48 protein-coding genes and 3 pseudogenes (1 of these 51 running past the window's edge) are annotated in these 57,671 nt (G+C 41.4%); 20 read left to right on the top strand and 31 right to left on the bottom strand.

What is annotated here, in order from left to right:
- The 3 genes from ACT29H_RS05710 to ACT29H_RS05720 form a co-directional block, all read right to left on the bottom strand.
- A protein-coding gene (locus ACT29H_RS05710; protein ID WP_444820646.1) for a S9 family peptidase crosses the window boundary here: on the bottom strand, positions 1–1,274 show its 5' portion. The gene continues 922 nt to the left of window position 1, outside the view; 1,274 of the gene's 2,196 nt are visible here — the first part of the coding sequence; its start codon is at positions 1,272–1,274; its stop codon lies beyond the left edge, outside the window.
- 83 nt (positions 1,275–1,357) lie between these two features.
- Positions 1,358–1,513: a hypothetical protein gene (locus ACT29H_RS05715; protein ID WP_444820647.1), complete on the bottom strand. Its 156-nt coding sequence runs from the start codon at positions 1,511–1,513 to the stop codon at positions 1,358–1,360.
- 258 nt (positions 1,514–1,771) lie between these two features.
- A complete protein-coding gene (locus tag ACT29H_RS05720; RefSeq protein WP_444820648.1) occupies positions 1,772–2,947 on the bottom strand; it encodes an MFS transporter in 1,176 nt (391 codons plus the stop codon).
- 213 nt (positions 2,948–3,160) lie between these two features.
- Here ACT29H_RS05720 and ACT29H_RS05725 point away from each other — a divergent pair, with 213 nt between their 5' ends.
- Positions 3,161–3,463: an RNA recognition motif domain-containing protein gene (locus ACT29H_RS05725; protein ID WP_444820649.1), complete on the top strand. Its 303-nt coding sequence runs from the start codon at positions 3,161–3,163 to the stop codon at positions 3,461–3,463.
- A gap of 240 nt (positions 3,464–3,703) precedes the next feature.
- On the opposite strand, the gene ACT29H_RS05730 is transcribed toward ACT29H_RS05725, so the two are convergent.
- Positions 3,704–4,165, bottom strand: coding sequence for a YhcH/YjgK/YiaL family protein (locus ACT29H_RS05730; RefSeq protein ID WP_444820650.1), 462 nt, complete (start codon positions 4,163–4,165; stop codon positions 3,704–3,706).
- Between the two features lie 393 nt (positions 4,166–4,558).
- Between ACT29H_RS05730 and ablA the strand changes: the two genes are divergently transcribed.
- Positions 4,559–5,881 carry a lysine 2,3-aminomutase gene (ablA, locus tag ACT29H_RS05735; protein WP_444820651.1) on the top strand — a complete coding sequence of 441 codons (1,323 nt, stop codon included), beginning with the start codon at positions 4,559–4,561 and terminating at the stop codon, positions 5,879–5,881.
- Entirely contained in the window at positions 5,874–6,695 is an 822-nt protein-coding gene (gene ablB, locus ACT29H_RS05740) for a putative beta-lysine N-acetyltransferase (protein ID WP_444820652.1), read from the top strand. The genes ablA and ablB overlap by 8 nt, the downstream gene beginning before the upstream one ends.
- Here the strand turns inward: ablB and ACT29H_RS05745 are convergent.
- The 8 genes and pseudogenes from ACT29H_RS05745 to ACT29H_RS05780 form a co-directional block, all read right to left on the bottom strand.
- Positions 6,692–7,195, bottom strand: coding sequence for a MarR family winged helix-turn-helix transcriptional regulator (locus ACT29H_RS05745; RefSeq protein ID WP_444820653.1), 504 nt, complete (start codon positions 7,193–7,195; stop codon positions 6,692–6,694). The two genes, ablB and ACT29H_RS05745, sit on opposite strands and share 4 nt — an antisense overlap.
- Before the next feature lie 15 nt (positions 7,196–7,210).
- Positions 7,211–7,990, bottom strand: coding sequence for an MBL fold metallo-hydrolase (locus tag ACT29H_RS05750; RefSeq protein WP_444820654.1), 780 nt, complete (start codon positions 7,988–7,990; stop codon positions 7,211–7,213).
- Positions 7,991–7,996: 6 nt separating this feature from the next.
- Positions 7,997–8,665 carry a B3/B4 domain-containing protein gene (locus ACT29H_RS05755; RefSeq protein WP_444820655.1) on the bottom strand — a complete coding sequence of 223 codons (669 nt, stop codon included), beginning with the start codon at positions 8,663–8,665 and terminating at the stop codon, positions 7,997–7,999.
- 119 nt (positions 8,666–8,784) lie between these two features.
- A pseudogene (locus ACT29H_RS05760) lies at positions 8,785–9,152 on the bottom strand (DUF5996 family protein).
- Positions 9,153–9,204: 52 nt separating this feature from the next.
- Complete coding sequence (locus tag ACT29H_RS05765) at positions 9,205–9,339, bottom strand: DUF5996 family protein (protein WP_444820703.1); 135 nt, start codon at positions 9,337–9,339, stop codon at positions 9,205–9,207.
- Positions 9,340–9,431: 92 nt separating this feature from the next.
- Positions 9,432–10,151, bottom strand: coding sequence for a pirin family protein (locus ACT29H_RS05770; RefSeq protein WP_444820656.1), 720 nt, complete (start codon positions 10,149–10,151; stop codon positions 9,432–9,434).
- A 339-nt stretch (positions 10,152–10,490) separates the two neighbouring features.
- Positions 10,491–12,416 carry a S9 family peptidase gene (locus ACT29H_RS05775; protein WP_444820657.1) on the bottom strand — a complete coding sequence of 642 codons (1,926 nt, stop codon included), beginning with the start codon at positions 12,414–12,416 and terminating at the stop codon, positions 10,491–10,493.
- A 471-nt stretch (positions 12,417–12,887) separates the two neighbouring features.
- A complete protein-coding gene (locus ACT29H_RS05780) occupies positions 12,888–13,037 on the bottom strand; it encodes a hypothetical protein (protein ID WP_444820658.1) in 150 nt (49 codons plus the stop codon).
- Between the two features lie 212 nt (positions 13,038–13,249).
- On the opposite strand from ACT29H_RS05780, the gene ACT29H_RS05785 reads away from it, so the two are divergent.
- Positions 13,250–13,564: a glycoside hydrolase family 97 catalytic domain-containing protein gene (locus ACT29H_RS05785; RefSeq protein ID WP_444820704.1), complete on the top strand. Its 315-nt coding sequence runs from the start codon at positions 13,250–13,252 to the stop codon at positions 13,562–13,564.
- Positions 13,565–13,620: 56 nt separating this feature from the next.
- Here ACT29H_RS05785 and ACT29H_RS05790 read toward each other — a convergent pair whose 3' ends face one another.
- A complete protein-coding gene (locus ACT29H_RS05790; protein WP_444820659.1) occupies positions 13,621–13,965 on the bottom strand; it encodes a DsrE family protein in 345 nt (114 codons plus the stop codon).
- 210 nt (positions 13,966–14,175) lie between these two features.
- On the opposite strand from ACT29H_RS05790, the gene ACT29H_RS05795 reads away from it, so the two are divergent.
- Positions 14,176–15,624 carry a PQQ-dependent sugar dehydrogenase gene (locus ACT29H_RS05795; RefSeq protein ID WP_444820660.1) on the top strand — a complete coding sequence of 483 codons (1,449 nt, stop codon included), beginning with the start codon at positions 14,176–14,178 and terminating at the stop codon, positions 15,622–15,624.
- A gap of 196 nt (positions 15,625–15,820) precedes the next feature.
- Here the strand turns inward: ACT29H_RS05795 and ACT29H_RS05800 are convergent, their stop codons facing one another.
- The 3 genes from ACT29H_RS05800 to ACT29H_RS05810 all read right to left on the bottom strand — a co-directional run bounded on the left by ACT29H_RS05800 (position 15,821) and on the right by ACT29H_RS05810 (position 17,645).
- Positions 15,821–16,462, bottom strand: coding sequence for a YiiX/YebB-like N1pC/P60 family cysteine hydrolase (locus tag ACT29H_RS05800; RefSeq protein WP_444820661.1), 642 nt, complete (start codon positions 16,460–16,462; stop codon positions 15,821–15,823).
- Between the two features lie 5 nt (positions 16,463–16,467).
- A complete protein-coding gene (locus tag ACT29H_RS05805; RefSeq protein ID WP_444820662.1) occupies positions 16,468–16,788 on the bottom strand; it encodes a cupin domain-containing protein in 321 nt (106 codons plus the stop codon).
- Positions 16,789–16,898: 110 nt separating this feature from the next.
- Entirely contained in the window at positions 16,899–17,645 is a 747-nt protein-coding gene (locus ACT29H_RS05810) for a sulfite exporter TauE/SafE family protein (protein ID WP_444820663.1), read from the bottom strand.
- 434 nt (positions 17,646–18,079) lie between these two features.
- Between ACT29H_RS05810 and gdhA the strand changes: the two genes are divergently transcribed.
- On the top strand, positions 18,080–19,438 hold the full coding sequence (gdhA, locus tag ACT29H_RS05815) for an NADP-specific glutamate dehydrogenase (RefSeq protein ID WP_444820664.1): 1,359 nt from the start codon (positions 18,080–18,082) through the stop codon (positions 19,436–19,438).
- 241 nt (positions 19,439–19,679) lie between these two features.
- Here the strand turns inward: gdhA and ACT29H_RS05820 are convergent, their stop codons facing one another.
- Positions 19,680–20,393, bottom strand: a complete 714-nt coding sequence (locus tag ACT29H_RS05820) for a head GIN domain-containing protein (RefSeq protein WP_444820665.1) — start codon at positions 20,391–20,393, stop codon at positions 19,680–19,682.
- Between the two features lie 405 nt (positions 20,394–20,798).
- Here ACT29H_RS05820 and ACT29H_RS05825 point away from each other — a divergent pair, with 405 nt between their 5' ends.
- From ACT29H_RS05825 to ACT29H_RS05840, 4 genes are all read left to right on the top strand, one after another.
- Positions 20,799–22,004 (top strand): uracil-xanthine permease family protein, encoded by a 1,206-nt coding sequence (locus tag ACT29H_RS05825; RefSeq protein ID WP_444820666.1) that lies wholly within the window; start codon positions 20,799–20,801, stop codon positions 22,002–22,004.
- Positions 22,005–22,527: 523 nt separating this feature from the next.
- Complete coding sequence (locus ACT29H_RS05830; RefSeq protein ID WP_444820667.1) at positions 22,528–24,984, top strand: AMP-binding protein; 2,457 nt, start codon at positions 22,528–22,530, stop codon at positions 24,982–24,984.
- 252 nt (positions 24,985–25,236) lie between these two features.
- Complete coding sequence (locus ACT29H_RS05835) at positions 25,237–25,803, top strand: DJ-1 family glyoxalase III (RefSeq protein WP_444820668.1); 567 nt, start codon at positions 25,237–25,239, stop codon at positions 25,801–25,803.
- A gap of 1 nt (position 25,804) precedes the next feature.
- Entirely contained in the window at positions 25,805–27,088 is a 1,284-nt protein-coding gene (locus tag ACT29H_RS05840) for a DASH family cryptochrome (protein ID WP_444820669.1), read from the top strand.
- A gap of 221 nt (positions 27,089–27,309) precedes the next feature.
- Here the strand turns inward: ACT29H_RS05840 and ACT29H_RS05845 are convergent, their stop codons facing one another.
- Complete coding sequence (locus ACT29H_RS05845; protein WP_444820670.1) at positions 27,310–28,101, bottom strand: GIN domain-containing protein; 792 nt, start codon at positions 28,099–28,101, stop codon at positions 27,310–27,312.
- Positions 28,102–28,181: 80 nt separating this feature from the next.
- Entirely contained in the window at positions 28,182–28,949 is a 768-nt protein-coding gene (locus ACT29H_RS05850; RefSeq protein WP_444820671.1) for a YdcF family protein, read from the bottom strand.
- Between the two features lie 136 nt (positions 28,950–29,085).
- Here ACT29H_RS05850 and ACT29H_RS05855 point away from each other — a divergent pair, with 136 nt between their 5' ends.
- A complete protein-coding gene (locus tag ACT29H_RS05855) occupies positions 29,086–29,601 on the top strand; it encodes a nitroreductase family protein (protein ID WP_444820672.1) in 516 nt (171 codons plus the stop codon).
- Here the strand turns inward: ACT29H_RS05855 and ACT29H_RS05860 are convergent.
- Together ACT29H_RS05860 and ACT29H_RS05865 are read right to left on the bottom strand one after the other, a co-directional pair.
- Positions 29,588–30,589 carry a DUF6588 family protein gene (locus tag ACT29H_RS05860; protein WP_444820673.1) on the bottom strand — a complete coding sequence of 334 codons (1,002 nt, stop codon included), beginning with the start codon at positions 30,587–30,589 and terminating at the stop codon, positions 29,588–29,590. The two genes, ACT29H_RS05855 and ACT29H_RS05860, sit on opposite strands and share 14 nt — an antisense overlap.
- A gap of 52 nt (positions 30,590–30,641) precedes the next feature.
- Positions 30,642–31,601 (bottom strand): hypothetical protein, encoded by a 960-nt coding sequence (locus tag ACT29H_RS05865; RefSeq protein ID WP_444820674.1) that lies wholly within the window; start codon positions 31,599–31,601, stop codon positions 30,642–30,644.
- A gap of 398 nt (positions 31,602–31,999) precedes the next feature.
- Between ACT29H_RS05865 and ACT29H_RS05870 the strand changes: the two genes are divergently transcribed.
- From ACT29H_RS05870 to ACT29H_RS05890, 5 genes are all read left to right on the top strand, one after another.
- Entirely contained in the window at positions 32,000–34,042 is a 2,043-nt protein-coding gene (locus ACT29H_RS05870; protein WP_444820675.1) for a M3 family metallopeptidase, read from the top strand.
- 74 nt (positions 34,043–34,116) lie between these two features.
- The gene (locus ACT29H_RS05875; protein WP_444820676.1) at positions 34,117–34,683 is read left to right on the top strand and encodes an AraC family transcriptional regulator; all 567 of its coding nucleotides are present in this window, start codon (positions 34,117–34,119) and stop codon (positions 34,681–34,683) included.
- Between the two features lie 626 nt (positions 34,684–35,309).
- Entirely contained in the window at positions 35,310–37,736 is a 2,427-nt protein-coding gene (locus ACT29H_RS05880; protein ID WP_444820677.1) for a heavy metal translocating P-type ATPase, read from the top strand.
- 95 nt (positions 37,737–37,831) lie between these two features.
- Positions 37,832–38,047: a heavy-metal-associated domain-containing protein gene (locus ACT29H_RS05885; protein WP_444820678.1), complete on the top strand. Its 216-nt coding sequence runs from the start codon at positions 37,832–37,834 to the stop codon at positions 38,045–38,047.
- A 271-nt stretch (positions 38,048–38,318) separates the two neighbouring features.
- Entirely contained in the window at positions 38,319–38,768 is a 450-nt protein-coding gene (locus ACT29H_RS05890) for a methionine-R-sulfoxide reductase (protein ID WP_444820679.1), read from the top strand.
- Positions 38,769–38,866: 98 nt separating this feature from the next.
- On the opposite strand, the gene ACT29H_RS05895 is transcribed toward ACT29H_RS05890, so the two are convergent.
- Positions 38,867–39,850 carry a hypothetical protein gene (locus ACT29H_RS05895; RefSeq protein ID WP_444820680.1) on the bottom strand — a complete coding sequence of 328 codons (984 nt, stop codon included), beginning with the start codon at positions 39,848–39,850 and terminating at the stop codon, positions 38,867–38,869.
- 119 nt (positions 39,851–39,969) lie between these two features.
- Complete coding sequence (locus ACT29H_RS05900; RefSeq protein WP_444820681.1) at positions 39,970–40,503, bottom strand: hypothetical protein; 534 nt, start codon at positions 40,501–40,503, stop codon at positions 39,970–39,972.
- A 230-nt stretch (positions 40,504–40,733) separates the two neighbouring features.
- Between ACT29H_RS05900 and ACT29H_RS05905 the strand changes: the two genes are divergently transcribed.
- Positions 40,734–41,453: a (Fe-S)-binding protein gene (locus ACT29H_RS05905; RefSeq protein WP_444820682.1), complete on the top strand. Its 720-nt coding sequence runs from the start codon at positions 40,734–40,736 to the stop codon at positions 41,451–41,453.
- Positions 41,454–41,735: 282 nt separating this feature from the next.
- On the opposite strand, the pseudogene ACT29H_RS05910 reads toward ACT29H_RS05905, so the two are convergent.
- Positions 41,736–43,277, bottom strand: a pseudogene (locus ACT29H_RS05910) (ABC transporter ATP-binding protein); the annotation flags it as partial.
- Between the two features lie 98 nt (positions 43,278–43,375).
- Positions 43,376–44,731: an adenylosuccinate lyase gene (gene purB / locus ACT29H_RS05915; RefSeq protein ID WP_444820683.1), complete on the bottom strand. Its 1,356-nt coding sequence runs from the start codon at positions 44,729–44,731 to the stop codon at positions 43,376–43,378.
- A 307-nt stretch (positions 44,732–45,038) separates the two neighbouring features.
- Here purB and ACT29H_RS05920 point away from each other — a divergent pair, with 307 nt between their 5' ends.
- On the top strand, positions 45,039–45,761 hold the full coding sequence (locus ACT29H_RS05920) for a 16S rRNA (uracil(1498)-N(3))-methyltransferase (RefSeq protein ID WP_444820684.1): 723 nt from the start codon (positions 45,039–45,041) through the stop codon (positions 45,759–45,761).
- Here ACT29H_RS05920 and ACT29H_RS05925 read toward each other — a convergent pair.
- A complete protein-coding gene (locus ACT29H_RS05925; RefSeq protein WP_444820685.1) occupies positions 45,752–46,150 on the bottom strand; it encodes an RrF2 family transcriptional regulator in 399 nt (132 codons plus the stop codon). The genes ACT29H_RS05920 and ACT29H_RS05925 overlap by 10 nt on opposite strands.
- A 325-nt stretch (positions 46,151–46,475) precedes the next feature.
- Positions 46,476–48,119: a diphosphate--fructose-6-phosphate 1-phosphotransferase gene (locus ACT29H_RS05930; RefSeq protein WP_444820686.1), complete on the bottom strand. Its 1,644-nt coding sequence runs from the start codon at positions 48,117–48,119 to the stop codon at positions 46,476–46,478.
- 514 nt (positions 48,120–48,633) lie between these two features.
- Here ACT29H_RS05930 and ACT29H_RS05935 point away from each other — a divergent pair.
- The gene (locus tag ACT29H_RS05935) at positions 48,634–49,854 is read left to right on the top strand and encodes a 6-phosphofructokinase (protein WP_444820687.1); all 1,221 of its coding nucleotides are present in this window, start codon (positions 48,634–48,636) and stop codon (positions 49,852–49,854) included.
- Between the two features lie 109 nt (positions 49,855–49,963).
- On the opposite strand, the gene ACT29H_RS05940 is transcribed toward ACT29H_RS05935, so the two are convergent.
- From ACT29H_RS05940 to ACT29H_RS05955, 4 genes are all read right to left on the bottom strand, one after another.
- On the bottom strand, positions 49,964–50,773 hold the full coding sequence (locus ACT29H_RS05940; RefSeq protein WP_444820688.1) for a glycoside hydrolase family protein: 810 nt from the start codon (positions 50,771–50,773) through the stop codon (positions 49,964–49,966).
- A gap of 12 nt (positions 50,774–50,785) precedes the next feature.
- Positions 50,786–52,369 carry a sulfatase family protein gene (locus ACT29H_RS05945; protein ID WP_444820689.1) on the bottom strand — a complete coding sequence of 528 codons (1,584 nt, stop codon included), beginning with the start codon at positions 52,367–52,369 and terminating at the stop codon, positions 50,786–50,788.
- A 13-nt stretch (positions 52,370–52,382) separates the two neighbouring features.
- Positions 52,383–54,251 (bottom strand): alpha-L-rhamnosidase-related protein, encoded by a 1,869-nt coding sequence (locus ACT29H_RS05950; RefSeq protein ID WP_444820690.1) that lies wholly within the window; start codon positions 54,249–54,251, stop codon positions 52,383–52,385.
- 465 nt (positions 54,252–54,716) lie between these two features.
- A complete protein-coding gene (locus tag ACT29H_RS05955; RefSeq protein WP_444820691.1) occupies positions 54,717–56,030 on the bottom strand; it encodes an alpha-L-fucosidase in 1,314 nt (437 codons plus the stop codon).
- Positions 56,031–56,364: 334 nt separating this feature from the next.
- Here ACT29H_RS05955 and ACT29H_RS05960 point away from each other — a divergent pair.
- Positions 56,365–57,450 (top strand): annotated as a pseudogene (locus tag ACT29H_RS05960) (IS3 family transposase).
- The last annotated feature ends 221 nt before the right edge of the window (positions 57,451–57,671 follow it).

Here is a 57,671-nt window from a genome sequence, read left to right on the forward strand (position 1 = left end):
TCAGAAGATAGCCGCACAATGGTCTTTCCTTCCATGTCAACGGAATAAATTTCGCGCTGCAGAGGTGATTCTTTGGCAGCTTGGAAATAAAACACTTTTTTCCCCGCATCAAAGCCATAAAAGTCGGTGATCTCCCATGGGCCCGAAGTTACCTGCCGCACTTTTATACCGGCCATGGTGTACAAGTGAATATGGTTGTATCCATCTTCCTGTCCCACATAAACAAAGTGTTTACCGTCGGGTAGAAACCTTAAATTATCTAAAACATTTTCAGGAACATATTGTGCCTCACGAATGGTGAGAAGCGTATTGCTGACTCCTGATGCCGGGTTAGCCACCATTAGCTCGAGTTCATTTTGCAAACGACTTAACTTGATAATACCCAGTTTTTCAGGATCATAACTCCATCGCAAACGGGGCACATAGGCATCGGACAAGTCACCCAGATCCATGGTTTTGATGGTTCGATTCTTCACGTTAAAAACATGCACCGATACTTTGGAATTCGTCTCTCCCGCTTTGGGATATTTATATTCATATCTTCCGGGATAAAGGACAAATTCCGGCCGTTCGGGAATCTTTCCACCATACAAGGGAAAGCTGAATTGCCTCACTTCGGATTCGTCGAACCGCACAAAGGCCAGGTCTTCACTGTTGGGCGACCACTCCATGGCACTATTATAGCCAAACTCTTCCTCATAGACCCAGTCGGGGATTCCATTGATGATTCGGTTCTTTTCTCCGTCCTCAGTAACGGCACTGGTGGTGCCAAACCGCAATTTTTTCAGATAGATATTGTTATTCTTCACATAAGCCACCATCTGACCGTTGGGTGAAAACAAAGGAACCTGCTGTTTGCCCTCATCTGCCAACGGCAATAATTCTTTGTATTTTATATCATACACATAATATCGAGCTAGAAACGAACGCCTGTAAATCCTCTCCACATCATTATATACAAGTATTTTAGTCTCATCAGGACTAAATTCATAACCGGCAATATATTTTACCGAGTCAGGATTCTTTTTAATCTTCTCAATATCAAAAAGCACCGCCACCTTCTCACCCGTTTTAAAGGAATGTTTCACGATTTTGGTCCCATTGCCTTCTAATGTTGTATAAAACCTCCCATCGTTCATAGAACGGAGGCCCGAAATGGTTTTGGGTCTGAAGGTTCCTCTAAGGGTAAAATCTTCCAATTCGACCGTTTGTGTTTGTGAAAATGTCCATATACTGCTCAGCGAAAGGAAAAGGATAAAAGTAATTCGTTTCATATTTTTGGTTTTGTCATTCATTTACTAGGTATATTACTCTAAATCAATAGATCTAATGAAACTAAAGGATTATTTTTGAGTCATTAGTGGTTAGTGATTAGTCTATTTAGTTCACCAATCTCTTCAATCCCCTCAATCTCATCGCCTATTGAGCTAATTGAAACTGGCATTTCCTCATCTTCTTTACAGGAAACAAAAAATAAAGGCAACAACAAAATAATAATGATAATTTTTTTCATGACTTAAGATTTTGGTTAGGATAGCTACGAAATTATTGAAAACTTTAAATAAAACATCTATTCATAGTCCCGAAAAAAAAAATTTAAGTCATCTCAATATTATTTTAGCTTTTAGTTTAACCAACAGTGATGACCATTGCCTGTTCACTATTCACTAATAACCAACCACTAAATACTTCTTCTGCCTGTGCACTTCTGCTTCTGTATTTTCATGAACATGCTCGTTTCATTGTCAGATTGCAAATGAGCCATTGCAAATCAAGATTTCGCCACTTCAAGTTTTATCCCGGAGCTCCAAAGCATCCCGACGAAGGCGAACAAACAAAGCGCTGACGCCACCAACATCGCCGGTTGATAACTTCCGAATAAATCATGTAGCCACCCTCCGGTGTAAGGTCCTGCAATTCCTGAGATGCCATAGCCTAAAAATACCAAAGGATAAATTTTCCCCAAATTGTCTAATCCATATATCTGAGCCGTTTCTTTGGCGTATATAACGAAGTTGGCACCATAACTAAAGCCTGCCCCAAAAGCCATGGTCAGATAAAAGACCGAGTCAAGGGCAAAAAGACCGATCATAAGTGTTACCACGGCCGTAAGAATGAGGGATAAGGGCATCAAAATCTTTCCGGAAACCATATCATTTAGCCACCCCCAAAACAGTCGGCCCATAAAATTGGCAATGGAAAAAACCGTTATCCCTAAAACAAGGATCGTTTCATCAATAGGATATTGACCGCCGATGGGCTTAAGATTACCGATAATAAGCAGCCCACCAAACGTGCCGATAAAAATACCGAAGAATAGACGAAGAAACCTTATGTCTTTAATGAGTCGCCCCATAGGCATCAAGGCGGAAATAGTTTCTTGAGTAGCAGGGCGACGGAAAAAAAAAGATGCAGACAACAGCAAGGTTCCTTTAACCAACCCCATCACCAAAAAAATCCTGGTTAATTCGGTCCCTTCGGCCAAGAATCGTCCCACGATAAGCGATTCGAGAATAGCACCCCCACCAAAACCAGCTGAAACCAGACCGGTAATAAGTCCTTTACGGTTGGGGTACCACTCTACAGGTATAGAGATTGAGATTAGATAACCCAAACCGGTACCAACACCAGCAAGTAACGAAAGACCTATTAACATTATTCCAAAGCCGGGACCGGAAATCCCTGCCATAACATATCCTAATCCGTATATTATTGCTGCTACCATTGCCAGTTTTGAAGGGCCCCAACGCACTAACAGTGAACGACCTACAACCATGGCCACGGTAAAGATGCCTATCAATACTCCAAATATCAATTGAGTCTGACCCGTACTATAGCCATATTCCGAAATGAGTCGGGGCACATAAATACTCCATGCGTAAATTGTTCCAAGTACAAGCATTGTAATTACGGCGGCTACAACCGTCAGATAACCTTTTAACTTCATAACAAAACTTTTATTTATACATTTTTCACACATCGAAATAACCCACAAACCAAAAAAAAGTTGTTACTTTGCATAAAATAGATTTAATTCTGTTCAGATCTTCTTCTGTCCAGAAAACATTGTAAGCAACTTCTTTTATTTTTCTCTGAATTGCCTTTACAACACTTCTATTCAATCAAATTATTTTTTTACTTTTTTACACGTTTAAATTTTATGAATCTTTTTGTAGCTAAATTAAGCGCCGCTACCACAAGCGACGACTTAAATGAATTGTTTGCCGAATACGGCGAAGTAGTATCTGCCAAAGTAATTATGGACAGAGACACCGGAACATCCAAACGTTTCGGATTTGTGGAAATGAAAGATGAAGATGCCGCCATGAAGGCCATCAAGGACCTGAATGAATGCCTCTTTGACAACAGCCCCATCGTGGTTAAAAAGGCTCGTCCAAAGGGCGAAGCCAGACATAACAACTCTTTTGGAAATAACCGTTACCAAGGAAACAGAAGGTTCTAAATAAAGACGGCAAAGAAATCTATTTTTCTTTTGCCGTGTATTTTTCCATGATTCGCAAAGGACTCAATGAGGTGCTTTATGGAAATACCAGCTTTACAGAAAAACTTTAACTAAATAAAAAGAGGAGACACCACAGTCTCCTCTTTTTATTTATAACATTTAATATATAGCCACCTACAACTCTACAACAAAAAATTGGCGTTAAAAATAACAACTTCATTATCTCATCAATTCTTCTGCTCACCCATCAACCCTTATCTTTCCGACCAATTTTTTAACAGAGGAAGGATTATCGTTGACTGCTACCATAGCTTTGTGAATCTCCTCCGGGAAAAAAATCACAAAACCACCTTTGGGATAGTTTACCGACATCCCATTGTCTCCCCCAAAGAAAGTGCAATCCTTCTCTGAATCATAAGGAACCTCTATCTCCATCTTATTTTCCTCGGCATATTTTAAAATCTCGTCACCCTCAAGAAGAAAGTGAACATCAATATGACGTTCATGGGATTCCCAAACGGCCTTATCTACCGGCTTGGTCATTTGTTCCATTATATTCACAAAAACATCGTCGCCTCTTAGATCAACACGCCCTTCCTGAAAATCCTGGATATCGTAATTCTCCATATAATCCAACACAATCTCTAGTGCTGGATGAATCATATAGTATCTAGCAGCGTTTTCAAAAGTATCTATAATCATTATTCAAAATTTGAAGTTTAAATATATTCTGTAATCAATAACACCAAACAAATATCTTAAAAAAACAGGACTTGCGAAAAAAAAATGAAGAGTTAACTCTTGGGTAGACCTACAGATATTAATGATCAAAGGCAAAAAACCACATGAAATTTTGTTTCCATACGACAATTTATTAAAATATCATACACTAACTTACATAACTTTAAACCAAAATATTTGACCTTGATCAATTTTAAAATATTGATTTACAAATTCAATCTTTAACCATTGCTCATTTTTCTGAATAAATATTTTAATTCTGTAATCCATTATTTTTTATTATTTTTATGGTATAGAAACTATCTGCTGATACTTTCAGATTTTTCGCATAGCAAATTTATCAAACACCATATTATGGCCATTTTTACAGCAAAACAACAACGCATTGCAAACAAAATCGACTCATCTTCAGAATTATCCAATTGGCGCGACTGGAAGTGGCATTTAAAACATTCCATAAGAACCATCGACAAATTTGAAGAGCTAACAGGAATAAAATTTCCTGAAAAAGAAAAAAAACAACTTGAAGTCACAAAAAACAAATTTCCCCTTTCCATTACTCCATACTATCTATCTCTTATCAAAAAGGAAAATTTCAGAAATGATCCGATCTACAAACAATCATTTCTCGACTATAGAGAACTTAATGTTACCCAATATGAAATGGGAGACCCTCTTTCCGAAGACCGCGACAGCCCGGTACCCGGGATCACTCATCGCTATCCCGACAGAGTGCTGTTTCATATCAGCAATGTTTGCGCCATGTATTGTAGACACTGCACAAGAAAACGAAAAGTAGGCGATAAAGATTTTGTTCCGGGAAAATCTCAAATCGAATTGGGATTAGACTATATTCGAAAAACCTCACAGGTCCGTGACGTATTATTATCAGGCGGCGATCCCTTCCTACTATCTGACGATTATCTCGATTGGATTCTTACGGAAATAGACAAAATCGATCACGTTCAGGTCGTGCGAATAGGAACACGCACCCCCGTAGTTCTGCCTTACCGAATCACCGACAATCTGGTAAACATGCTTAAAAAGCATCATCCTCTTTGGATCAATACCCATTTTAATCACCCGAGGGAAATCACCTCTTCCTCTAAAGAAGCACTGCGCAAACTGGCAGATGCCGGTATACCGCTGGGCAACCAATCGGTTCTTTTGTCTGATGTCAATGATTGCCCAAGAATAATGAAAGATTTGGTTCATAAATTGGTAGCCAACAGGGTTCGCCCCTATTATTTGTATCAATGTGACCTCTCCGAAGGATTGTCACATTTCCGAACTCCTGTAGGAAAAGGTATTGAAATTATTGAAAGTTTGATTGGCCACACAAGCGGATTTGCCGTTCCAACTTATGTCATTGATGCACCCGGAGGAGGCGGAAAGATTCCTGTCATGCCCAACTATATCATCTCATGGTCTACCAACAAAGTAATTCTTCGTAATTACGAAGGAGTAATCACCTCCTACCAGGAACCGGACCATTATCATCCTTCCACTTGCGATCTCAACTGTAAAGAGTGTAACCTCGAATTGGACTTAGATGAAGGCTTCGAAGAAAATGCCATCGGAATAGAAAAACTGCTTTCCGATTATGATACATCCATATCATTAGTCCCATCCGATAACGAACGCATTCAAAGAAGAGAAGACAATGGACATGATTGAAATAATAGGAAAATCAATACTTCAACACGGCCCGGAAAGTAGCCGGGTCTATTTAATGGAACTCTCACCTTCCGAATTTCCAAACATCATTGGTCAAATGGATGCCTTAGCAAAGACTAACGGCTACGGAAAAATATTCGCTAAAATCTCCGCCCGTTATGCCCCGGCCTTTATTATGGCCGGCTATGAAACCGAAGCCTTTGTACCGGGTTTCTATTTGGGTTCGGAAGATGCATTCTTTATGGCAAAGTACTTTGACCCTAAACGAAAAAAAGTAAACCAACAAGAGATGCAACAATTTCAAAAATTGCTTGATGCTGATTCCCGTCCAGAACTCTCCTCGCTTGATGCGTCATACAAAATGAGAAAACTTGTCAATACCGACATTCCAGACATGTCGACGGTTTTTTCTAATGTGTTTGACAGCTATCCGTTTCCAATATTCGATACAGAATTCCTGAAAAAGGAAATGAGCGAACAAACTCGTTACTTCGGTATTTTTCAAAATGATAAACTAGTCGCCATCAGTTCGGCCGAGTGCAACGAACGGTACAAAAATGCCGAAATGACCGATTTTGCAGTCCTTCCTTCTCAAAGAGGGAAAAAACTTGCCAGCCATTTGCTGCATATGATGGAAGAGTATTTAGTTCTCAGAGGCTATTTAACCTTCTATACCATTGCCAGATTAAAATCACTTTCCATGAATAAAACCTTTTTAAACAATGGATATAGTTACTCCGGAACTTTATTTAACAACACCCAGATCGCAGGCCAGATAGAAAGCATGAATATATGGTACAAAAGAATTATTTAACCCGATAGTGAATCGCTTCCGGCTTCAGTCTCCAGGTCGCCCGTTATCAAAGGCATCACATCTGTGGTATTGGTTTCAATTTCCAGCATTTCAATTAACAAATCTAAAGTACGCCCCACTCTCTCAAGCTCTTGAGCCGACAAACCCTTTAACTTCCAATCCAGTCGCTGTTGAAGTAAATCTGGAGTTTGTTCCAACAATTCATCACCGGCGGAAGTCAAGGCAATATGCATCACCCGCTTATCACCAGATTTGGGCAAGCGAGCCAAAAACCCCTTCTTTTCAAGCCGATTAATAATTCCTGTAACAGTACTGGAGTTCAAGTTTAGATGATCACGGATCGATTTTTGAGTAGCCTGATAGCCGGGCGAGGTCTTCAGATACTCCAGACACAATATCTGAGGAATACTCACCCCGAAGTCTTTCTGAACCCGCTTGGATTCCAAATTAATGGAACGAACTATCCGTCTGATTTTAATTAAAATATCTTTATAATCCATTTTTTCGATCGTGGTTCAGCGGGCCACCATTTCATTTTTTATCTGGTAAATTTCTGAAGGTGCATATCGATTGGTGAGTCGTACCGAACACGCAGCACTCAAATCCTTAAACGCCTCAAGCGCTATATCAGGCCGATTATTTTCTGCCGAAAGATGAGAAAGATAAACCACCTCTAAACTATCGGTCCTGTGGTTTTCAAGCAATTCAAATGCCTGATGATTAGACAGGTGACCATGCTCTGATGCCACCCTATTCTTCAGATGCCAAGGATAAGGGCCACTCCATAGCATATCCTCATCATAATTTGATTCCAGAAATACAGCATGACACTCCGAAAAATGGCGGATAACATTGTCACATGGCTTCCCAATATCAGTCATAACCCCCACATTTATTCCGCCTTGTTCAATGCGAAAACTACAAGGATCTGCAGCATCGTGTTGCTTGGAAAAGGTGTGAACCTTCATTTCTCCCACATCCACAATATCTCCAGGAACAAAGCGCCTATATTGAGAAGGACGGTCGGGAGTCCAACTGTTTTCATACGTCGGCGCTGTCATATATACCGGAATGTTCAGATGTTTACTCAGCACTCTAACTCCACGAAAATGATCACGATGCTCGTGCGAAATAAAAATAGCCCGAACCTTAAAAGGATCCAGCCTTACACGATTCATTCGTTCCAATATCTGACGTCTACTGATGCCTGCGTCAACCAATATCGCATCTTTCTGATTTCCTATATAATAACAATTCCCATTACTCCCTGATGCCAGGGCACATATTTCTACCATTGTATTCTATAATATTTTGTATTGAGGTGACGCTCCCTTTACAAATTTGCTAAGTAATCCTGCTAAAATTTCAAGAGCCGCCTCCAATTCCGTTTCGCATCCGTCAAACGAGGGAATAATCATTAATACCGACGAGGTTGCCTCATCAATCATCGTCCGTACCGAATCGCTGGTAGGGGTACCGAAAGCGCCCTTCTCATCGCGAAACACAGGGAGATTCTCAATATTCAGCTCACCTCGGCCTATGCCTTCATAAGGTTCGTTTACCTGTCCTATGCCAAGTGTAACAGGTCCGAAAATCTTCGCCGCATCATATCCGCAAATGGAATAGCCCGTCTTTACCGATGCCAGATTCAGGCAATCGACCACTGTATTAACATGATAAAGACCCTTTCCTTTGCTAATTCTCCGCAACAGCGACTCGGCTGATGGCCGGTAACGGTTCGGATCTTTTCCCAACGTACGGTAAGCATCTTTCGAAGCCTTCACCGCCGGAATATTACGGATAGTCTCAGCATCAAGACGTGAAGATAACCTCCGACAATGTTCATCCAGCTCCTGTGATAAGCCTTCATCTGTTGCATTCACTTCCACCGACGAAGTAAGCACACCCAACTTAAGAGCCGGCAAACTTTGAAGAAGAGAAGTAAGGATTTCTATTTCCGGCATGGACATTCTAACTCTGTTTTGGAATTAATCAATTTCGCTAAAATACCACTTTTTTTTAAGATTGAATGCGAAAACCGGAACTGTCACCCGCATAGAGTTGCTAAGCCTCATTTTTTTCAAGGTATTCAACATCCCAGTTTCCCGTATTTTTGGCCGCATCGTACGTACTCTGCCAGAAAATCAAATAGAACGGTCGCCGGGTATTGGGAGGTTATTACAACCTCATACTTTAGCATAAACTCTCCCATGTAGTAGCTATAAAAGGCCTCTTTAGGCTTCACCTGCTGCTTACCGAAACCTTCCGAAGCAGGATAAGCATAGCATAAAATATTGGTGTACGAAAATCTTTTGATCCCGGCCAAAAGCCTGCACTGCTCAACTCTTGCGAATAGGCTTCCTGCATTACGGTCAATGGCATGTTGGGCATACCTCCCGCATGAAGAGGCGCCTGATGACCCGAAAAATCTGCAACAGTTCTTTCTTGTAAATCCATTTCCAGCGATTGCCGGACCGAACAATGAATTTAAAGCTTATGGCTTCTGAAATCAAAATCTAGTTGAAATGCTCGTCCCTGATACGGAATGATTTTGCGTAGAAAACCCACTGGTGGTAATATTAAGGGTGCTGTGCCAGGAGTGGTTTTGCCACGGCATAGTTTTCAACCTGATTTTTCCTACGATCTAAATCCATTGATGCAATGTTTCAAGCGTATCCTGCATTTCATCAAAATCCAGAATAGGCCAATTTGATCTATTCTTCATGTTATTTCCTTTTAAAAAGACATTGGTACCTCCATCAACAATATTTCAGCATCGATATTGGCCTTGATCTCTATCTCCTCGGCATCGATGATCCCCAGCCCATCACGGGAATCTAATGCGTGATTACCGATACTTATCTTTCCGGTAAGCACAAAAACATAAACTCCGTTACCTCTCCTTTTCAGTGAATATGTCAAAGAAAAATCTTTATCCAAATCCCCAAGATGAAACCAGGCATCCTGGTAAATCCATACCCCCTCATCATCAGGATCGTGCGACAAAATCTGTTGCAGCTTATTTTCCCGCCCCTTCTTATCAAAAGTCATCTGATCGTAGCGAGGTGCGACATTTCTTTTATTTGGAACAACCCATATCTGAAGAAATTTAACCGGGGCATGGCTGTTTTTGTTTTTCTCACCGTGCAATACGCCGGTACCGGCACTCATCACCTGAACATCCCCGCTTTTTATTACCGACGCATTACCCATGTTATCCTTGTGCTCCAAGTCTCCTTCCAGAGGAATACTGATGATCTCCATGTTATCATGTGGGTGCATCCCAAACCCCTTACCGGCTTCAACAGTATCGTCGTTTAAAACCCGCAATGCACCAAAGCCCATCCTTGCAGGGTTATAGTAGTTGGCAAAACTAAAAGTATGATACGTGTCCAACCATCCATGATTGGCATGTCCCCTGCTCTCCGACTTATGTTTAATATACTTCTCTATCATTTTCTTTTTATTTTAAAACAGTATTGCTGAGATTAAGTTTTTAAACCGAACCAGAATGTTTTATATAACCTTATTTAATTGGAAAAGAAATTCATGCCCATCCGTTGACTGGTGGATGCGCATCCATTGACTGAGCTCTTCCATTATCCTACCAACTTATAATTAAGACACCAAAAAAGTCTGCCTCTAAAACTTTTGATTAAAGACCGGCTAAAAAGGAAACCCCTTAAAATCGGTCCAACAAAAAACTTCAGAAACAGACTTATAAAAACGGGCAGAGAATATATCACCCAGAATCTCTAGCAGGAACAATTATGTCCCGACATTTCGCGGTTATATTTATTCTAAATCTCCTATATGTTCAGCCAGAAACTGCTCCATAGCACCATAAAAGTCAAAGCGATTTTCTTCATTTCTGAACCCATGACCTTCGTTGTCTTTAACCATGTATTGTACTTCGATACCTCTTTGCTTCAGTGCTTCTACCATCTGATCCGACTCGTCTTTATTGACCCGCGGATCGTTTGCGCCCTGAGCAATAAAGAGTGGTGCCTTAATTTTGTCAGCATGAAATACAGGAGAAGTCTCTCTCAGCCTTAAACTATCAGTCTGAGGATTACCCACCATTTCGTAAAGCATATCAAGCATTGGTTTCCAATAGGGGGGAATGGTATTCATAAAGGTAAACAGATTGGAAACCCCCACATAATCCACTCCGGCGGCATAAAGATCGGGCGAAAAAGTCATGCCGGCCAGAGTGGCATATCCACCATAACTACCACCATAAATAGCGATACGACTGGAATCGGCAATACCTTTTTCAATAAGCCATTTCACACCATCGGTAATATCGTCTTGCATGGCAAGGCCCCATTGACCAAACGATTTTTCCCAAAACTCTTTCCCATAGCCGGTAGAGCCTCGGAAATTCATCTGAAGAACAGCATAACCTCGGTTGGCAAGAAACTGAACTTCGGGATTAAAACCCCAGCTATCGCGTGCCCACGGACCCCCGTGAGGATTCACTACAACAGGCATATTTTTAGCCGTTTCCATGGTATACCCCTTAGGCAATGTAAGATATCCATGAATAGTTAAACCGTCGCGGGATTGATAGCTTATCGGAAAGACCTTTGCCATATTATTTTCATCAATCCACGGACTGACATCAGCAATCTTAGTCAACACATCTGATTCCGAATCATAATAGAAATAAGCACCGCGCGAACGATCGCTGTAGGTCCGAACAATAAATCGTTTCTCTTCCTTATCCATATCGGTCACGGCAATTTCATATTGTCCCAGGTCTTGCTCCAGTCGCGCAAAGAGTTTACGGGATTCCTCATCAAAAAAGTGTCTTTCCCGCTTCCAGGAAACGTAGGATGCTGTGGTCAAAACATTTCTTTTTCTTGAGTAACTTAAACCATCCACATCATACTCTTCATTTTCATAAAGCACTTCTTCTACCTCTCCCGTCTCAGGATTAAAGATAACAGGAACTTTCTTGTCGCGCCCCAGATTGGAAACGGCATACAATTTTTCATTGTCAAAAGTAAAGAAGTAAGGATTCATTTCATCCTTAAAATTGGTTTGAAGAATTACTTTAAACTCCTCATCTTCTGTTTTTCGATACAGCAAGGTGGAATTAACGCCCCCCTCAATGGCACCGGCAACCCTTAGTTTTCCGTCATGATCAGTGAGCCAGAATTGAATATTTCCCGGATTTTGAGCCAACATTTCCATTTCGCCGGTTTCAACATTCAGACGATAAGGATCAAATACGCGGGGATCTCGCTTATTGAGCCCTACAATCACTTCATCCTCGATGTCACGCAAGTCATCGATAATAATGGTTCGTACATCCGGAAACTGGGTAAGTGCCTTCATATTGGCACCATCTCTGTCTACTCCAAAAAGCGCATAATTTTCATCTCCTCCGGAATCTTTTAAAAACAACAAACGACCATCATTGGCCCAGAAATATCCTGCAATGTCGCGTTCCGTTTCGGAGGTGAGGCGAAGAGCCGAATCTCCATCCACCGGCTTAACAAATATATTAAGTCTGCTCTCATAGGGCGCTAGATAAGATACATATTGGCCATCCGGAGAAATCTGAAAAGCTGTTTTTTCTGGATTCCGAAAAAAATCTTTCATCGGGATTTTAGGTGCTTTCTCTACTGTAGCCTTTTCATTACAACCACTCCCGATTATTGTGATTGCCACAGCAAACAGCATGATTAAAAAGGAATAACATGTCTTTTTCATAAACGAAATTTTAAATTATACTTGGATTAAAGAGCCTTCATTGATTTTTATTTTCCATTAAGGAAAAATGTAAATCTGCTATCACAAAGCTTCCGGATGCATTAAAAAAAGACCATCAATATTATTAACGTAATGTTTCTTTTTTGATTTTATGCAATCCGAATACTCCAAATCTAAAACAAAACAAGATAAAATATCTATTGCCCTATCCTAACCTATTGTAAATTTGCAGAGTGTAATTTACAACCAATTGATAAGAATATCAAAAAATATTCTTTCCATCTATGGATAATTAATATTGAAGTCACTATAGGAATCTTCTATCAAGGTCGGAAGGAACTGGCATGACAAGATTATCTTTACTCGTTCTAATTATCACTCTCTTTATTTAGTCATATTCTTTTCAATCTGAATGTATAGGACTAAAAATCGAATGTATCCAGAAAAAGCGATACATTATTTTAAAACATGCTAATAAGCACCCAAAGCTATGGACTCCTGCGGGGCATTAAACATCCAAGACATAATGTTGGATCCCGGTTGGTAGGTTCCGGGATAGATTAAAAACAACGAAGACCATCCTGCTTCAAATCCATGGATGGTTATTGACGACATTGACATGCCAACGCTCATCAACTACGCAAAAGAAAAAATATTGGTTTCATATTGTATTTAAACAGAACTGTCTGGAATAACTATGGCTATCAAGCCATGTTTGATCTTTATGAAAATTGGGGAATCAAAGAATTAAAAACCAGAATTCATGGACAGAGACTCTTCTTATGGAATAAAAAAAAATCTATAACATACTAAAAGAAGAAGGGTAACGAATGATGCTGGTAAACGTGCAGGACAACTTTCGACCGACAGGTCTTGTAAGAAAACACCCATATCTTATGACTGCCCAAGGAATTCGCGGTAATGAATATACCTCTACCCACTGGGTCAATCATACCACACGAATCCCATTCTCACGTATGTTAACCGAAGCAACCCATTATACCATCTGCTTTAAAGAATGCGAAAAAAATTACCCTTCAAAGCTAAAAACATTAAAAGGTCACCAATTTGCCCCGGAAAGTTGTTGCCTCCTTTCGGTTAAATCAAAAAGTGCAAAAGAAATTCATTGGATTTTTATTAACCACTAAAAGGGGGTGCCGAAAGGATAAGTTTTATTTAGCATGTATTTAAAACGAACTCAATTTTAAAAGCTCAAAATCTTCCAATCTTCCTTCAGGTATCCGGTTAAAGGCTCGCCCATGGGAATCACTTCAATTCCTAGTTTTTCCAACTTACCAACCACGCCATAATCAGCTGCACAAACGCTGCAAGCTTGAACTTTGACACCCGCTTCTTTCAAACCTTTCACTTTTTCCTGCAAGGATGAGTCGGAGGCCAGCAATTTGGTAGACGGCCCCCAAATCACCAGAACCACTTCTTGGAACCATTTCTTCATTTTGGCGCCCTGAGCATACATCAAAACCACTTTTTCGGCAACCTCTTTGTCGCCACTGGTCCACAGAACCACAATTCTTTCTGATTTTTCCATAACATTCTATTTTTGTTCTAATAACAAACCCCAATGTAGGAGTATTGTTCAAAAAATAACATAAGCTTCAATCTCTTATCATTTGTAATATCCTACCAAACAAAGACAAAATGTAATTGTTTAGGATATAGCGCACTAATATTATTTAAATTACTAATCCATACCTCCCTTTGGTGTAAGAAATAATCAAATATTCTAAATCCTGATATTATGCTCAGCAAACAACATATTAAACTTACCGGTCTCTTTTCGATTTTTGTGCTGTCTCTGTGGATAATATTGTCACCCACCTCATCAGCAGGTTGTTCTTCAAAAGACTCAATGGATGAGGACCACCCGCACCGCACCGCTGCAATGCTATACACAAACTATTGTGCAGGATGTCATGGCATGTATATGGATCGATTCGCAGGAAAAGATCGTCAAGCTCTGTTCCAAAAGCCTAAAAGCTATATGGAAGCAATCATTCGGGATGGAGATGATGAAACAGGAATGCCCGCATTTGCAGAGGTTTTCAATGAAGAAGAGATCGAGACCTTGGCCGAATACATCCTCACAGACATAAAGCAAAAAGCAGACAACCATGAATATCGGCCCACATTTCCAGAAATTGTAAATACAGAAGACCTTTCTTTCCGTATTGATACCGTAGCATCCGGTCTCAACATACCCTGGGGCATGGAATGGCTGCCCAACGGCGACCTCTTAGTAACCGAACGAAGTGGTGAACTTTTCAGGTTTAGGAACAAGTCTTTCGCTGCAAGAATTCAAGGAGTGCCCAAGGTCTATGCCAACGGACAGGGCGGACTCCTGGATATTATAATTCATCCCGACTATGAAAACAACGGTTGGATCTATTTAGCCTATTCCGAGCCAGAAGGAAACGGCGGAAACACCGCGATCATGAGGGCACGACTAAAGGAGAACACTTTGGTTGACCAAGAAAAAATTTTTAAAGCTCAGCCTAATACGCGGAGTGGAGTACATTTCGGATGCCGCATGGCTTTTGACAAGGATCATTATCTTTTCTTTTCGGTCGGGGAACGGGGTAATTCATCAAACGCTCAGGATTTGTCAAACCATTGTGGCAAAATCCATCGTATTCATGACGACGGACGTATCCCTGAAGACAATCCCTTCATCGACACACCAGGTGCCATGACTTCCATATGGTCGTATGGTCACCGCAATCCGCAGGGACTGACCTTTCACCCCGAAACGGGCATCTTATGGGAAACCGAACATGGCCCCAAAGGCGGAGATGAACTCAATATCATAAAAAAAGGGGCCAACTACGGATGGCCAGAAATCACCTATGGTATCAACTACAACGGAACCATTATCACCCGCGATACCGCTAAAGCTGGAATGGAACAACCCATCATATACTGGACCCCTTCTATTGCGCCAAGCGGCATGGCCTTTGCCAATGCGGAAGTTTATCCACAATGGGCAAACAACATTTTTTCCGGCTCACTAAGCTTCCGCTATCTGGTGAGAACCGTCCTTTCGGGAAATAAAGTGAAAAAGCACGAGATCATGCTGCGTGAAGCCGGAAGAGTGAGGGTCGTGGAAACCGGACCCGATGGTTACCTTTATATTGGTGTGGAAAACCCGGGACTGGTATTTCGTCTTGTCCCCATCGAAAAAGACAATTAGAAGGGTAGTTATAAATCATTAGATGCCAGATGCCGGAAGTGAGAAACGCTGAACTAAATACCTTTAACGCTATACTTCTATCCCTATTTATAGCCATTATAGATCTATGTATTTTAACCCCTAGCTTCTTACTTCCGAACTCCAAATACGCATCCACTTTTAACCCAATAACCTTTCAAACACATCGGCCTGCTACTTACCTATTGGTCACCACCCCTAACCGGTAGATCTCCTCTGATGTTGCCATGCCGTTAGGATTGCATCCGGGCTTTCCTTCCGGTATTTCTATGCCAAGTTTCTGGTAATGTATCAACCAGGCCTCGGGGAATTCACCCGTTTGGGGATTTTTAAAAGTCATTGGTTCCAACGAAAAAACCGAGTCGCGCAAGAATGCCCACCAAATAAGTTCACTACAATAGAATCCTGTATCTTCAACCACATAGGATTCGTTATATGGTTGCCCGATGACCGAATTGGCCCGTCGGACGGCTTCATTAATACTTCCGGAAAATTCATCCCTCAAACGGTAAGCAATGGTATATTGTAGGTTGCCATCCTCATCCATCAAAAAAGAATCCAGAGGCTGTTTACAAACCCCTGATTCATAATCCGCATGAACCACATAAATATCTTTCCCGACCAATTCCACCAAACCAACATGGGAAAAATGGTTCTCCTCAACGGTATTGGTCACCTCATCAATGGCCTCGGAAAGTCCTGAATCCGTTTTCCCCCTGAAAAGAAGATCGCCGGTTCGTAGCCCAATATTGTCTGAAGGGTGGCATCCATAAACAATAGCAGACAGCAATAAAAAAATGCAATAATTCTTTTTTAACATGATAATTAAAGAAAATCTTCTCGGGAAGGATTAAACACATCGATCAGTGTCCCCTTTTCCAAACAAACCACTCCATGAAGATGGTCTGGTTCCACAAAAAAGGAATCCCCGGCTTTTAATCTTTGGGTTTCCTCCCCTATAGTCACTTCAAATATTCCCGAAACCACATAAGAGGTTTGACGATGCGGATGCCGATGGGGATCTCCTATAGACCCTTTTTCAAAATCGACCTGCACCATCATAATTTCTGAATCATATCCTAAAATACGACGTGTAACGCCTTTCCCAACCGTTTCAGAAGATACATCACTTTGTTTAAAAAACATTTGAATGAAATTTTAAAAATTTGACATTTAAGCTTTAAACGATATTTTAAGTCCAAAAACAATCACAATGCCAGTACTCTTTTAAACGACTGCTAAAAACAACTGCAGATTTACATTCCAACAATAGCAGAAACAACGGTAAAAATACCGGTAAATACATTGACCAAAATTACTACCCGTTTAAACTTTTCAGCATTGACCATATCGGCCAGCTTATTTCCCAACGAGGCCCCGACCAGCAACAAGGGGGTATAATATAAAGCCAGCTTCAGGGAATCTTCGGGAATTAAATTCTCAACATATAAAGCTGCTAATGCAAAAAATGAACTAAACGTACTGAACCAGGCAAAAACGCCTCTAAAAAGTTCTTTACTATAATTCTTTCGGTTCATGGCAATCACCAGTGGTGGTCCACCTAACGAAACGCTGCCCGATAATATGCCACTCAAAAAACCCGCAAAAACAATGGGTTTGTCCAAAAATCGTTTGGCAAGCGGAATGCCCGACAGCATCTTTAACGAAACAAGAACCAATACTGCACCGACTATTATGCGAAGAACTTCCTCATTCAAATAATCCAGTAAATATATCCCCAAGGGAATACCGCCAAGACTGGCCAGAAACATCGGAATAAAATAATACCAAGATATCCGTTCTCGAATCTTTAAAAGCAATAAAACACTGGATACCAAATTGAAGATAGTCATAGCTGGCACCAATACCTTAATCGGGTAAATCATCGATAGAAATGGAATTGCTATCAGGGCAAAGCCAAATCCGGTCATGCCCTTCAACAGTGAGGACATCAATATTACTACCCCACTTATTACCAACAACAATACTGTCAATTCACTCATAAAACCTTGCTTCCTTTATCATTCGTATAAAATTTACTTATGCCATTGGTCAAATGGAACTCCCATAACCAAATTTTATACTAATCTTTAAAGCTCATCTTAATTGATCACGTTCGTTTCATTTGCAATTAAGCATTATTTTAGCAAAAAATATACCTCTACAAAACTATTTAACAACAATTCACAACAAAGAATGAAATCCATATATATCCTACTTGATGCACGGTTACGACCGCTTATCACGCTACATAGAACAAACCTACATATTTAAAAGTTGCTTTTCCTTGTCAAGAAAATGAACAACAACTATCAAACTTAACTGCAGACTTCAAATTATTAAAAAAAATCAATTATTACTTCCTCTTTTTAAGCAAAACGACATTTTTTATTACATTTGCACATCCAAATAGTCAAAACCTCTAACATTTTTTTATATGAACGATTCTAAAGTACTCAAGTTCGTTGAGGACTTTATGGCTAATGTTAAAGCCAAAAACCCCAACGAACCGGAGTTTCATCAAGCCGTTTACGAAGTTGTAGAAAGTCTTGCACCTTTTGTGCTGGAAAACCCCGTACTTATCAAAAACAAAATTCTTGAAAGAATGACTGAACCTGAACGCATTATCAGCTTCAGGGTCCCATGGATCGACGATCAAGGCGAAATTCAAATAAACCGGGGCTATCGAATTCAAATGAACAGCGCCATCGGACCGTATAAAGGAGGTCTTCGATTCCACCCATCGGTAAACCAAAGCATATTAAAATTCCTGGCCTTTGAACAAGTGCTGAAAAATAGCTTAACCTCTCTTCCTATGGGCGGTGGTAAAGGCGGATCCGATTTCAACCCAAAAGGAAAATCTGATCAGGAAGTGATGAAATTTTGTCAGTCTTTTGTCACTGAACTCGAACGTCATGTTGGACCAAACACGGATGTGCCTGCCGGAGATATTGGCGTGGGTGGTCGTGAAATAGGTTTCATTTTCGGACAATACAAACGACTGGCCAATGCCTTTCAAGGTACTTTTACAGGTAAAGGAGCTGAATGGGGTGGAAGCCCTTTGCGCCCGGAAGCTACTGGATATGGAGCTGTCTATTTTGCACAGGAAATGCTGGCTACTAAAGGTGAAAAAATCAATGGAAAAACCGTTGCCATCAGTGGGTCAGGAAATGTAGCACAATATGCAGTGGAAAAAGTAATTCAACTGGGTGGAAAACCTGTGACATTATCCGATTCCAATGGTTATATTTATGATCCGAATGGAATTGATCAGGAAAAACTGGAATATGTTAAACTGCTCAAAAATGCCATCCGGGGGCGAATAAGGGAATACGCAGAAAAATATCCCGATGTGGAATACCACGAAGGGGATACGCCATGGAAGGTTAAATGCGACATCGCAATTCCGGCAGCCACTCAAAATGAACTTAACGGAGAGGATGCACAAAGCCTCATCGAAAATGGGTGTATATGCGTATCGGAAGGTGCTAATATGCCATCAACCCCGGAGGCTATCGATATCTTCCATAAAAACAAAATTCTCTTTGGACCTGGAAAAGCAGCGAATGCGGGTGGTGTGGCAGTATCCGGACTTGAAATGACGCAAAACTCCATTCGGTTGTCTTGGACCCGGGACGAAGTGGACCAAAAACTTAAATCCATCATGAAAAATATTCATGCCAATTGTGTCAAAAATGGACAGGAAAATGGTGGGTTTGTCAATTACGTCAAAGGAGCAAACATCAGTGGATTCATCAAGGTCGCCAATGCCATGCTCGCTCAAGGTGTCGTGTAATTAACCTTGAAAAAACCTGCCTATACATTTAGGCATTAACATCCAACACCCCAAAGCCCAAACAGGGCACCATAATTTAATTCTTCAATCAATGACCTAACCCCAATAAAAATGTAACCGCCCCAAAAAAGGGCTGTCCTATTCTTTCAGGTCAGCCCTTTTTGATGTTTTATTCCATTTAATGTTTATCTCAGTCTACCTTCGATTCCGGAAGTTTAGAAATAACTCGCATAAATAAACATCATTTGCCGTGTCCGGTAACATCGCCACCGCCCGACTCACTAATCTTTTTGGCTTTGGCGCCACCATAATAGTCGACATCGGCACCGCCGCTCGCCGTGGCATCTATTTCCTCTGTGGCATAAACTTCAACATCGGCACCGCCCGAAGCGGATGCTTTCACCTTTTTTGATATTAACTGACGAGCCATAAGATCTGCGCCACCACTGGCACTGGCCTCCACATAGTCGGCTTCTCCCTCCGCCGACAAATCACCTCCCCCGCTGCAACGAAGATAAACGCTTGTTGCCTTTACGCTGACCTCAACATCAGCTCCTCCACTGGCTGAAATCTCTAATCTATCACCGGTTATCTCCCCTATGCTTTTTAAATCAGAGCCTCCGGATGCAGAAAGTTTTCGAATTGGATCTGTGGTCACATACACTTTCACCGAACCCGTTTTAAACCAAGAAAAAACATTCCCTTCAATATAGACATTCAATCTACTTCCTTTTATTTCTGTTTTTACCTTTTCCAAAATACTGGATTCGGCCTCTACAATAATTTCAGTCGGACTTCCCTGACGAACCACCAGATCGACGCCTGACGAAACATTTATCTCAGTAAATTCCCCATTCACAGATCGTTCTTCCCGGCTTTGGGAGTGACTTTCAATTCCGCACCCAACGAATGCAAAAATAAATATCCATAAATAATAAAATGTAATGGTTCGCATAATTATGAAGTTTTAGTTTTTATTCTGACTGTAAATAGGACGGCTCAATGAACATTTTAGTTACACCTTATTCTTTTTTCATCCGGATAAAATAAATTTATACATTTCGGTTAAAGCTGATTATATCCAACGCCCACCCCTTAATCCCATTTCTGCCTCTGCCCTTTTATACCTGTTCTAATTGCGACAATCTTCCAGACCATGGTTGCCTCATTCAAAACACGACCAGACTATAATTGAATCTATTGCTTATTTTCGGCTTCCCGAAACACCTATCACAAGAACCATGATTGTCAACACATTATCTTCACCACCTGCACTTTTAACTTAAAATATGACAATCTATTATCCTTATCTCAAGGTTTTTTTAACAATAGTTTATATTTTCGCCTCCAAAAATTTAAAATGAAGCAAGCATCAACTCTTTCTTTACCCAAGAAAATCATTATCGGCATTCAATTTTTATTTGTAGCCTTTGGCGCCACTGTTCTTGTTCCCCTCTTAGTGGGAATTAGTCCTTCCATCGCACTTTTCACAGCAGGTATTGGGACTTTTATTTTCCATTTAATCACAAAAGGAAAAGTACCGGTCTTTCTCGGAAGCAGTTTTGCTTTTATTGCTCCGATAATTGAAGCAACCCGTCTTTTTGGTTTTCAGGGTATGCTTTCAGGAATCATCGCTGTTGGATTAGTCTATTCAATCATGTCTGCAATTGTTAAATGGAGAGGACCTGCGCTCATCGATAAGGTATTTCCTTCCGTTGTGGTCGGACCGGTAATAATGGTTATCGGACTCTCCCTCGCACCGGTCGGAGTGGACATGGCAAAAGAAAACTGGATTCTGGCGCTCGTAGCGCTGGCGACAGCCATACTGGTGGTGGTATTTGCAGGTGGAATGTTAAAGCTCATTCCCATTTTTGCCGGTATTGTGGTGGGTTACCTCGTCGCCATATTTACAGGAAACGTCGATTTCACACCCATAGTTGATGCTTCTTGGATCTCTCTACCGCAATTTCAGGCTCCGCAATTCAGCTGGGCAGCGATTATTTATATGATCCCCGTAGCTATCGCTCCTCTTATTGAGCATATCGGCGATATGTATGCCGTGGGGGCTGTGGCGGGACACAACTACGTCAAAGAGCCCGGACTGCATCGCACCATGCTGGGCGACGGAATCGCCACTGCCGTTGCCGGAAGCTTGGGAAGTGTTCCAAACACTACATACTCGGAAGTGACGGGAGCCATCTCTCTGACAAAAGTAACAGATCCTTTCGTCTTGAGAATTTCAGCCCTCACTGCCATTCTATTTTCCGTCTTAGGAAAAATTAGTGGCTTCCTCGAATCCATTCCCGGGGCCGTTCTGGGGGGAATTATGCTGCTCCTGTTTGGTAGCATTGCCAGCGTCGGCATCAAAACGCTTATCGATTCAAAAGCCGACCTTAATAAAACCCGTAATCAGGTCATCATTTCTGTTATCCTTACCGTTGGGATCGGTGGTGCCGTAATCCAATTTGGAAATTTCTCATTGGCTGGAATCGGACTTTCAGCCGTCACCGGCGTTATCTTAAACCTGATTTTGCCCGAAAAATCTAAGCCTGTCAGAATGAAATAACCATCACGGTATAAGGGTGTAACTTTTGCCCGACCTAATCGGAAAAAGTGAAAGTATATAATCTGGCCATGCAAGTTCTACCTCTCTGTTCCCATACGTCAAAGGTAAAACTTGTATGGCTTCTTTTTTACAATGGTTTTATTTGGTGCAATAATCGCCAGGCGTGTTCCATTTATTCTCTCATAAATAGGGTAACTTTCTGAACCTAAAACCAAAATTATTGTTCTATTTGTAAGTTTTGACCTTTCAAGGTTGGATCGCAGCATTGAAGCGGATTGATAACTTTATTTATAGTTCCAACTTTCGAGTTAATCTTGTTTCCGGTCAAATGGCTGGTGCGGGGGCCGGCCGGGAAATGATGCCAGGTCAGTTATGATTCTTTTCATAACAAAACCATTAAACAATGGTCTTCATTTATACAGCTACAAATCTGCAGATCTATGAGTTATTTTTTATTGGATAATTCCACCGCAAAACTGTATTTTTGTGGTTTTATTTTTACTATAAGAGTATGCTAAAAAATATGGGCAATAAAACGGCCATTACCTATGGTAATGAAACCATCACCTTCAGCCGTTTGCTTAATCGTATCAGACAGTTTGCCAATTCCTATCAGGTGAATAAAGGCGCCAATGTTGGAATTTTCATGGAAAACCGTCCTGAATGGGTTGTTTCATTCTATTCTATATGGCGAAACAAAGGTGTCGCCGTACCAATTGATTATCTGGCTACCGTCAGTGAAGTAACTTATATTATCGAAGACTGTCAGCCCGAGATCATCTTCACTTCAAAAAACTACCGGAAAACACTGATTAATGCGGTTGAGTCTATAAAAAACAAACCCCTGATTATTGATGTGGATAATCCCGATTGGTTAAAAGAGGGACTGGATCAAGAATTCGACTTTCCAAAACCCGTGGTTTCAGATACCGCTGTGATCATCTACACCTCCGGTACAACAGGTAGTCCTAAAGGGGTTATGCTCACTTTTGATAACCTCCTGGCAAATATTGAAGGAGTAGCACATAAAATCAAAATCTACACACCGGAGACGCGCACCATGATGCTGTTGCCGCTGCATCATATCTTCCCTTTAATGGGAACCATGATCATCCCATTTTATATTGGCGGAAGTGTGGCCATTAGCCCATCAATGGCGTCTGAGGATATTATCAAAACACTCCAAAACAACAAAATCACACTCCTCATTGGAGTACCTCGATTATATTCCGTTATCCGTAAAGGAATTCGAGATAAAATTGATGCGAGCTTTTTGGCTAAAAATCTTTTTAAGATTGCCGCTAAAATTAATAGCAGATCTTTCTCCAAAACCATCTTCAAAACCGTTCACAAAAAGATGGGAGGATCCTTAAATTATCTTATTTCCGGAGGTGCTGCACTCGATCCGGAGGTGGCACTCGACTTCAAAACCCTTGGGTTTGAAGTGCTGGAAGGATATGGTATGTCTGAAGCAGCCCCCATGATCACTTTTACCAGACCTGGACGTTTTAAAAGTGGATCTCCCGGGGAAGCCCTCCCGGGAACTAAAATAGAAATCATTGATGGCGAAATCACAGCCGCTGGACGCCAAGTAATGAAAGGCTATTACAATCATCCACAGGCTACTGCGGAAGTCCTAAAAGAGGGTCGTCTTTTTACCGGCGATCTGGGCTATCTCTCCGACGACGGATTCTTATTCATTACCGGAAGAAAAAAAGAAATCATTGTTCTTTCAAATGGGAAAAATGTCAATCCCGTTGGTTTGGAACAAAAATTAGAAGAATCTCCATTGGTACGTGAGTGTGGCGTTTTCTTCAAAGACGATATGCTCCAAGTGGTTATTGTTCCGGAAAAAAGTCAAATTGATCACGACGACAATTCCAACATTGAAGAAATCATCCGATGGAAAGTCATTGATCCCTTTAATAAAGAGGTTTCACCCTCCAAAAAGATCATGCGCTTCTATCTGACCGATCAGGAATTGCCGCGAACCAGACTCTCCAAACTCCAAAGATTCAAGCTCGAAAGCTTTGCCCACGATAAAGAGAACCCTGAAGTTCCTACTAAACAGCCAGAATTTGAGGAATATCAAATGATCGCGGCCTATCTCTCAAAAGAAAAAGGACGTGATGTACAACCTTACCATCACCTCGAAATGGATCTGGGACTCGACTCTCTGGATAAAGTAGCTTTTGAAACCTACCTGGATCAAACATTCGGCGTTAAAGCCGATTCTACTGAAATGGCGAAGTTCAACAACATCCTCCAATTGGCGGAACATGTCAGACAAGTCAAAACAAAAATCAGTGAACAAAAAATTAACTGGAAAGATATTCTTAGAGAAAAAGTCCATGTGCAGTTACCTAAAACATGGATTACTGGAAGTCTTATGGTTAGACTTTCCAAATTTTTCTTCCACATCTATTTCCGGTTCAAGGCGCAAGGAATGAAAAACATCCCAGATGGCCCATGCATTATTGCGCCCAACCATCAGAGTTTTTTCGACGGTCTTCTGGTTGCTTCTTATCTCAAAACCAGTCAGCTCAAAAAAACATACTTTTATGCCAAAGAAAAGCATATTCGAAAACCTTGGATGAAATTCCTCGCCAACAGGAACAACATCATCATCATGGATCTGAACAAAGATCTCAAAACATCCATTCAGAAAATGGCGGAAGTACTCAAACGTAACAGAAACCTCATCATTTTCCCGGAAGGAACTCGTTCCATCTCTGGAAACCTGGGGCACTTTAAAAAAACGTTTGCCATCCTTAGCCGTGAACTGAACATTCCCGTTGTGCCCGTTTCCATTCGGGGGGCACACAAAGCCCTGCCTAAAGGAAGCAAATTCCCCAAACCATTCAAGAAAATTAACATCGAATTTCTTGAACCGGTTTACCCCGAAAACGACAGTTATGAATCGCTTGCAGTCAAAGTCAAAAATAAAATTCAATATAGGATGAATGAGATGCAATACTAATCTTTGTGATCAGATTAAACTTGTTAACCTTCAATTCGGTGAAAGAACCTGACAACCTTGATTTCTGAGCATCGATCATAACCTGCTGGCTTGAAGTTAGGTGGCATTTCCGCCTGTTTTGAGTTTATTGAATGCATGACCATTCTCATGTTTCAATATCCTTGCCGATCTCGGTCAGCCTCCATGGACCATCTCATCATTTGCCCGAATTTATTTTAATTAAATAAATATATTACCAAAAAATTTAGAGTTATGAAGAAAGCAGCAATATTCATTGCTCCGGGATTCGAAGAAGTTGAAGCGCTCACCCCTGCCGATGTTCTTAAACGGGCTGGGGCCGATGTAGAACTCATTTCCATCACCGAAGATAAAAATGTGACAGGATCACACGGAATAACCATCGTTTGCGACAGAGTGCTCGAAGGAAAAACAGTGGAAGAAAAAGATATCCTCATCCTGCCGGGAGGAATGCCCGGAACCAAAAACCTTCAAAACAACCACGCTTTAAAAAATCTTTTGATAGACTATAACGCCAAAAAGAAATGGATCGCCGCCATTTGTGCCGCGCCCATGATTCCGGGTGAATTGGGCTTCCTCAAAGGACGTAAAGCAACCTGCTATCCCGGCTACGAACACCACCTGAAAGAGGCGCATCACTATCCGGTGCCAGCAATCACAGATGGACACATCATCACCGGAAGAGGCGTCGGCGCGGCAATGGAATTCGCCATCGAAATTGCAGCCAATCTTTGGGGACCCCAAAAAGCATCTGAGCTCAGAGATAAAATGGTGATTCCACGCCTGTCCGACCTCCAGTAACATGAAAAATAGGCCTGTCATATACTGGTTCCGAAAGGACCTTCGACTGCACGACAACCCTGCCCTTAATTACGCTTTAAAACTTGGACGGCCTTTAATTCTCGTTTACATCTTTGATGACAGATGGTTTCAAAAGCATCCGATTCTGAATTTCCCAAGAACAGGTGCTCTGCGCCAAAAATTCCTGGCCGAAACAATTGCAGATCTGGAAAAAGCTATTATTGCAGCTGGAAACCGTCTGCTCATTTTCAACGGTAATACCACCTCAATCCTGTCTGATCTCTTTAACTTTTTTAATGCCGAGAAAATCATTGCCCAGAAAGAAATCGCTTACGAAGAAACACAAATCGAAAGAAACCTTTTACGCAACACTAAACTCGAGATGGTCTGGGGAAGCATGCTCTATCCGCCCGATCAGATTAGTTTTTCTCCCGAAAAAGCCCCTTTTTATTTCACCCAATTCAAAAACAAAATCATTCAGGAACAGATAACTCCCCATCCAGTCCCAACGGTAAATCGTTTGGATAAGGCAGAGGTTCCTAAGCCCCCTCCTCACCTTCCCGCTTTCAATCCGGACTTATGGATAAGAAACACCCCCAATTCTAGCTTTATGGGGGGCGAAACAGAAGGGCTGAAAAGACTTCATCAATATTTCGAAGAAAACGGACACCTCCATTATGCCAACACCAGAAACCTTTTCGAAGGCAAAAACTTCAGCAGTTGGTTAGCACCATGGCTGGCCAACGGCGCTTTATCTCCTCGCACACTTTTCTCAAAGCTTAATATTACCGAAAAACTTTCTGATCAGGAACAGGAAAGCATATTGACCCTGAAAAATCAACTTATCTGGCGCGATTATTTCCGCTATCTGTTTCTCAGATATGGCTCAAAACTATTTACAACCAAAGGATTAAGAAATGCTCAAACCAACATGTATAACGATTTGGATGCCTTCCTGCTATGGAAAGATGCAAAAACCGGAGAACCCATTATTGACGCTCTGATGCGACAGCTAAGGAAAACCGGTTTTATGAGTAACAGAGGACGAATGCTGGTCAGCTTCTACCTCGCAAAAGAATTGAAGGTCAACTGGCAATGGGGGGCCGCTTGGTTCGAATCAGCGCTTATCGATTATGATGTCTATAGTAACTATGGAAACTGGGCCTATCAAAGCGGAAGAGGGACAGACAGTAGGGTGAACCGTAGATTTAATTTAAAAACCCAAACACGTAAATTCGACAAACAGGACCTTTTTACAAAAAAATGGAATGGAAATTTATTTTAAATTTGCCACGATTTCGTCCTTTAACATTGAATTATGAATCAGAAAAACAACAAACGCATTAAGTGTTTCGTCTGCCAACAAACCTTCAATAGTCAAGACTTGTCAATCAATAAGCTTACAAAAATGCCCGTGTGCATAAATTGCTGCGGATCTAAAGAAGAAAAAAAAGCTGAAAAAGAGGCCCTCGAATCACTCGCCGAAGATTTCGTCTGCGGATGCATCTAATCTTCTTCGGCAGGAAGAACCAACCCCTCTCCGGATATTTCTTTCGTTAAATTTTCTGGCATCCCGTAGTAATAAATCCGACCATTTCCATCGATATAGGTTTTCAGCAGACCCGAAACCCGACACAATATCAAGCCCGATCCATACAACCGGAGATCTCCGTTGGCCATCCCCAATTCACCTGCTTTTATCATCCCTGAACCTTCCACCACTACATCCCCCTCATTCGCTTTTCCTTTCAACTGCATATTCCCGGAGCCGATCTGATGCAACCACAGATTATCAAAATTCCCGCTTATCGCCACAGTGGTACTTCCTTCTGCAACAACAGCCAAATTTTCGCAAATCAAACTGTCCGCTTTAAAGGTAGATACTTCATAAACGTTGACCCGCAAAAAGGATGTCCTGAATGTATCCACCTGAACCCTGCCACCATTAATGATTGCTACCTCCGACAAGTTTCCTGCTTCTAATGTTATCCGGACCGATTGGCGCGGAACTATTGAGAAGTTCTGTTTTACCCCTAGCTCCAGCGTTCCATTATTTACTTCCGATACAACATATGACAATATATTGGAATCTGCCTCAACCGTTAAACTCCCGGAAAGCCCCTGCCGGATCTGAAGGTCAAAATCGGACTCCAGTAGAACCCTGTCAATCTCTCCCACTATACGCTTTTCGCTTCTTATATTCCCATCACCCAAAATCTCCACACTAAAAATATCTTCACACGAACTGAGCGATAAAAATAAAGGAATAACAACTATGAGAAATAAGTATGGCTTCATATCATTAACGAATTGTAGTTGGTGATTGCAATCACAAATGTTGAACTTTATTCAAAAAGACTTTTTTAGAACACAAAAACTCATTCCCCTAAGTAACCATTTAATTTATACATGACAAAACCCACCCACTCCCGAAAAAGAACGCCCCATCGCTCCAGAACGCCAGCCGACGGTAGTAGATAATCGTTCCATTGCAATGGCCTCACTCCCGTCAATGGATCAGCCGGAAAGGTAGAAACATCAAATCCCTGACCCTGAAAACAGGCTCGTGCACGCGGCATATGAAAGGCCGATGTCACCAAGATTATCTTGTTAGACATTCCTCGCTGCCGGATAACCTCACGGGTATGGACTGCGTTTTCATAGGTGTTACGCGAGGTAGACTCAATAATAATACGCTCACTCAATAAACCTATATCGGCCAGATAATCTTTTACCAATTCACCTTCCGACCGCTGGTGATCAAACAAGGTTCCACGTCCTCCCGAATAGATCAACGTATCCGCATATCCGGTTTTCAACAACAACAAACCCTGCCATAAACGATCGGAACTTTGCATAAATCGTGGCTTACCATTATATCGGTTCTCCGAAGCCATCCCCCCCAACACCACGACCGTGCGCGACACCCCATCAAGGGCTGAAAGCTTTTTCGGTCGAGTTTCCCAAAATCCTGCCACAAAATGAAAAAATGCTCCGTTGGAAAAAATCAGAAACAACAAAATGGCCGCCACATAGACCCGATGTTTCATTCTTTTTTTCAGAAATAACCCAACAAGCAATAAGCCTACAATCCAAACAACGGGCGATAGAAAAACATGAAAGATCTTTGACAATAGATAAAACATCAGTATGCTTTTTTAAAAAGTTTTGATTTCTGGACTCCGCCGATAAATAAAACGCTTTCGCAAAAACGCATACTGCAAAGTTAGGGTTTTAACTGGCTATTGGTTTATTTTTGTAACAAACAAAAAAGAAACCACCATGGATTTTACAACTCTCATTAAAACACGCTATTCCGTCAGGAAATATAAACCGCAAAAAATTTCTGATGAGCTGATCAAAGAAGTTCTGGAAGCAGGACGACTCGCTCCCTCGGCGGTCAATTACCAACCGTTCCTGTTTATTGTGGTCAACGATCCGGAAATACTCAATGAGTTACATTCCGCCTATCCCAGAGAGTGGTTTGCAACAGCACCGCAGGTCATTGTTATCGCAGCCGATCACAAGGCATCATGGAAACGAGGGAAGGACGCTAAAGATCATGCCGATATCGACCTGGCCATTGCAACCGATCACATGACCCTGCGTGCCGCAGAACTGGGGCTCGGCACCTGCTGGGTCTGTAACTTCGACCCCCGCATAGTCTCTAAAACACTCAACCTCCCCGAGCACCTGGAACCCGCAGTATTACTGCCGGTCGGTCGGCCCGAAGAGGTTGAAGCGCCGCCCAAAAAGAGAAAACCCCTTTCCGAACTGGTGAGATTTAACGGATATTGATCCCCACACCGGCGGTCAAAACCGAATAGTCGCCTACCGTATAATCGGCATGAATGGCAAAAAATCCTAGCCTTAACCGAACCCCCGCATTGAAATCAAAACCAGAGGTACTGTAGTTCAGCAAAAAGGGATCTGTAAAGGTTTCTGAAAATCCCGAAACACCATAGGTCCCCTTTACATCAAAATCACTGTTGGTGCTGCCATACCCCATCCCTGTGTAGAGGGCTACTACAGGAAAATTGGCACCCAATAAAAGACGAGTGGTAAACGCACCGGAGGATATGGCCAGTTCCCCATTCTCCACACTCACCTCATTACTTCCCGTTATTCCGTAACTCGAATTAAAACTGGTATAGCCCGCCAATACAGACATCTGCAAAAACGGAACCCGCTTTACAAAAGGAATATAATTCTTCAAACTATGCTTCAGACCAAAACCAATAACGCTAACTTCTCCGGCATCCCCAAAATCCATCGTGGGAACAAAGCGTCCCATAACCTCTGTATGAAATGGCAACCCCACTGCCAACTGAACCATGGGAATCGGTAGTTTATCATTGCCCGATCCATTCGGAAGCGTAAACTCTCCATATTCTCCGCCAACGACATCCGGCGTCAGAACGGGGCGCATCGATTCCTCCATCTCGCCGGCCACCGTCGGCGCAATGGAATTCGAACCCACATTAAAATTCTGTAACCCTAGGGCTCCCACATCAAATGTTTGTGCCGACGTCGGCGCTACTGCGCTCATCACACTCACTGTAAGATCAAACCCTCCCAGCTTATGGACTTTCGCACTGTTATACCATCCTGAATTTAACGCCGTTCCCAACATCTCTCCATAAGGCTTTAAATAGGCTTTTGTTAAAATACCTGCATCTGCCTTGCCTGCCTGAAAAAAATCTCTCAATGGCTCTTGGGAAAATCCTAAGTTGCTTACCATAAGAACCGAAAAAACAACAAAACTCCTTCTAATCAATAAACTCATAAGATCCAATTTTGGTTAATTCTGATTTTTATCTATCTCTATCTACGTTTTTTCATCGATTTTGTAGGACCCGTCGGGCCAACTGGAGGCTGATTCGCTCTTCTCCTTCAAAGGCCACTATGAACCCTTGAATCCCTTGTTCTTTCATTATACGGAGAGCCTCTCCGACACTGTCAAACCGGCCGGCCGAAAATTTGTACCAACCGTCATCCTTCACTTCTATCACCGGAAGACCGCCATTGTATATCTGCTTTACATGCCCATGGGCAACATCCTTACGGGTAGCCATAAACTGAATGGAAAAAAAGACTTTCTTTTCGGCCCTCTTCGAAATGGTTGTTTCTACGTGACTTATAACTTTCGGTTTCACATTTTTTAAAGTTTCTGAAACTATTGCTGCCGTTTCCAATTGATCTGAAACACCTTCAGCCGACTCCCCTTCCTCTGCTTCAGCCGGAAATGCCACCGCCGACTCATCCTTGCGGGGAACCATTATCGCCAACAGATCCCGCAGTGCGCCCGCCTCTGCCTCATACGCTTCCTGAACATACGACAGCGGCGATTGACCGGGAACCATTCGCTCTGCCCGTTTTCTTTTAACGTAGCCCTCTCGAAATTGGTCTTTGACATCACCTTCAATCGCTGCAAATTTTCCCGGATGCTCGGTTTCCAGATACTTTTTTAACAGACGCAACTGAATATGATTAGCCTCTTCATAATAAGTAGAGGCCTTCAGCTGAAGCCGATAAACACGCTCTTCCAATTGAGCCATGCGCAAAGGATTCTTGCCCGGAAACGGGGCCTCCTCCTCTATCTTCACCCTCAGCCCATCTGCCTTCTCATAAAAATACGCCCCCTTTTCAATTTTTCTTTCTGCCCGCTTAAGCTTTTTCCCGTATTTCAAATTCACCTCATCGGTCGAAAGCAGGAATACCGAATCCTGCTGAGCTCCCATACAAAAAACGAAAAGCATCAACAGGAAAAATACACTGACTACTAACTTATTTTTCATGGCCCCTTTTATTATTCCATTTTATAAAGCAATTAAACCACTAATTTGTTCCCGGTCAAGCGCACGCAACATCAAAATTCTTTTTCTTCTTAAATGATGATTGCCGACCAACAACAAAACAAAATTATTTGAAATACAAACCATTACATTCAGACCCACACTTTCCCGGTGGTAATGAATCATTACACGCCCACTATTCACCCTAAACATCTTTGATACTGACCGAAACAATTCCATCCGAAAAAAACGTATATGACAATTATCTTTTCAGGTTTTTGCCCATATTTGTAATATTACATATCATCCATAAAAATTAAATGACAATGAGAACAAACCTTTTAACTTTGCTGCTGTTTTTGATTATTACAGCAAACTATTCATGTAAAAACAATAATAAAATGAGCGATAACAATCCGCTATTACAACCTTTTAACACACCGCATCAGACAGCCCCATTCGATAAAATTAAAGAAGAACACTTCATGCCGGCCTTCCAGCAGGCAATAGAAGAAGGTAGAGCCGACATCCAAGCCATCATCAATAATCCCGATAAACCAAACTTCAAAAACACCATCGAAGCTCTTGAAAAATCTGGTAAAAGACTGAACCGGATCAGCAATATCTTCTTTAATCTTAATGCGGCCGAAACCAACGAAAAGATTCAGGCTATTGCGCGCGAAGTCTCCCCGTTGCTCTCGGAATACTCCAACGATATTTGGCTCAACGAGAAACTTTTTGAAAAAGTGAAAGTCGTTTATGAAAAATATCACAACGATGAATCCCTCAACGAAGAACAAAATAAACTACTGGAAGATACCTACAATGCATTTACCAGAAGCGGCGCACTTTTAACCGGCGAAGAGAAAGATAAATACCGCGAAATATCCGCTGAACTATCGAAACTCGCTCTTCAGTTTGGTGAAAATGTGCTGGCCGAAACCAATGACTTCAAGCTACACATCACCGATTCAAAAGACCTGGCAGGACTCCCCGATGATGTCATTGAAGCCGCTGCCAACAGAGCCGAAAAAGATAGCCTCGAGGGATGGATCTTTACCCTTCACTTCCCCAGTTATTACCCCTTCATGAAGTTCGCCGACAACAGAGATCTGAGAAAAAAAATGTACATCGCCTACACCACCAGAGGAAACAAAGGCAACGACAGAGACAACAAAGAAATCATTAAAAAAACCGTCGCCCTGCGTCTGGAAAAAGCAAAACTCCTCGGATTCAAGAACCATGCCGACTATGTCTTGTCTCAAAGAATGGCTAAATCGCCGGAGCGCGTCAACCAATTCCTTCATCAACTTCTGGACGCAGCCCTCCCTTTCGCTAAAAACGAGGTGAATGAAGTGCAACAATTTGCCCGGCAACTTGGATTTAACGACCATCTCCAGGCTTGGGATTTTTCCTACTATTCCGAAAAACTCAAAACGAAAAAATTCGACCTCAGTGATGAGATGACAAAACCTTACTTCCAGCTCGAAAAAGTTAAAGAGGGAATCTTTGATTTGGCAAACAAACTCTATGGCATCTCTTTTAAGCCTAACAAAAACATCCCGGTTTATCACAACGAAGTGGAAGCTTTCGAAGTGACGGATGCCGACGGAGACTTCCTGGCCGTTTTATACCTCGACTTCTTCCCGCGCGACGGAAAGCAAGGTGGCGCATGGATGACCTCTTTCATGGAACAACATAAAGAGAACGGGAAAGACGTTAGACCACACATCTCCGTGGTCACCAACTTTACCCGCCCCACCGCTACAAAACCCTCACTATTAACATTCAATGAAGTCACAACGTTCCTCCACGAATTTGGACATGCACTCCACGGAATGCTCAGCAACGTCAACTACGAATCGCTGGCAGGAACTTCTGTCTATCGCGACTTTGTGGAACTACCCTCTCAAATAATGGAAAACTGGGCGCTCCAAAAAGAATGGTTGCAAATCGTCGCCAAACATTACGAAACCGGTGAAACCATCCCCGACAATTTGATCGACAAAATCATCGCTGCGGGTAATTTCCTAAGTGGATATGCAACCGTTAGGCAAATAAGCTTCGGACTGAACGATATGGCTTGGCACACCATTCAACAGCCTGTTGAAACAGAAGTCGAACAATTCGAAAAACTGGCCATGAAACAAACACAATTGTTCCCCGATATCAAAGGGAGCTGCATGAGTACTGCCTTTAGCCATATCTTTAACGGGGGTTATGCCGCCGGATACTACGGATACAAATGGGCGGAAGTACTCGATGCCGACGCCTTCCAAATGTTCAAACAAAACGGCATCTTTGATAAAACGACCGCTTCCGCCTTCCGAAAAAACATCCTCGAAATGGGCGGAACAAAAGACCCCATGGAACTCTATGTCGCGTTCAGAGGCCAAGAACCTTCCATCGATCCCTTATTGGAAAGAAGTGGTTTAAAAAATTAATTTAAAGTATCTTGGAGACAGAAGGCCGAAAACTTTTTGCCTTCTGTCTTCTCTCTGTTAAAATGTTCAATCCCATGACAACCCTGCACATCAAAAACATGGTTTGTCCACGATGTATTATGGCGGTGGAAAAAGTCCTGAAAGAGGTCGGATTGCACCCCATTTCCGTCGAGCTGGGAATTGCTGAAGTCACCGATCATCCTATCCCCGACAACCAACTGCAACTTCTCGATAAAAAACTCGAAGCGATAGGGTTTCAACGAATAGAAGACAAAAACAAACAATTGGTCGATAAAATCAAAACCATCATCATCAAAAAAATTCATCACCAAAACCTACAACAGGGATTTAACTGGTCCAACTGGATCGCTCAACAGCTCCTTCACGACTACCGGTTCCTTAGCCATCTCTTTTCCGGAATCGAAGGATTCACCATCGAACAGTTTATCATCAGGCAAAAAATTGAAAAGGTAAAAGAACTCATTGCCTACGGGCAAATGAACTTCTCCGAGATCTCCTACACCCTCGGATACAGCAGCCCCGCACACATGTCCAACCAATTTAAAAAGGTTACAGGAATGACCCCGGGCGATTTTAAAAAACTTCGAAAACCGATCCGGAACAGCATCGACAACGTATGATGCATAATTACCAATGCCGATTACTCTAACTTCATTTGAACGGTCCCACACCCGGCAAAATAGATTAACGTATTTTTGCACCGCACTTAAACTCCCCCCAAAAACAGCAAATCCGCACCCCTTCCGATCCACCCATAAATGTCATTGGCATTAGCATTATGAGGCATTGAAAACGTGAAACAACATCCGGGAAACACGAAGCAAACCATGAGAAACGTGAAGCAACGCTCGGGAAACATGAAGCAAACTATGGGAAACGTGAAGCAGCCCTTGGGAAACATGAAGCAAACCTTGGGAAACATGAAGCAACGCTCGGGAAACACGAAGCAACGCTCGGGAAACGTGAAGCAACCCTTGGGAAACGTGAAGCAACCCTTGGGAAACATGAAGCAACGCTCGGGAAAAACGAAGCAACGCTCGGGAAAAACGAAGCAAGGGAGTGTTCATCAAACTGTGGCCCATGCCTAAATGGTCGGATCAAAAATATAAGGCCGCATTCAAACAACAATATCCTCATCCCCATACCCTAACAATGATTTACCAATAACGATCCTGTAAGTTTTTTCGAAAATAATGTAATAGTTAGACCAACCGGGTGATATACCTTTGCAGGAAAGACCATAATCATGTCGGAGAAAAAACAAAAATGGCTTATTCCCATTGCCACCACCAATAGTGACATTCAGGAATCGTTAATCGCCAAAGCATTTAAATACTTTAAGAACATCGATGATTGGACCTGGGAAGTCAACAATCAGCGAATTGTAGTCTCCTCCAACGATCGAGAATCACTTCATAAGATCATCAACAAGTTAAAAGATCTCGGACTGGAGCCTACGGTAAACGAAAAGTCGTTTCCCGTCGAAGGAATGTCATGCGCCGCTTGTTCGGCAAGCGTGGAAAGCATGTTGAATTCCCAACCGGGCATATTGAAGGCATCGGTCAATCTGGCCACCAACACGGTAAAAATAGCATGGTTACCCGAAACCATCACCCCGGCCGACATGAAAAACACCATCCGATCAATCGGTTACGACCTCATCACCGATGAGAATGAGAGCAGCGAAGAAGGATTGCAAGCCACGCGCCTACAAAAAAGCAGAAAAATAAAAAAACGACTCATTGGGGCCGGACTGTTGGCGCTCCCGGTTTTTATTATTGGGATGTTTTACAACGACTTCCCGCTGGCCAAATACGTTATGTGGACTTTGACAACACCGGTTCTTTTTATTTTTGGCCGTCATTTCTTCATCAACGCTTATAAACAAGCCAGACATGGGGCGGCCAACATGGATACCCTGGTGGCCCTGAGCACCGGGATGGCATACCTCTTCAGCTCATTCAACATGCTCTTCCCGCAGGTTTGGACTTCACGCGCACTGGAAGCTCACGTCTATTTTGAAGCGGCGGCCGTAATCATTGTTTTCATCATGCTGGGAAAATGGCTCGAAGAAAGAGCTAAAGACAGAACCTCTTCGGCCATCAAAAAACTTAAAGGGCTTCAGCCCAAAACCGTCTTTAAACGACAAAACGACGGCTCTTGGAAAGAAACAAACATTCAAAATGTTGAAAAAGGAGATATCCTGCGCGTAAAACCTGGCAACAAAATTCCCGTCGACGGACAGGTTTACGAAGGAATATCTTTCGTCGACGAAAGCATGATTTCTGGTGAAGCAATGCCCGTTGAAAAAACTCCGGGAAGCAAAGTATTCGCTGGAACCATTAATCAATCAGGGACCTTCTCCTTAATGGCTGAAAAAGTGGGAAGCCAAACCATACTGGCACAAATTATTGATACCGTTAAAGAAGCACAGGCCGGTAAAGCGCCCGTACAGCGCTTAGCCGACAAAGTAGCAGCCATCTTCGTCCCGGCGGTCCTGGCCATCGCCCTTTTTACCTTTGTGGTCTGGATCCTGGCTGGAGGAACACCCTATCTGACCCAGGCACTGCTGGCCACCGTCTCGGTACTGGTGATCGCTTGTCCCTGCGCTCTGGGATTGGCAACTCCCACGGCCATCATGGTTGGCATCGGAAATGGGGCTTCCAAAGGAATCCTCATCAAAGATGCTTCTGCCCTGGAAAAAGCCGCTAAAATAAAGGCCATGATCTTCGATAAAACTGGAACAATTACCGTCGGAGAACCTCAAGTAACAGACATAAAATTTGTTGCACACCACCCACTAAAAGAGAAAACCTTCTCTTTTCTTTTTTCTGTCGAAAGCCGGTCAGATCATCCTCTGGCTCAGGCAATCTCAAAATATCTCAAAAATCAACAGAACACCGATGATATTGAACCCAAAAATTTTCAAAACATATCGGGAAACGGCATCCTAGCTTCCTTTGACAAGGAAAACATTGTCGTTGGTAATGTGGAGCTCCTGAAAAAACAGAACATAGCCATTCCTGAGGCCTTATACGCTCTGGCCAACCAATGGCAAAAAGAGGCGAAAACAGTCATCTGGTTCGCTGTCAACCATGCTGTAGCCGGAGTCTTGGCCGTCTCCGACAAAATTAAAGAGTCATCAAAAGCCGCTGTGAATTCTTTGCAAAAACGGGGAATCGATGTTTACATGCTCACCGGCGATAATGAACAAACAGCCAGGGCGGTTGCCAAAGAAACCGGAATAAAACACTTCAAAGCCCGCGTGATGCCTGCCGACAAAGCTCTATTTGTAAAAAAGTTGAAGGAAAAATATAAATCCGTTGCCATGGTCGGGGATGGCATCAACGATTCAGAAGCGCTGGCCGTCGCTGATGTTTCTTTCGCAATGGGTAAAGGTTCTGACATCGCCATGGAAGTGGCCGACATTACCATCATGTCTTCCGACCTTAACAAAATTCCGGATGCGCTGACACTATCCCATAAAACTGTGAAAATCATCAAGCAAAACCTCTTTTGGGCTTTCTTCTATAATATTGCGGCCATACCCATCGCGGCTGGAATCCTATACCCGTTTTCAGGATTCCTGTTAAATCCCATGATTGCTGGAGCGGCAATGGCTTTCAGCTCCGTTTCGGTGGTCACCAACAGCCTGCGTCTCAAGAAAGCTTAAATGCACGAACCATTGGATTCTAATACACAACAATAAGATCACTCAATATTTAATAACACTTCGATCCAACTAAAAATTAACCTAATTTTATACAGATGAAAACTCTAAAATTCAAAACAACCATCAAATGCAACGGATGCGTCAGCACCGTTTCTCCTTTTCTCGAAGAATCGAACAATGTCACTCATTGGTATGTTGATTTAGAGAGTCCAGACCGAATTTTAACGGTAGAAACCGATGGCGAAGCGAAGGAAATCATCGGTTTACTCCAAAAAGCCGGATATAAGGCCGAAGTAGTAGACAACGATTAAGCCTCAATGTCGGGCATAATCAAGGAATGTGAGGGAAGCCATATTCTCAAAACCAAAACAGTTAATTATGAAACGAGCATAGCGACTTTTGCCACAAAAGAGCATGTATAAATTTCATTCACCCATGCGAGTTCCATTCGACCAATGACTTAGATAAATTATATACGAACGAAACGAGCATGACAATGTGAGATTGTCACAACAAGAACATGTGTAAACGAATGGTCATGCGAGTTCCATCAGACCAATGGATTAACCAATTTTTATACGGATGAAAGCTTTATTAATCCTCATTTTCCTATTAATCACCAACAACCTCATGGCACAAAACGACACCACAAAATTTAATTTTAAAACGCTTACCCCTCAGGAAGAATTTGTAATCCTTCATAAAGGTACGGAGCAACCCTTCAGTGGGGAATTCTACCACCATAACGAAAAGGGAATCTATTCCTGTAAGCGGTGCGGTGCAAAGCTGTACAGAAGCACCGATAAATTCGATGCCCGCTGCGGATGGCCTAGCTTCGACGACGAAATTGAAGGGGCTGTCAAACGGATGCCCGATGCAGACGGACGTCGAACCGAAATTGTCTGTGCCCGCTGCGGGGCCCATTTGGGGCATGTCTTTTTAGGTGAAGGTTTCACTCCGAAAAACACACGCCACTGCGTTAACAGCATCTCTATGGATTTTATTCCGGCGGACACCACCAAAAAAGAATAGTTACGCCCCCGATACCAAATAACAGCACTGTTCACCTCTGATATCGGTTCAACCGACAACCCCTCGTGAGGGATGAAGCGATTATGGAAAGCCGGAATTTAATTTCCGGCTACCAACTCTTTTCTTAGCTCCTCAACCTTTTTGTCTGCATTCGACCCCATAAATCTTGAATAATCTTTGGTGTATAAACTGGCTAAAGAAGAAAATTTATCAGGTAATTCATGATACTTTTTCCAGGCGGCATCATAAACTTTAATCCATTTTTTTAAATCCTTACGATCTTCCCTCAATTGAGCATCGGATAAATAAACTATACTTCGATAAATTTCATAGAGACGCAAACCATAATAACATGACCCAACAACATAATTTTGGGTTTCTTCATCCGGCCAATTAATCTTTTTGGCCAGTTTTATAATTTCCCGCCATTTTGCAACAGACTCGTCTTTTTGCATTAAATTACGTTGCTGACCTTCGGCATCTTTTGTGGGCACCGGCCAGCCAATACCCTGATCCCGCGTCCACCAGGGATTCATATCCCGATGTGTGGTATTACGTCCACGAATAACGGCTTCGGCCGACAACAAGCAAAGTCTTCGGAAAGAATCTATATCATCACCCTTTAAGTGAAGACGCTCCGAGACATAACGTTTAAATACTTCTTCTTCGCTCTGGGAAGGATCGGCCGCCCATTGTGCCATCACCCAAGCGTTTAGTTCGCACCATAACTCATTCTTGATGTATGGGCCACCCCATCCTCCACCTCGAGACCAGGTCCAAATTCCGGAATACAATTCCGGCCTTTTTTCTGTAAACTCACGCAGACTGTTTATCTTATCGGGCTCCATACTTAAGTGCTCTTCAAAACCTTCTATTACACCATTAGCAATATAATTAGGATAAGCCCCTTTCCCTTCATATTCTCGGGCACACTGTACTTCTATTATTTGCTTATGACGCCCCTGCCCGATCACCTTACTAAAGGAATTGCCACGATGAAAGTCGCCCTCGCAATGCTTAATGCTGATAATTAAATTGGGATGCGGCGCCACCTCTTCATTCACCTTTAGATACGCTTTCATATTTCTATCAAATGAAAGCCACGTGCGGAAAATCAAAGTCTTTTTTAACCTCTCACATATTCCACCTATATTATCGAAGAGATATCCGTTAATTATATCAAAAAACAGACAGCGAATAATTAGTTTACAACAACCTTGGAGATATTCAAAACCGCCCCACCATTTCCGTATAAAGTCACCACATAAATCCCTTTTTTCAATCCTGAAGTAGGAAAAACCAACCGATTCTCAACAAATATTTTGCGTTGGTCTTTTACCAACGAGCCGGTGATATCGAAAAGAGCACCCGAGAACCTGATATTCTCCTTAGAAGTAACTACAATTTGATTACTTTTTTTCTGATACCAAATCTTGAAACTTGACTGATCCGATTCCGAAAAATAGGTCATTGAACCCGATCTCTCGCCTAATACGACCAAATCTAATTCTTTATCATGAATAGCAGGATTTATAAAACGGTCTTCATCAGTCCGCTCCATGAGCGCCTCATGCTCCGGTTCCGTCGACATCTTAGTAGATGGATCGACGATACATGCTTCCACACCATAGCTTTTCTGTCCCGGTTCCACATCGACCCTATTACCAATCAAATTGAAACCGAATAGATTAACGCTAAGAAACAACAATATCAATCCTGAGTAGAATTTCTTCATCCGCAATATTTAAAATTTTCCGTTAAAATAGGAAAGGTTTTAAAAACCACCAAACTCAAACCATTAAAAATCAGATTTATGTTTTTTCCCATTCCCCCAGCCTATTCACTTTCATATTCTCCCACAATGGTCTGGTGTCGCCACAACTAAACCTCCAACTAAAATTACACCTCCATAAACCGTGTCTATTTCAGACGAAACCTTAAATTTGCAACAAATAATCAAACAACATGACTGCAGACTTATTTATCCCCTGTTTCATTGACCAATTATATCCCCAAACCGGATGGAATGTCGTTAAAGTCCTGGAAAAAGCCGGAGTAGAAGTTAATTACAACCCCAGACAAACATGTTGCGGACAGCCAACCTTTAACAGCGGCTACTGGAACGCGTCACGAAAAGTAGCGGGAAAATTCATCAAAGATTTCCCTAACGACCGCCCAATCGTTGTTCCATCAGCTTCTTGTGCCGCTTATATTCGGCATCACTATCCGGAACTATTTAAAGATCAACCTGAAATGAAACAAGAGGTCGACAGGGTGTCCAGAAACGTCGTCGAACTGACCGATTTTCTAGTAAATCATCTGAAAATCGAAAATTTTGATGCCAGCTTTCGTCATAAGGTAACCTATCATGACGCCTGTTCCGCTTTACGTGAATATGGCCTTAAAGATGAACCTCGTCGCCTACTGTCTCATGTCCGCGGACTGGAATTAAAGGAGTTGCCCGAAAACACCACCTGCTGCGGTTTTGGAGGAACCTTTATGGTTAAATTTGTGCCCATATCAACGGCCATGGTCGAACAAAAAGTGGAAAATGCACTCTCTACTGGGGCGGAATATATCGTTTCTACGGAAGCTTCCTGTCTCCTGAACATTGAAGGTTACATCCGTAAAAACGAACTGCCCTTAAAAACAATACATATTGCAGATATTTTGGCTAAGTTCTAAGCCTTAGCCCATCTGCAGCTCATGAAGCTTTCTATAGACGCCGCCTTTTTCCACCAATTCCATATGGTTCCCGGTTTCCACAATTTCTCCGTCTTGGAACACATAGATGCAATCGGCTTTCCGAATGGTCGAAAGCCGGTGAGCAATCACGATTGAAGTTCTATTGACCATCAGTTTCTCCAGAGCTTCCTGAACAAGTTTTTCCGACTCCGTATCCAAGGCCGAGGTAGCCTCATCCAAAATTAATATGGGCGGATTTTTCAACACCGCACGGGCAATGCTAATGCGTTGTCGCTGACCACCGGACAAACGACTCCCACGATCTCCCACTACGGTATCGTAGCCCTTCTCTGTGGCCATAATAAACTCATGCGCATTGGCCACTTTGGCAGCTTCTTCCACCTGTTCTAGGGTCGCATCTTCAACCCCAAAAGCAATGTTATTGAATATGGTATCATTAAATAGAATTGCATCCTGATTGACATTTCCCATCAGATTACGCAAATCCTTAATTTTTAAATCTCGAACATCAATCCCATCTACCAGAACAGCACCGTCCTGCACATCATAAAACCGCGGAAGAAGATCCACAAAGGTAGACTTACCACTACCCGACTGACCAACCAGCGCGATGGTTTTGCCTTTGGGAATGGACAATGAGATGTTCTTAAGAACGGGAGTTTGATTATAGGCAAATGTTACATTCCGGTATTCTATCCCTTGCTTCAAATCTCGAATGCTCTTGGCATCGGATGATTCCTTTATTTTAACTTCGGCACTCAAAAGACCATCAATACGATCAAAGGCCGCCAACCCTTTCTGGATGTTATATAAGGCTTTGGAAAAGGCTTTGGCAGGATTAATCACCTGATAAAAAATCCCCAGATAAGCCAGAAAACCGGCAGCACTTATGGTATTTGTTTCCGTCAAAATCAAGGTTCCTCCGAACCAAACCAAAATAACGACCACGATAGTACCCAAAAATTCACTCATAGGATGCGCAAGATCACGCCTTCGCATCAAACGATCCATTATGGATCGGTAATCTTCCACCTCTCCCTCAAATCGTTTATTCATCCGACTTTCTGCATTAAAAGCTTTTATGATCCTTAACCCGGAAAGTGTCTCCTCGATGATCCCCAACAAGTCCCCCATCTTATTTTGACCATCACGCGACGTCTTCTTCAAACTTTTACCGACCCGTCCGATTATGAAACCGGCAACCGGCAACACAATCAACACAAACAATGTAAGCTTAACGCTAAACACCAACATCGCCGCCAAAAAAACCAATATGAGTACTGGATTCTTCAAAAACATATCGAGCGATGACATGATTGAGTTTTCAACTTCCTGAACATCGCCGGTGGAACGAGCGATTATATCACCTTTTCGTTCGTCACTGAAAAAACCATTATGCAACTCAAGAATTTTGCTGTAGATCTGCGACCGAAGATCGCGTACAACCCCGTTGCGGATCCCAATACTGGCATACGAAGCCAAGTAGGTAAAGCCCGTTTTTAGAAACGTACCAATAACCAGAAATACCCCAACAAACAGCAGCGACCAGCCGGGACCGTAATTGATCTTTAGTTGGGTGATATAATAGTAGAGATTATGCTTTATATCACTAAAACTGAAACTCCAATCCACCAAAGTAAAAACATCATTGTCCTGAGATAAAATAATTTCTAACATGGGAATCATTAATGCCACAGAAAAGACGGCAAACAACCCTGATAGAAGGTTAAACAGAAAATTAAAAAACAGCAAATGCTTATACGGCGGTAGAAACCGCTTCATAATAAACCAAAAATCCCTCATCAAAAGCTAATTAGATACTTCAACATTCTTCAATAGTGAACCACCGACAACGACTCTTTTATCAAGCAGGTTACACAAAAACAATTTTTTTAATATCGTTAAAACAAATCAACTCCGGTGTAGTTTTGCGGCGTTATCTTCTTAAGTTCTTCTTTTACGCGCTCGTCCACTTCCAGCCGATCCACAAAGCGAGCAATGGATTCCTCATTGATCTCCTCATTGGTACGTGTCAAATCTTTCAGTGCTTCATAAGGATTGGGAAAGCCTTCTCGACGCAGGATGGTCTGCATTGCTTCTGCAACTACAGCCCAATTCTTTTCAAGATCGCGCTCAATGGCGGCTTTATTGATCAAAAGCTTATCCAAACCTTTTTTTAACGATTGCATCGCCAATATGGAATGAGCCATAGGGACACCCACATTTCGCAATACAGTACTGTCAGTCAAATCTCGCTGAAGTCGCGACAATGGCAGCTTGGAGGATAAATGTTCAAATAGAGCATTGGCAACCCCAAGATTTCCCTCTGCATTTTCAAAATCAATGGGATTTACTTTGTGAGGCATGGCACTCGATCCTACTTCTCCCTTTTTTATCTTCTGCTTAAAATACTCCATCATGATATAAGACCAAAAATCACGTGCCAGATCTATCAAGATGGTATTTATTCGCTTAAAGTTATCAAATATCGCTCCAAGATTATCGTAATGAGATATTTGAGTAGTTACCTGCTCACGTTCCAGTCGAAGCTTTTCCGAGGTAAATCGATTGGCAAAATCAACCCAATCAATATCGGGATAGGCCACCTTATGCGCATTAAAATTCCCTGTGGCACCACCAAATTTGGCGGAACAGGGCAGCTCTTTCAGCAACATCAGCTGACGATTCAGGCGCTCCACAAAAACACGCACCTCTTTCCCCAATCGCGTAGGAGATGCCGGCTGACCATGCGTACGTGCCAACATAGGAATATCTTTCCATTCATTGGACAGCGATTCCAGTTTCCCTACCAGCTCTTCCAAAAAAGGATAATAAACCTCGTGGACCGCATCACGCAACGACGCAGGAATAGCCGTATTGTTGACATCCTGTGATGTTAATCCAAAATGGAGAAACTCTTTATAGCTTTGCAATCCCAATTCATCAAACTTCTCTTTCAGATAGTATTCAACAGCTTTTACATCATGATTGGTAGTGCACTCTATTTCTTTCACCTTTTCGGCATCTTCAAGCTTAAAGTTACGGTATATGGATCGTAAACGTTCGAAGTGTCCATGATCAAATCCTTTCAGCTGTTCCAGCGGTTCCTCACACAAAGCAATGAAATATTCAACTTCAACAAGAATTCTGTAACGAATCAACGCATATTCCGAAAAATAGAGGGCCAACCCATCCACCTTGGTACGATAACGGCCGTCAATGGGAGATATGGCTGTAAGTAAATGAAGGTCTGTCATAACTTAATCTTTTTAACCCTGGCAAAGGTAGGAAAAATAACTAATATTGCCCTGTTACGCCTCCATACAGGCAAACCATCGTCAATGAAACAGAAGTTTACAACAATAACCTTGAACCCTAGTATAAAAGTATTATTTTTGAACGATCATGATTGACCTTGGAGACACGAAAGGTGTAAGTCATTGAAGAACAACTCTGGTAAATCTATTCAAAAAATATTGGTTCCAAAATGGCTTTGGGCAGCAATTTTAAAAAAATACAACCAACGCCGCTCCTAATCAAAAAAACAACTGATAAATCATCAACATGCAAATATTCTACGATCCGGATATTCTCAAAAACGAAGGAATTCTCAACGAAGAAGAATCCAAACATTGCATAAAAGTACTCCGACACAAAGTAGGTGACGTCATAAATGTCATTACAGGCAATGGAGAACGTCTCATCTGCACCATTACCGATGCTTCGCCAAAAGCTTGTCAGCTGACGGTTAATCGTCACGAAACTGAAGATAAACCTTCCAGTATCTGTCATATTGCTATTGCACCTACCAAAAGTATCGACAGGTTCGAATGGTTTCTGGAAAAAAGTACCGAACTGGGGGTAGATAAAATTACACCCATTCTGTGCAAACAATCGGAAAGAAAACAGATCCGATTACCCAGATTGGAAAAGGTAATCACTGCTGCCACCAAACAATCACTCAGATTATGGCGCCCACAGATCACTGAATTAACCAACATAAAAGATTTTTTGTCCTCATCTCATCAGGAACAACTGAAATTTATTGCCTATTGCGATGATCTTCAAGAACGTAAATATTTACCATCACTGTTGACAAATCGAAATAAAGAACAAAGTGTTTTAATACTAATCGGCCCAGAAGGTGACTTTACGAATGATGAGGTGCAATTGGCCCAGAAAAAGGGATTTATCCCCATCTCTCTGGGGAACAACAGGCTTCGAACCGAAACAGCCGGAATAGCAGCCTGCATGGCGGTTAAACTCTTGGAAAATATTTACAAATAATCCTGTAGGGTATGTCCTTCCAAATAATCTTTTATCTGCTTCGACACGCTGGGTGAAAGATCGCCCATCAGGCATTTGCCAAATGGACAGTGATCTCGATTCATAGGACAGGTTTGAACATTCAACGGCCCTTCAATGGCTTCATAGATATCCAAAAGCTTGATTTCTCCAGGCTCTTTCTTCAAAACAAATCCTCCGGATGGTCCTCTATTTGAAGATACCAACCCCTCCTTTGATAGCCTTTGCATTACTTTAGCTATATGATGACGGGAACTCCCAATCAATTCCGATATCTTACTTACATTCAGCATCTCATCGGCACGGGCTATCATGACCATACTATGTAAGCCTATCGATGCTGCTTCAGTAAGTGTTACAATACTCCCCATACAAAACTTTCTCTTTTATAATTACGGTAAAAAAATGGGAAAAGGATTCTTAATTGGTTGTGTTTATTATCTATAACTAATTTTTATTCCACCTCATCTGGCTTATATTTAAATTTCTTTCTATAAACATCAAACCTGACATTAGAACCAGAAAAGCGTGAGTTAAACGACCATAAGATCTGCAAACCTTAAATCCTATCTCATTCCCACAAATTTCCAATAATAAATGCACAAAGGTATATAAAAACAAAAATCAACCCGTACCCCGAAAGATAAAATTTCTTTCAATGGTACGGGTTTATGATTCACCTGAATTATTTTGCTTTTAGCGCTCTAATGCAAGTGTTTTGGTTGGAAGATCACAAACTTCCGAAGGACCGAAATACTGGATAGGCCCGGGATAAATATACAGCGTGTTTTGCGCCCACTCGTCGCGATTCTTGGCAAAGGTTTTGAATGGTGCTCCATCCAATTTCACCAAAGCCTTTTGAATAACTGGCTTCATAACACCATGGCGACGTTCCATATTCATCAAACTGGTAATAGGCACTCCTCCTGCAGTCCACTCATCGGCCGGAGCTGTCAAATTGCGTACCGAAGCCATATATCCGGTTTTGCCCTCCGCAATTAGGATAGCGGCAGCATTTCCTAACGAATAGGTGTAGTCTGCATCAAAATTGGAGGGAGATGCACAACGTCCTTCATAGCCAAAAAAGTGAGCCTGTGCTTTAAATTTACCCTTAAACTTACCCTCTTTTTTAAGTGCTTTCACTTTGGCTTTGACCATATCGATCAAAAGTTTTTCAGTCTCAATCATTGAAACCTGAACGTTTCCGTGGGGATCACGATCAAGCATCAACTGATTGGCAATACTGTTAGGAAGTTGGGTAAATACCTGAGCCGACGCCTCGGAAAGTTTGCTTGCCACAAACCCACGACGTTCTTTATTGCTTTCCAAGGCATTTACTTCATTTTCATATTTAGCCAATAAATCATTTAGCTCGCCAATCAGCGCTTTCATGGCAGGAATAAATTCTACCAGCCCTTCAGGAATCAATACCGTTCCAAAATTGGCACCCTTTTCGGCTCGTTTTACTACAACATCCACAATCTGGTTAACCACATCCTCCAAGGACATATTTTTGGCCTCAACTTCTTCTGAAATAATAGCTACATTAGGCTGAGTCTGCAAAGCACATTCAAGCGCAATATGTGAGGCAGATCGTCCCATCAATTTTATAAAATGGTAATATTTCTTCGCCGAGTTTGCATCCCTTTGAATATTACCAATTAACTCACTGTAGACTTTGCAGGCAGTATCAAAACCAAAAGATGTTTCGATCATATCGGTTTTAAGGTCACCGTCAATTGTCTTGGGTACACCTATAACCTGAATACCGGCTCCTTTTCCCATGAAATATTCGGCCAATACCGCAGCATTGGTGTTGGAATCATCCCCTCCGATGATGACGAGCGCATTAATCCCTAGTTTTTTGCAATTTTCTAATGCTTGATCAAACTGTGATTCTTCTTCCAGTTTGGTCCGGCCAGAACCTATTATATCAAAACCACCGGTATTACGATAACAATCTATTATATCAGATGTCAATTCTTTATAATCATTGTCGGTTAGTCCGCTGGGACCTCCAAGAAAACCATACAATTGATTGCTGCTGTTTAACCTTTTTAGCCCGTCAAACAAACCGGATATCACGTTATGACCACCGGGCGCCTGACCACCGGAAAGAATAACCCCTACTTTAATGGCAGGATACTCCTTTTTTACACTGTCCGGCTCAAACGTTAAAACCGGTAATCCGTAGGTGTTAGGAAACATCTTTTCGATTTCAGCCTGATCAGCTACGGATTGGGTTTTTCCCCCTTCAACAACTTTCACACTGCCTTTCAGTGCGGCAGGAACCTTGGGAATATACTTTTCCCTTGCAATTTGAAGTGCACTTTTTATCATATTCAAAATGATTTATTGATATTTTTTAACTAAAACGGGGTAATTAGCTTGCAAATCGATGACAAACACACAAATTTACTTCAATCTTCACAACATCCTGATTTTCCAGCTGCAAATTTGAAAATATTTTTTCACAATTGGAAAAATCGGCTCCAAAAAAAGACTTATTAACAATTGCTCGGAAAAATCAATTCCTGAACCTTTCGATTCAATGTCTAAGGGACAACGTTATTACCACTGGTTTTGCAATTTGAGGAAAACCCATTGGATTTGATACCAGGCTACAAATCCACCTTGAAAGTTCGCTTTGAATTCGTTAACTTGAAAACCATTATTGTTTCATCCTTTAATTTTTCACCGGATAAAACAACCTTTTCATTATTTATAACGATAACCTTGCTAACACGACCATGCCTACTCTGGAACCAATTGGATGAACACTGGAATATGAGATCGCAAAAAACAATAGTGAAGACTATTGTTAAAATATAAAGGTGAACATAAATCAAACAACATGAGCAATAAAAAAACCATAGGAATACTCACTGGCGGAGGAGATGTTCCAGGCCTTAATCCGGCCATCAGAGCTACAACTTTAAGAGCTATCAGAGAAGGATATCGGGTTATTGGTATTAAAAACGGTTGGAAAGGAATCATTTCCATTGATCCATCAAAACCTTTGGAACAACAGGAATACTGTATGGAACTCGACGAAACTACTGTTTCACGAATAGGAAGAACAGGCGGCACTTTCCTTCACTCTAGCCGCACAAAGGCGGATAAAGTGCCTCTTAAAGATCTCCCCGATCACTTAAAAGGGAAATTTAAAGAAGATGTTAATGATCTCACCCCCGAAGCATTGAAAAATATTGCCTTTTTGGGATTAGACTATCTTATTCCTATTGGTGGAGACGATACTTTAAGCTATGGATTTCGCTTGCATAAAGAAGGGGTAAAAATCATTGCCATTCCCAAAACCATGGACGGGGATGTTCCCGGGACGGAATATTGTATTGGATTTAGCACCTGCGTTACCAGAACCATAGAACTCACTCATGAACTAAGAACCTGCGCAGGATCGCATGAACGATTTCTGGTTCTCGAGGTTTTCGGTCGTAATGCCGGATTCTCGGCCCTTTTACCCACTGTGGGCGGGGCCGCCGACCGTTGTGTCATCCCTGAACATCCGTTCGACATGGAACAACTGGCAGCCCTTATGGTGGAAGACAGAAACAGCAATCCAAGCAAATATTCCGTTGTCTTGGTCTCAGAAGGTGCGAAAATAAAGGGTGGAACAGAAATATTTGAAAGCCATGAAACCGACAGCTTTGGCCACAAAAAGCTGGGAGGAATTGGTGAAGTAGTAGCGAGTCAGCTCAAAAAATTATCACCAAAATTTAATAATGGAAAAGAAATCAACATTATTAATCAAAAACTGGGATATCTCGTGCGTTCAGGGCAGCCCGATGCGCTTGACTCTATCGTCCCAACAGCCTATGGGAACTTGGCACTGGATCTGATAGCCCAGGGAATTCATGGACAAATGGTGTGTATCCGCAACGGGAAATATGACCATGTATCTATTGAAGCCGTAAAAAAAGATGAAAAGGGAGAAAGTATCAAAAAAGTAAATGTGGAAAAATTTTATGACACTAAACGCTATCGCCCCATCTACCATAATTTAATGGGTGACCCAATCCTGATTATGACAAGGGATACAAATATTCTAATGTGAAGAAAATAAAAGTTGTATCAAAATTTCATATACTGAGATTCACTACGAATCTCAGTATAATATTTTTCGGCAATCAAGCAATTAAAAAAACTATTCATTATCAACTAATTTATGATGAATAGTTTTTAGCATCTATGTTTCCATCGCCCAAAGATATGTCACTAAAAATTGGTTTTTCACTTAAACGTGCGTATGGTCCTTCAGGATTGATTGCCACAGCCATCCCCAACAAATGAGGAGCATTTGGCCCGGAAGAAGATTTATACATCAAAAGAATTTCACCCGTTTTTTCATTCACGACAGGGGCCGGATTGGATGTTATGGTCGCATCCCAATGTCCAGGTCTCGGTTCAAGCACAGGCTTATCCAAGCGACGCCAGGGACCATATAGGCTCTTACTAAAGGCCACACCTATTCTTTTATTCATCCAGGCTTTAGACCAATTTATCCCTGAAACTTTTGCGTTTTCTATTGTTGGTTTTGGGAAATCATACGTATTCCCAAAATAAAACAATAGATACATATCATTATACCGAACAATACGAGGGTTGTGCGTACACATTCCATCCCAGAACTCCCGTCCACGTGATGGCAAAGCCACTTCCAAAGCTTTATAAGGTCCAACCGGAGAATTAGCTACCGCGTGAACGATCTCCGAATTAGTAACCCACTTCCCAAATCCTAACTTCTTTAACCATCGACTGGCAAACATATGATATTTCCCATCGTCCCCTTTTATGACTGATGAACCCCAAATCCAGTAATCAGAATCATAAAATCCTCCCTGAAGAGAGGCTGGTAACAAACGATCAATAAAAGCCGGCTCTTTAGGTACCCCAAAATTGGATAATAAACTAAAGCTCAGGGCTGAGCCTGAGCTAATCAGAATAGATCTCTTTATAAACGTTCGTCTGTTCATTGGAGCAAGGAATTATTTCTTTACAGACCTCTCAATAAAAGTCTGGTTCAGTTCATCACTGTCGCCATATTTCTGTCTCAATTCTTCCAACTTGAGGTGCATTTCCTTCTGAACATTTGCATATTCCGGGTTATTATAAACATTGTGCATCTCCATTGAATCTTTTTCCAAATCATACAACTCCCAGGTATCCAAAGCATAATAGAAATGAATTAATTTATACCTTTTGGTACGAATACCATAATGACGTGGGACATTATGTTCTCCGGGAAACTCATAGTAAGTATAATAAATGGCATCACGCCATTGCTCTTTGGCTTCTCCTCGAACTAATTTCCGAAACGATAAACCTTGCATATCATCTGGGATGGTCAGGTTGGCATAATCAAGAAAAGTAGGCGCGAAATCCAAATTCTGTACCAACTGATCTACAACAGTTCCAGGCTTTATTTCTTTGGGATAACGCATCAAAATAGGAGTACGGAAGGATTCTTCATACATAAACCTTTTGTCAAACCAACCATGTTCTCCAAGATAAAATCCCTGATCAGATGTATAAATCACTATTGTATTCTCTGCAAGACCTTCAGTCTCTAAATAGCGAAGAACTTCTCCTACCCCATCATCAACAGATTGTATCGTAGCTAAATAATCTTGCAAATACCGGTTAAATTTCCATTTTGCCAATTCTTTTCCTTGAGGCCTTTTCTTCTTAAAATCCTCAATGATTGGCTCATAGTATTGATCCCATGCTTCTCGTTGAAGACTATCCATTCGGTTGTATAATGCTTGTCCTGCTTTCCTATATCGTGTCTGAAACTCGCCCGCTTCATCAAGCATTTTCAAGTCATAAACCAAATCCATATGTTCCCATATCCCCATCTCATGTATAGACGCTGCCTGACGATTTTCAAAACCATCAAAAAAATTGGAAGGCATAGAGAATATAGAATCTTCAAAAAGATCAAAATATTTTGGTTCAGGCATCCAAGTACGATGAGGAGCCTTTTGGTGATACATTATAAAGAAGGGCTTATCTTTTTCACGCTTATTTTTCAACCAATCAAGGGCAATGTCAGTGGTGATTTGTGTACAGTATCCATGATATTGCTTTTTTACCCCATTCTCAATAAAATCCGGATTATAATAATCCCCTTGACCAGGCAAAATATTATAGTAATCAAACCCTTGAGGTTCACCTTCCAAATGAATTTTTCCAATCAAAGCCGTTTGATAGCCTGCCTTCTTTAACTCCTTAGCAACATTATTTTGGTTCCAATCGAAACGTGCCAAGTTATCTACTTTTCCGTTCACAAAACTATGCTTTCCCGTAAGCATCACCGCTCGACTTGGAGCACAAATAGAATTGGTAACAAAGCCCCTGGTAAAAATAGCGCCTTCTTTGGCAAGACGGTCAATATTGGGCGTGCGATTTATACCATATCCATAAGCACTGATAGCCTGATAACCATGATCATCACTCATCACAAACACAATATTTGGCCTGCTTTCATCTTGTTCAGCAGCACCGCGACAACCACTGGCCAAAATCACTAAAATTAACAACAACATATCTCTCAAAAATCCATCTTTCATTTCAAATTTCCTTTCATTTTGTTTTATAAAGTTCTACAATATTTTCACCTGGATTAAGTTTTAACAAGGTTCGTTGCTTCAAAATCCGTCTTCCATTAAATACCACTTTTTTGTATTTATGAACAAATACAAAATGACCTTTCATTGAATCGGGCACTGTTATTTTATATCTTTCCCTTTGACCTTTTGATTCATATTCTGCTTGGATAGTCCCATTTAGGGAAGGAACTTTTATGGCAGAATTATTCAAGCCTTCAAGCTGAGGGCTTATTTGGAAATTTTCAAATCCGGCAGTAACAGGTTGGATTCCCCATAAATAGCGGGTAATAATATTTAAAGGAGCTGTTCCCCAAGCATGATTCCAATCAGCGTTGGGTTTATATTTCATATCCCATGCTTCTAATGTCATTGTTGAACCAATATTCAACATATTCCACCAAGTCCGATCGTGTGAAGTATCAGTAATTAAATCTAATGCATACTCTTGCTCCCCATGTTTCAGCAATCCTTCCAGTAAGTATTGTGCACCATAAACACTACATGCCATTCCCCGCGACTTCACATGTGATATAACAGATTTTTTGTACTTTTCGGCTACCAAATCAAAAGCAAGCGGGAACATATTGGCATGAAGTGATGCATGGGAAGAACTCTCTCCATCAACATAAACTCCTCTGTTTTTATCAAACAATTTTTGATTGATTGATTTTTTTGTTCTTCGTGCGCGCTGCTTAAATAATCTAACATCTTTCTCATACCCCAATAAGCCCGCAATTTTGGACATCAATACCAGATTGTGGTAATAAAAAGCATTCACAACAGTATTGACAGGCATCATTTCATAACCATCCCGCTCGCCCTGCTCGGTTGCAAGTTTCCAACCGGTATCCTTCTGAGCGGGTGGCCAATCAACAATATCTCTCACCTTGGTATTTGGATTTTCAAACCCCAATTTTTTCTTCATCTCAGGGGTAAGCTTTTCTGAATATGAACTAATCAATCCATCTTCTCCTTCAAGCTCCATTAAGGTTCTTTCCTTCAACATTTCATAATTGTCACGTAACAAATCAAGATCACCTGAATAGAGGTAATATTGATAATACAACATTACAGTATGAAGCAACCATTCGGTGGGCCATGTGGGATGGTCAATAAAATACAAGTTGGTGCGTCTCGCAATTGAATAATCGCTATCTAAGCAGAAATGGCTCAACTGATTAATATATGCATCTGCCTCATAAGGGATCCTTTCTCTGTCTCCATCAATATAATACCCCACAAAACTGGTAGCCTTTATTGTATGCTTGCATAAATCCCAAATGGAATTAAGGACAGAATCCGATGAAGAAAAAGAACTTGCATCATCATTAAACCTATAATGAAAAGCCTTTTGATAAAACTTAATTTCTTCAATGGGAACTTTAAGATTTTCAATTTCGACATATCGAAAAGGCATTACGATTCCAAATGTATCGGGTGGCAGAATGGCATTAGGACCTCTATTTCGTTTATCGGGTGTTAGCTCAATAAGGGTCTTGCCCGAGTTCAGCTTTTCCAGCTCTACTTTTTGGTAACGAACAGTACCTCCTGGTTTTTCATCCACATGGCCATCACTGTTGAGTTTTTCACCCAAATGAAATACAATGGCAGACTCCTGAGGTTGAGATGAAGAAACAACCAAAGTGCCGAAAAAAGCCTTATCAAATACCAGCAGATAGCGCCCCTTTCCAAGTTCAACCACCTTTTTAGGCGAGTTAAAATGGACTTCGAACAGAGAGTCCGGAACCGAAGAATGATATTGAGAATTGGCATTAATAACTGCCAAACACATCAATAAAACAAGAGACTTTATTTTTCCCTCTAAAAAGAAATGGTATTTCATCAGTATAAAAATTGATTAATCCATTGGTCTGATGGAACTCGCATGACCTTCAATTTATACATATTCTTGTTGTGACAATCTCACATTGTCATGCCCGTTTCATCCGTACAAAATAAATTTATGTAATTAGTTTAAAGCTTATTATGTCCAACATCCACCCCTTAATACCATTCGACTGACCTCATGTCGAAGCCTAAAGGCTTGGAATGAGCTCAGCTGAATTAGAAAACCATCCTTCCCGCAAAACATGAAATTGATAAATTTCCCTTCTGCCTAAACACTTCTGCCTCTGTCTTTTTATACATGTTCTTGTTGTGTCAAGCTTAGTTGGTCATGCTCGTTTCATCCTTTAATTTTAAAGAAACAAATAAAAGACACTATGTTCCATCATTTTAGTTCCAAAACAGCTGAAAGTTGCAATATAGCACATATGCTGAAACGGCACCACCAACCTTATTGAAACCTCTATTTCACCTTTAATATGATAATTTGGTCGACATCATTCTCAGGCAGTCCTTTGGTATAAATAAACACACCTTCAGCCTGTTGTTTAAACTTTAATTTTGCACCATTTTCAAAGTTTTTTGCAGACGCAACCTTTAGTTTCAAATCTGGGATAAAAAGATACGGCTTTCCGTCCGGTTTCAAAATATGCACAAACAATTGGTTATCTCTTTGTGTTATGGTTCCCCAGTCCTGAGAATCAATCACTTTACCTCGTGTCTCATAAATGGTTTCCCCGTATTTAGAAATCCACTCACCCACTTCGTTAAGTACTTTCACAAATTCAGGTTGAATTTCACCATTGGGCATCGGGCCTACATTAAGTAAAAGATTTGCATCCTTCCCTGCAGCTTTCACTAGTAAATGAATGATTTCTTTTTTACTCTTTATTCTTTTCTCATTTAAATTAAACCCCCATGACTTACCGATAGTTGCACAAGTTTCAAGCGGTAAATCACTTACCTTTACACCATGACTAAATCCGGCCGTATTTTCACCGGGTAAATCACGTTCAAAGGCCTGAATGTCCTCCCCCGGAAGGGGTTGCATATGGTGATTATTTACTATGAGGGTAGAGGGACTTATTTCGTGAATCAGGCCATAAATTTCATCGTAATGCCAATTTGCATTCTTCCGTTCCCAGTGGCCATCGAACCAAATGCAACCAATTTCACCATAGTTGGTCAATAATTCTGTCAATTGAGCTTTCATAAACTCAATATAGTTATTCCAATCTGTATCTACCGGAGCTCCATTCACTATCTTTTTTCCAAAACCATAATCTTCTCGTCCCCAATCCAACAAAGAATAATAAAAGTTAAGCTTTATTCCTTCTTTCTTACACTCTTCAGCTAACTCTTTCAATGGATCTTTTCCATAGGGAGTAGCATCCACAATATTGTATTCAGAAGCTTCTGTATCAAACATACTGAACCCATCATGATGCCTTGTCGTAATGGTAATATATTTCATTCCGGCAGCTTTTACAATCTGTACCCATTTTTTAGCATCGAAGTCATATGGATAAAAAAAGTCTGCCAATCGCTTGTATTTATCATAGGAAATATGTTGATTATGCATAACCCACTCACCATCCCCCAAAACACTATATATTCCCCAGTGTACAAACAATCCGAAGCGCATATCTCGAAATTGTTCACGGGCTTGGAGATTTTCCTGCGATGGGTTATAATCCGGTACTTCAAAAGAATATTGTTGAGCTTCTGCGCTCAAAAAAAGCAAACCTATAAAAATGATCAAAACGAACTTCTTCATGTTTTTTTAAGTTTATTTGTTTTTTAAAATTTTACACAATCAAAAAATCATTGAATTCCAATACTATATTGCTAAGGAATTTTCCATAAAGCATCCCCCAATTATTTTCTTCCTATCCAGAAAGAGTTATAAATTTACTGTCTTTGTATCCATAAAAATTTCAAAATTTCTATTTGATGGAAAATGCAACAGGTTCAGGTCCCATTTCGACCTCAAGAATACCTCCATTTACAATTTCTTCATGAGTTATCCAAAATCTATATGTAACCTTCCCCAGAAATCGGACCGCTTAAAATTAGACAAAATATTAATTTTAAGCAGTCAAAAAACAGTTATGAAAAAGTCCAGATTTACAGAGAGTCAAATTGTAAAGATTCTTAAGGAGTATGAAAGTGGTATTGATGCCCAAAGTTTTATGTCGTGAACATGGGATATCCCGAGCTACCTTTTATAATTGGCGCAAGAAATATTCCGGGATGGAAGTCTCACAGCTTAAACGATTAAAAGAATTGGAAGAAGAAAATCGGAAGCTAAAACAAATTTATGCTGAGGCGAGTCTGGATAATAAGATGTTAAAAGATTTATTGGGAAAAAAGTTTTAAAGCCCTGCCAGAAGAAAGCACGAGCTGAATACTTACAGAGAACTTATAACATCAGCATTGGCAGGGCATGCCGATTAACGAGTCTGCATCGCTTGATATGATACTATGAAAGCCAACGAGATGATGGGGAAGTAATTGATAAGCTCAATGAACTGAGTGAAAAATATCCCACCAGAGGATTTGATGAATATTATGGCCGTATTCGAAATGAAGGTCTGAAGTGGAATCGCAAACGGATATTAAGAGTCTATCGATTAATGAATTTAAATCTAAGACGAAAGCGAAAACGAAGATTGCCGGCTCGCGATTAAGAATCGTTAAGCCAGCCACAAGAGATAAATAATACCTGGTCAATGGATTTTATAAGCGACAGTTTGGTTTTTGGACGAAAATTTCGGGTATTGAACGTTATCGATGATTATAATCGAGAAGCCTTGGCCATAGAGGTTGATTTTTCAATGCCTGGCGAGCGTGTAAAACAAATATTAAATGAGGTTATATATAGTCGAGGGAAGCCTAAAAAAATACGAGTAGACAATGGTCCTGAATTTATATCAAAAGCCCTTAAACATTGGGCACAAAAGCATGAAATTGAATTGAAGTATATACAACCCGGCAGTCCAGCGCAGAATGCCTACATAGAAAGATTTAACCGTTTATTCAGAGAAGATATTTTGGATGCTTACCTGTTTAGTGATTTACATCAAGTCAGGGAATTAGCCTGGGAGTGGATGGATGATTACAATGAATCTCATCCTCACAAGTCACTAGGTGGCATAAGTCCAATAGCATATTTAAAAAAGATGAAACGAGCATGACCAAGTAGGTTTCCCACAACAAAAATTATGTATAAAGATTAGGTCATGCGAGTTCCATTCGACCATAGTGTTGGTAATTTTTATTCGAATGAAAAACAACCAAACACTAAATAGCAAAGGAAGTTCGCAACCTGAACCTGTCAAGGGTCTATAAACGGCTTCGTGCCTCAGCCGCCCTTGACAGAACCACCTTGCTCACTGAATATGCATTTAGAATTTTG

The sequence above is a fragment of the Thermophagus sp. OGC60D27 genome (assembly GCF_052400625.1).
In the GTDB taxonomy this organism is placed as follows: Bacteria; Bacteroidota; Bacteroidia; order Bacteroidales; family Marinilabiliaceae; genus Thermophagus.

What these genes read in the sequence shown, in the direction of transcription:
- ACT29H_RS05715 (WP_444820647.1), bottom strand. Translation starts at nt 1,513, where the DNA reads ATGAAAAAAATTATCATTATTATTTTGTTGTTGCCTTTATTTTTTGTT.
- ACT29H_RS05720 (WP_444820648.1), bottom strand. Translation starts at nt 2,947, where the DNA reads ATGAAGTTAAAAGGTTATCTGACGGTTGTAGCCGCCGTAATTACAATG.
- ACT29H_RS05725 (WP_444820649.1), top strand. Translation starts at nt 3,161, where the DNA reads ATGAATCTTTTTGTAGCTAAATTAAGCGCCGCTACCACAAGCGACGAC.
- ACT29H_RS05730 (WP_444820650.1), bottom strand. Translation starts at nt 4,165, where the DNA reads ATGATTATAGATACTTTTGAAAACGCTGCTAGATACTATATGATTCAT.
- ablA (WP_444820651.1), top strand. Translation starts at nt 4,559, where the DNA reads ATGGCCATTTTTACAGCAAAACAACAACGCATTGCAAACAAAATCGAC.
- ablB (WP_444820652.1), top strand. Translation starts at nt 5,874, where the DNA reads ATGATTGAAATAATAGGAAAATCAATACTTCAACACGGCCCGGAAAGT.
- ACT29H_RS05745 (WP_444820653.1), bottom strand. Translation starts at nt 7,195, where the DNA reads ATGGATTATAAAGATATTTTAATTAAAATCAGACGGATAGTTCGTTCC.
- ACT29H_RS05750 (WP_444820654.1), bottom strand. Translation starts at nt 7,990, where the DNA reads ATGGTAGAAATATGTGCCCTGGCATCAGGGAGTAATGGGAATTGTTAT.
- ACT29H_RS05755 (WP_444820655.1), bottom strand. Translation starts at nt 8,665, where the DNA reads ATGTCCATGCCGGAAATAGAAATCCTTACTTCTCTTCTTCAAAGTTTG.
- ACT29H_RS05770 (WP_444820656.1), bottom strand. Translation starts at nt 10,151, where the DNA reads ATGATAGAGAAGTATATTAAACATAAGTCGGAGAGCAGGGGACATGCC.
- ACT29H_RS05775 (WP_444820657.1), bottom strand. Translation starts at nt 12,416, where the DNA reads ATGAAAAAGACATGTTATTCCTTTTTAATCATGCTGTTTGCTGTGGCA.
- ACT29H_RS05780 (WP_444820658.1), bottom strand. Translation starts at nt 13,037, where the DNA reads ATGTCAATGTCGTCAATAACCATCCATGGATTTGAAGCAGGATGGTCT.
- ACT29H_RS05785 (WP_444820704.1), top strand. Translation starts at nt 13,250, where the DNA reads ATGCTGGTAAACGTGCAGGACAACTTTCGACCGACAGGTCTTGTAAGA.
- ACT29H_RS05790 (WP_444820659.1), bottom strand. Translation starts at nt 13,965, where the DNA reads ATGGAAAAATCAGAAAGAATTGTGGTTCTGTGGACCAGTGGCGACAAA.
- ACT29H_RS05795 (WP_444820660.1), top strand. Translation starts at nt 14,176, where the DNA reads ATGCTCAGCAAACAACATATTAAACTTACCGGTCTCTTTTCGATTTTT.
- ACT29H_RS05800 (WP_444820661.1), bottom strand. Translation starts at nt 16,462, where the DNA reads ATGTTAAAAAAGAATTATTGCATTTTTTTATTGCTGTCTGCTATTGTT.
- ACT29H_RS05805 (WP_444820662.1), bottom strand. Translation starts at nt 16,788, where the DNA reads ATGTTTTTTAAACAAAGTGATGTATCTTCTGAAACGGTTGGGAAAGGC.
- ACT29H_RS05810 (WP_444820663.1), bottom strand. Translation starts at nt 17,645, where the DNA reads ATGAGTGAATTGACAGTATTGTTGTTGGTAATAAGTGGGGTAGTAATA.
- gdhA (WP_444820664.1), top strand. Translation starts at nt 18,080, where the DNA reads ATGAACGATTCTAAAGTACTCAAGTTCGTTGAGGACTTTATGGCTAAT.
- ACT29H_RS05820 (WP_444820665.1), bottom strand. Translation starts at nt 20,393, where the DNA reads ATGCGAACCATTACATTTTATTATTTATGGATATTTATTTTTGCATTC.
- ACT29H_RS05825 (WP_444820666.1), top strand. Translation starts at nt 20,799, where the DNA reads ATGAAGCAAGCATCAACTCTTTCTTTACCCAAGAAAATCATTATCGGC.
- ACT29H_RS05830 (WP_444820667.1), top strand. Translation starts at nt 22,528, where the DNA reads ATGGGCAATAAAACGGCCATTACCTATGGTAATGAAACCATCACCTTC.
- ACT29H_RS05835 (WP_444820668.1), top strand. Translation starts at nt 25,237, where the DNA reads ATGAAGAAAGCAGCAATATTCATTGCTCCGGGATTCGAAGAAGTTGAA.
- ACT29H_RS05840 (WP_444820669.1), top strand. Translation starts at nt 25,805, where the DNA reads ATGAAAAATAGGCCTGTCATATACTGGTTCCGAAAGGACCTTCGACTG.
- ACT29H_RS05845 (WP_444820670.1), bottom strand. Translation starts at nt 28,101, where the DNA reads ATGAAGCCATACTTATTTCTCATAGTTGTTATTCCTTTATTTTTATCG.
- ACT29H_RS05850 (WP_444820671.1), bottom strand. Translation starts at nt 28,949, where the DNA reads ATGTTTTATCTATTGTCAAAGATCTTTCATGTTTTTCTATCGCCCGTT.
- ACT29H_RS05855 (WP_444820672.1), top strand. Translation starts at nt 29,086, where the DNA reads ATGGATTTTACAACTCTCATTAAAACACGCTATTCCGTCAGGAAATAT.
- ACT29H_RS05860 (WP_444820673.1), bottom strand. Translation starts at nt 30,589, where the DNA reads ATGAGTTTATTGATTAGAAGGAGTTTTGTTGTTTTTTCGGTTCTTATG.
- ACT29H_RS05865 (WP_444820674.1), bottom strand. Translation starts at nt 31,601, where the DNA reads ATGAAAAATAAGTTAGTAGTCAGTGTATTTTTCCTGTTGATGCTTTTC.
- ACT29H_RS05870 (WP_444820675.1), top strand. Translation starts at nt 32,000, where the DNA reads ATGAGCGATAACAATCCGCTATTACAACCTTTTAACACACCGCATCAG.
- ACT29H_RS05875 (WP_444820676.1), top strand. Translation starts at nt 34,117, where the DNA reads ATGACAACCCTGCACATCAAAAACATGGTTTGTCCACGATGTATTATG.
- ACT29H_RS05880 (WP_444820677.1), top strand. Translation starts at nt 35,310, where the DNA reads ATGTCGGAGAAAAAACAAAAATGGCTTATTCCCATTGCCACCACCAAT.
- ACT29H_RS05885 (WP_444820678.1), top strand. Translation starts at nt 37,832, where the DNA reads ATGAAAACTCTAAAATTCAAAACAACCATCAAATGCAACGGATGCGTC.
- ACT29H_RS05890 (WP_444820679.1), top strand. Translation starts at nt 38,319, where the DNA reads ATGAAAGCTTTATTAATCCTCATTTTCCTATTAATCACCAACAACCTC.
- ACT29H_RS05895 (WP_444820680.1), bottom strand. Translation starts at nt 39,850, where the DNA reads ATGAAAGCGTATCTAAAGGTGAATGAAGAGGTGGCGCCGCATCCCAAT.
- ACT29H_RS05900 (WP_444820681.1), bottom strand. Translation starts at nt 40,503, where the DNA reads ATGAAGAAATTCTACTCAGGATTGATATTGTTGTTTCTTAGCGTTAAT.
- ACT29H_RS05905 (WP_444820682.1), top strand. Translation starts at nt 40,734, where the DNA reads ATGACTGCAGACTTATTTATCCCCTGTTTCATTGACCAATTATATCCC.
- purB (WP_444820683.1), bottom strand. Translation starts at nt 44,731, where the DNA reads ATGACAGACCTTCATTTACTTACAGCCATATCTCCCATTGACGGCCGT.
- ACT29H_RS05920 (WP_444820684.1), top strand. Translation starts at nt 45,039, where the DNA reads ATGCAAATATTCTACGATCCGGATATTCTCAAAAACGAAGGAATTCTC.
- ACT29H_RS05925 (WP_444820685.1), bottom strand. Translation starts at nt 46,150, where the DNA reads ATGGGGAGTATTGTAACACTTACTGAAGCAGCATCGATAGGCTTACAT.
- ACT29H_RS05930 (WP_444820686.1), bottom strand. Translation starts at nt 48,119, where the DNA reads ATGATAAAAAGTGCACTTCAAATTGCAAGGGAAAAGTATATTCCCAAG.
- ACT29H_RS05935 (WP_444820687.1), top strand. Translation starts at nt 48,634, where the DNA reads ATGAGCAATAAAAAAACCATAGGAATACTCACTGGCGGAGGAGATGTT.
- ACT29H_RS05940 (WP_444820688.1), bottom strand. Translation starts at nt 50,773, where the DNA reads ATGAACAGACGAACGTTTATAAAGAGATCTATTCTGATTAGCTCAGGC.
- ACT29H_RS05945 (WP_444820689.1), bottom strand. Translation starts at nt 52,369, where the DNA reads ATGAAAGATGGATTTTTGAGAGATATGTTGTTGTTAATTTTAGTGATT.
- ACT29H_RS05950 (WP_444820690.1), bottom strand. Translation starts at nt 54,251, where the DNA reads ATGAAATACCATTTCTTTTTAGAGGGAAAAATAAAGTCTCTTGTTTTA.
- ACT29H_RS05955 (WP_444820691.1), bottom strand. Translation starts at nt 56,030, where the DNA reads ATGAAGAAGTTCGTTTTGATCATTTTTATAGGTTTGCTTTTTTTGAGC.